This is a genomic window from Bradyrhizobium sp. MOS001 (genome assembly GCF_004634465.1).
Classification (GTDB): Bacteria; Pseudomonadota; Alphaproteobacteria; order Rhizobiales; family Xanthobacteraceae; genus Bradyrhizobium; species Bradyrhizobium barranii.
Window position 1 is genome coordinate 56407 of record NZ_SPVJ01000018.1, and the last position, 57671, is coordinate 114077.

The 57671-nt window shown below is 62.7% G+C and carries 46 protein-coding genes (2 of these 46 only partly in view); 18 read left to right on the forward strand and 28 right to left on the reverse strand.

The genetic code is table 11. The features are described from left to right. A protein-coding gene (locus CT676_RS22345; protein WP_244623232.1) for an ATP-binding protein crosses the window boundary here: on the forward strand, nt 1-1237 show its 3' portion. Its footprint begins 719 nt before the window's first position; only the last 1237 of its 1956 coding nucleotides appear in the window; its start codon lies off the left edge, out of view; it ends in the stop codon at nt 1235-1237. An 11-nt stretch (nt 1238-1248) separates the two neighbouring features. Here CT676_RS22345 and CT676_RS22350 read toward each other — a convergent pair whose 3' ends face one another. Then, nucleotides 1249-3540 carry an FdhF/YdeP family oxidoreductase gene (locus tag CT676_RS22350; protein WP_085401752.1) on the reverse strand — a complete coding sequence of 764 codons (2292 nt, stop codon included), beginning with the start codon at nt 3538-3540 and terminating at the stop codon, nt 1249-1251. A gap of 240 nt (nt 3541-3780) precedes the next feature. Between CT676_RS22350 and CT676_RS22355 the strand changes: the two genes are divergently transcribed. Continuing rightward, the gene (locus CT676_RS22355; protein WP_085401753.1) at nt 3781-5028 is read left to right on the forward strand and encodes an oxalate decarboxylase family bicupin; all 1248 of its coding nucleotides are present in this window, start codon (nt 3781-3783) and stop codon (nt 5026-5028) included. A gap of 94 nt (nt 5029-5122) precedes the next feature. Here the strand turns inward: CT676_RS22355 and cydB are convergent, their stop codons facing one another. From cydB to CT676_RS22420, 13 genes are all read right to left on the reverse strand, one after another. After that, nucleotides 5123-6109 carry a cytochrome d ubiquinol oxidase subunit II gene (cydB, locus tag CT676_RS22360; protein ID WP_085401754.1) on the reverse strand — a complete coding sequence of 329 codons (987 nt, stop codon included), beginning with the start codon at nt 6107-6109 and terminating at the stop codon, nt 5123-5125. A 2-nt stretch (nt 6110-6111) separates the two neighbouring features. Further along, on the reverse strand, nt 6112-7521 hold the full coding sequence (locus tag CT676_RS22365; RefSeq protein ID WP_085401755.1) for a cytochrome ubiquinol oxidase subunit I: 1410 nt from the start codon (nt 7519-7521) through the stop codon (nt 6112-6114). Between the two features lie 18 nt (nt 7522-7539). Next, nucleotides 7540-9078: a malate dehydrogenase (quinone) gene (mqo, locus tag CT676_RS22370; RefSeq protein ID WP_135215369.1), complete on the reverse strand. Its 1539-nt coding sequence runs from the start codon at nt 9076-9078 to the stop codon at nt 7540-7542. Nucleotides 9079-9120: 42 nt separating this feature from the next. Beyond that, nucleotides 9121-9525 (reverse strand): hypothetical protein, encoded by a 405-nt coding sequence (locus CT676_RS22375; protein WP_085401757.1) that lies wholly within the window; start codon nt 9523-9525, stop codon nt 9121-9123. After that, nucleotides 9522-9947: a hypothetical protein gene (locus CT676_RS22380; RefSeq protein WP_085401758.1), complete on the reverse strand. Its 426-nt coding sequence runs from the start codon at nt 9945-9947 to the stop codon at nt 9522-9524. Before CT676_RS22380 ends, CT676_RS22375 begins: the two co-directional genes overlap by 4 nt. A gap of 13 nt (nt 9948-9960) precedes the next feature. Then, a complete protein-coding gene (gene fumC / locus CT676_RS22385; RefSeq protein WP_135215370.1) occupies nt 9961-11397 on the reverse strand; it encodes a class II fumarate hydratase in 1437 nt (478 codons plus the stop codon). Nucleotides 11398-11561: 164 nt separating this feature from the next. Continuing rightward, nucleotides 11562-12227 carry a YoaK family protein gene (locus CT676_RS22390; RefSeq protein ID WP_085401760.1) on the reverse strand — a complete coding sequence of 222 codons (666 nt, stop codon included), beginning with the start codon at nt 12225-12227 and terminating at the stop codon, nt 11562-11564. Between the two features lie 18 nt (nt 12228-12245). Then, entirely contained in the window at nt 12246-13082 is an 837-nt protein-coding gene (fdhD, locus tag CT676_RS22395; RefSeq protein ID WP_085401761.1) for a formate dehydrogenase accessory sulfurtransferase FdhD, read from the reverse strand. Between the two features lie 3 nt (nt 13083-13085). Continuing rightward, complete coding sequence (locus tag CT676_RS22400; protein ID WP_085401762.1) at nt 13086-13685, reverse strand: HdeD family acid-resistance protein; 600 nt, start codon at nt 13683-13685, stop codon at nt 13086-13088. Nucleotides 13686-13822: 137 nt separating this feature from the next. Then, on the reverse strand, nt 13823-14446 hold the full coding sequence (locus CT676_RS22405; protein ID WP_085401763.1) for a histidine kinase dimerization/phosphoacceptor domain -containing protein: 624 nt from the start codon (nt 14444-14446) through the stop codon (nt 13823-13825). Nucleotides 14447-14484: 38 nt separating this feature from the next. Further along, entirely contained in the window at nt 14485-14985 is a 501-nt protein-coding gene (locus CT676_RS22410; protein ID WP_063986515.1) for a DNA starvation/stationary phase protection protein, read from the reverse strand. A 125-nt stretch (nt 14986-15110) separates the two neighbouring features. After that, nucleotides 15111-15674, reverse strand: coding sequence for a cytochrome b/b6 domain-containing protein (locus CT676_RS22415; protein WP_085401764.1), 564 nt, complete (start codon nt 15672-15674; stop codon nt 15111-15113). After that, nucleotides 15671-16723, reverse strand: a complete 1053-nt coding sequence (locus tag CT676_RS22420) for a catalase family peroxidase (protein WP_085401765.1) — start codon at nt 16721-16723, stop codon at nt 15671-15673. The genes CT676_RS22415 and CT676_RS22420 overlap by 4 nt, the downstream gene beginning before the upstream one ends. A 357-nt stretch (nt 16724-17080) precedes the next feature. Here CT676_RS22420 and CT676_RS22425 point away from each other — a divergent pair, with 357 nt between their 5' ends. The 3 genes from CT676_RS22425 to CT676_RS45310 all read left to right on the forward strand — a co-directional run bounded on the left by CT676_RS22425 (nt 17081) and on the right by CT676_RS45310 (nt 21106). Continuing rightward, nucleotides 17081-17974, forward strand: coding sequence for an SDR family NAD(P)-dependent oxidoreductase (locus tag CT676_RS22425; protein WP_085401048.1), 894 nt, complete (start codon nt 17081-17083; stop codon nt 17972-17974). A 229-nt stretch (nt 17975-18203) separates the two neighbouring features. Beyond that, a complete protein-coding gene (locus tag CT676_RS22430; RefSeq protein ID WP_244623233.1) occupies nt 18204-20630 on the forward strand; it encodes a winged helix-turn-helix domain-containing protein in 2427 nt (808 codons plus the stop codon). Beyond that, a complete protein-coding gene (locus tag CT676_RS45310; RefSeq protein ID WP_244623234.1) occupies nt 20624-21106 on the forward strand; it encodes a hypothetical protein in 483 nt (160 codons plus the stop codon). The genes CT676_RS22430 and CT676_RS45310 overlap by 7 nt, the downstream gene beginning before the upstream one ends. 261 nt (nt 21107-21367) lie before the next feature. On the opposite strand, the gene CT676_RS22435 is transcribed toward CT676_RS45310, so the two are convergent. Then, nucleotides 21368-24226, reverse strand: a complete 2859-nt coding sequence (locus tag CT676_RS22435) for a winged helix-turn-helix domain-containing protein (protein ID WP_135215371.1) — start codon at nt 24224-24226, stop codon at nt 21368-21370. Nucleotides 24227-24344: 118 nt separating this feature from the next. Continuing rightward, a complete protein-coding gene (locus CT676_RS22440; RefSeq protein WP_028153535.1) occupies nt 24345-24626 on the reverse strand; it encodes a hypothetical protein in 282 nt (93 codons plus the stop codon). A 313-nt stretch (nt 24627-24939) separates the two neighbouring features. Between CT676_RS22440 and CT676_RS22445 the strand changes: the two genes are divergently transcribed. From CT676_RS22445 to CT676_RS22455, 3 genes are all read left to right on the forward strand, one after another. After that, on the forward strand, nt 24940-25182 hold the full coding sequence (locus CT676_RS22445; protein WP_085401044.1) for a hypothetical protein: 243 nt from the start codon (nt 24940-24942) through the stop codon (nt 25180-25182). Between the two features lie 404 nt (nt 25183-25586). After that, entirely contained in the window at nt 25587-26810 is a 1224-nt protein-coding gene (locus CT676_RS22450) for an ABC transporter substrate-binding protein (RefSeq protein ID WP_244623235.1), read from the forward strand. A gap of 153 nt (nt 26811-26963) precedes the next feature. Next, nucleotides 26964-27197 (forward strand): hypothetical protein, encoded by a 234-nt coding sequence (locus CT676_RS22455; RefSeq protein ID WP_063984302.1) that lies wholly within the window; start codon nt 26964-26966, stop codon nt 27195-27197. Between the two features lie 303 nt (nt 27198-27500). Here CT676_RS22455 and CT676_RS22460 read toward each other — a convergent pair whose 3' ends face one another. Beyond that, the gene (locus CT676_RS22460; protein WP_085401041.1) at nt 27501-28394 is read right to left on the reverse strand and encodes a helix-turn-helix transcriptional regulator; all 894 of its coding nucleotides are present in this window, start codon (nt 28392-28394) and stop codon (nt 27501-27503) included. Between the two features lie 596 nt (nt 28395-28990). Between CT676_RS22460 and CT676_RS22465 the strand changes: the two genes are divergently transcribed. Beyond that, complete coding sequence (locus tag CT676_RS22465) at nt 28991-31891, forward strand: winged helix-turn-helix domain-containing protein (RefSeq protein ID WP_085401039.1); 2901 nt, start codon at nt 28991-28993, stop codon at nt 31889-31891. An 80-nt stretch (nt 31892-31971) separates the two neighbouring features. After that, nucleotides 31972-33180, forward strand: coding sequence for an ABC transporter substrate-binding protein (locus CT676_RS22470; RefSeq protein ID WP_085401037.1), 1209 nt, complete (start codon nt 31972-31974; stop codon nt 33178-33180). Nucleotides 33181-33267: 87 nt separating this feature from the next. Here the strand turns inward: CT676_RS22470 and CT676_RS44155 are convergent, their stop codons facing one another. From CT676_RS44155 to CT676_RS22500, 6 genes are all read right to left on the reverse strand, one after another. Next, nucleotides 33268-33969: a hypothetical protein gene (locus tag CT676_RS44155; RefSeq protein WP_161495808.1), complete on the reverse strand. Its 702-nt coding sequence runs from the start codon at nt 33967-33969 to the stop codon at nt 33268-33270. 10 nt (nt 33970-33979) lie between these two features. Beyond that, nucleotides 33980-35251, reverse strand: a complete 1272-nt coding sequence (locus tag CT676_RS22480) for an efflux RND transporter periplasmic adaptor subunit (protein WP_063984307.1) — start codon at nt 35249-35251, stop codon at nt 33980-33982. Next, on the reverse strand, nt 35248-38430 hold the full coding sequence (locus CT676_RS22485; RefSeq protein ID WP_085401034.1) for an efflux RND transporter permease subunit: 3183 nt from the start codon (nt 38428-38430) through the stop codon (nt 35248-35250). Before CT676_RS22485 ends, CT676_RS22480 begins: the two co-directional genes overlap by 4 nt. Before the next feature lie 139 nt (nt 38431-38569). Further along, the gene (rpoH, locus tag CT676_RS22490) at nt 38570-39490 is read right to left on the reverse strand and encodes an RNA polymerase sigma factor RpoH (protein ID WP_085401051.1); all 921 of its coding nucleotides are present in this window, start codon (nt 39488-39490) and stop codon (nt 38570-38572) included. A 194-nt stretch (nt 39491-39684) separates the two neighbouring features. Continuing rightward, on the reverse strand, nt 39685-41106 hold the full coding sequence (locus CT676_RS22495) for an ATP-binding protein (protein WP_085401032.1): 1422 nt from the start codon (nt 41104-41106) through the stop codon (nt 39685-39687). A 59-nt stretch (nt 41107-41165) separates the two neighbouring features. Next, a complete protein-coding gene (locus CT676_RS22500; protein WP_085401050.1) occupies nt 41166-41846 on the reverse strand; it encodes a response regulator transcription factor in 681 nt (226 codons plus the stop codon). Nucleotides 41847-42335: 489 nt separating this feature from the next. Here CT676_RS22500 and CT676_RS22505 point away from each other — a divergent pair, with 489 nt between their 5' ends. Both CT676_RS22505 and CT676_RS22510 read left to right on the forward strand, forming a co-directional pair. Continuing rightward, complete coding sequence (locus CT676_RS22505) at nt 42336-42584, forward strand: hypothetical protein (RefSeq protein WP_071915339.1); 249 nt, start codon at nt 42336-42338, stop codon at nt 42582-42584. A 289-nt stretch (nt 42585-42873) separates the two neighbouring features. Beyond that, nucleotides 42874-43272: a hypothetical protein gene (locus CT676_RS22510; protein WP_135215372.1), complete on the forward strand. Its 399-nt coding sequence runs from the start codon at nt 42874-42876 to the stop codon at nt 43270-43272. A 120-nt stretch (nt 43273-43392) separates the two neighbouring features. Here CT676_RS22510 and CT676_RS22515 read toward each other — a convergent pair whose 3' ends face one another. From CT676_RS22515 to CT676_RS22525, 3 genes are all read right to left on the reverse strand, one after another. Beyond that, nucleotides 43393-43593, reverse strand: coding sequence for a hypothetical protein (locus CT676_RS22515; RefSeq protein ID WP_063984312.1), 201 nt, complete (start codon nt 43591-43593; stop codon nt 43393-43395). 513 nt (nt 43594-44106) lie between these two features. Next, nucleotides 44107-45930: a glutamine--fructose-6-phosphate transaminase (isomerizing) gene (glmS, locus tag CT676_RS22520; protein ID WP_085401027.1), complete on the reverse strand. Its 1824-nt coding sequence runs from the start codon at nt 45928-45930 to the stop codon at nt 44107-44109. Nucleotides 45931-46230: 300 nt separating this feature from the next. Continuing rightward, nucleotides 46231-47217, reverse strand: a complete 987-nt coding sequence (locus CT676_RS22525; protein WP_244623237.1) for an aldo/keto reductase — start codon at nt 47215-47217, stop codon at nt 46231-46233. Nucleotides 47218-47593: 376 nt separating this feature from the next. Between CT676_RS22525 and CT676_RS22530 the strand changes: the two genes are divergently transcribed. After that, the gene (locus CT676_RS22530; RefSeq protein WP_085401022.1) at nt 47594-48601 is read left to right on the forward strand and encodes an NAD-dependent epimerase; all 1008 of its coding nucleotides are present in this window, start codon (nt 47594-47596) and stop codon (nt 48599-48601) included. A 389-nt stretch (nt 48602-48990) separates the two neighbouring features. Beyond that, nucleotides 48991-49227, forward strand: a complete 237-nt coding sequence (locus CT676_RS22535; protein WP_028147263.1) for a hypothetical protein — start codon at nt 48991-48993, stop codon at nt 49225-49227. A gap of 115 nt (nt 49228-49342) precedes the next feature. Here the strand turns inward: CT676_RS22535 and CT676_RS22540 are convergent, their stop codons facing one another. Continuing rightward, nucleotides 49343-50035 carry a response regulator transcription factor gene (locus CT676_RS22540; protein WP_075019340.1) on the reverse strand — a complete coding sequence of 231 codons (693 nt, stop codon included), beginning with the start codon at nt 50033-50035 and terminating at the stop codon, nt 49343-49345. A gap of 581 nt (nt 50036-50616) precedes the next feature. Between CT676_RS22540 and CT676_RS22545 the strand changes: the two genes are divergently transcribed. Further along, nucleotides 50617-51423, forward strand: coding sequence for a response regulator transcription factor (locus CT676_RS22545; RefSeq protein ID WP_205124608.1), 807 nt, complete (start codon nt 50617-50619; stop codon nt 51421-51423). Nucleotides 51424-52314: 891 nt separating this feature from the next. Then, nucleotides 52315-52866: a hypothetical protein gene (locus CT676_RS44160; protein WP_167768112.1), complete on the forward strand. Its 552-nt coding sequence runs from the start codon at nt 52315-52317 to the stop codon at nt 52864-52866. Between the two features lie 205 nt (nt 52867-53071). Here the strand turns inward: CT676_RS44160 and CT676_RS22560 are convergent, their stop codons facing one another. Next, nucleotides 53072-55342 carry an MHYT domain-containing protein gene (locus CT676_RS22560; RefSeq protein ID WP_135215374.1) on the reverse strand — a complete coding sequence of 757 codons (2271 nt, stop codon included), beginning with the start codon at nt 55340-55342 and terminating at the stop codon, nt 53072-53074. Between the two features lie 448 nt (nt 55343-55790). Between CT676_RS22560 and CT676_RS22565 the strand changes: the two genes are divergently transcribed. Further along, complete coding sequence (locus CT676_RS22565; protein ID WP_014496418.1) at nt 55791-57041, forward strand: ABC transporter substrate-binding protein; 1251 nt, start codon at nt 55791-55793, stop codon at nt 57039-57041. Between the two features lie 136 nt (nt 57042-57177). Beyond that, nucleotides 57178-57671, forward strand: the 5' portion of a protein-coding gene (locus CT676_RS22570; RefSeq protein WP_071915370.1) for an AraC family transcriptional regulator. The gene runs 334 nt beyond the window's last position; the window shows 494 of its 828 coding nt (coding positions 1-494); its start codon is at nt 57178-57180; its stop codon lies off the right edge, out of view.

The window sequence follows — 57671 nt, forward strand, 5'->3', positions numbered from 1 at the left end:
CTACCGCCACCTGTTCGGCCGCATGCCGATCGCCCTCCGTCAGCTCGACGCCAGCAGACTGGTGGTGTTGTTCCGAAAACTGCGGGCCGAGGGCATCAAGGACCTCGGCAGCTATTTCGACAGCCATCCCGACTTTCTCCGGACCTGCATGGACGCGCTCTCGTTTCAGGAAGCCAACGAACGGGCCATCCAGATGTTCGGAGGAGGCGTCGACGGCTATGTCGGGCGTTCCATGTCCGACACCTGGAAGGCACGCCCGGATACGTTTCGGCGGGCCATGGAGTCCCGCTTTCGCGGTGAAACGAACTTCGAGGAAGAAACCAAGATGGTGACGTGGGACGGCCGCGTCGTCGACGTTCTCTTCACAACGGCCCGCGTCGGCCCAATCAATGATCTCGAAATAAGCCTGGTCGCCACGATCGACATCTCGCAACGCGTCCGCGCCCAGGAGAGGCTTCGGCAGGTGCAGGCGGAGTTCGCGCATGCGGCACGCGTCTCGATGCTCGGCGAGCTCACCGCCTCCATCGCGCACGAAGTCAACCAGCCTTTGGCCGCCATCGCGACCAACGCCGCTGCCGGTCTGCGCTGGTTGAACAGGCCGATTCCCGACATGGCCGAGGTCCGCAGTACAATCGAAAATATGGCCACGGATACGAGGCGGGCCGCGGACATCGTGGCGCGTGTTCACGGGATGGCTTCGCGCAAGGCGCCGGAGCGCGCCGTTCTGTCGCTTGACGATGTCATTCGCGAGGCGCTTCTGTTCCTGCGCCACGAGATGGAATCCCGCGGCGTAACGATCCTGCACCGGCCCGACGCGGAAGCTGCACTCGTGCTCGGCGACCGCACCCAGCTCCAGCAGGTGATCGTCAATCTGGCCATCAACGCCGTGCAAGCGATGGCGCAGGCGGGACGCGACCATGGCAAGATCGTCATCACCACCGCCGCGCAGGACGTGACGACCCTGTGCTGCTCCGTGGAGGACAACGGTCCCGGCATCTCCGCCGAACATGCCGGCCGGGTGTTCGAAAGCTTTTTCACGACCAAGGAGTCCGGCATGGGCATGGGACTGCCGATCTGCCGGTCCATCGTCGAAGCGCATGGCGGCCGCATCGACGCCGAAGGCCTTAGCACCGAAGCCGAAGGCCTTGGCGCCGATCGCGGCGCCCGGTTCTGGTTTACGCTGCCGATCGCGACGCCGGCGTCATCGCCGCCATCCGGTCGGGACGCCGACGCCTGACCCCGCCCGCTCTATTGCGCCGGGGCGGTCGAGCGCACCAGGCGGATCGGGATGCCCTTGAATGACGGCGTGAAGCTGAGGGGATCACGGGCATAGAGCGGCACCAGCGGATTGGTCTCCGGATAGTACGCGGCACAGCAGCCGGTCGGAAACGAATACGCAACCACGCGGAAGTTGCGCACGATCCGCTCGGCGCCATCGGTCGACTCCGTGATCAGGTCGACGCGATCGCCGTCCGCGAGCCCGCGCTTCTTCAGTTCATATTCGTTGAGGAAGACCACGTCGCGCTGGCCGAAGACGCCGCGATAGCGGTCCGACAGCGAGTAGAGCGTCGTGTTGTACTGGTCGTGGCTGCGTATCGTGCTGAGCCACAGGAAATCCGGATCGGCCTGCGGCGGGTCCTCGCCACACCCCTCAAACACCAGGAAATTGGCCTTGCCGGACGGCGTTGCCCAGATGCGCTCCCGCGCGGTCGAGGTCAGATGGAAGCCGCCGGGAATGCGGATACGGGCATTGTAGCTCTCGAAGATAGGGAAGACGGCCTCGATCGCATCCCGGATGCGATCGTAGTCGCCCACAAAGCCGTCCCAATCGACCACCGTGCGCTCGCCGAGCGTCGCCTTGGCGAGGCCTGCGATGATCGCGACCTCGCTGAGAAGATGCTCCGATGCCGGCTTGTTGCGACCGCCCGAGGCGTGGACCATCGACATCGAATCCTCGACCGTGATCGACTGCGGCCCCGAATCCTGAATGTCGATCTCGGTTCGCCCGAGGCACGGCAGGATCAGGGCAGCGCGGCCATGGATCAGATGGCTGCGGTTGAGCTTCGTGGAGACGTGGACGGTCAGATCGAGCTTGCGCAGCGCGGCCTGCGTCGCCTGCCAGTCGGGTATGGCCGCGGCAAAGTTGCCGCCCATCGCGAAAAAGACCTTCACCTCGCCGCGGATCATTGCCTCCAATGCCGTCACGACGTTGTGTCCCGGCGCGCTCGGCGGCTTGAAGCCGAAGCGGTGCTCGAGGCGCTCGAGGAAATCCGCCTTGGGGATCTCCGTGATCCCCACGGTTCGGTCGCCCTGCACGTTGGAATGACCGCGAACCGGACAAACGCCGGCGCCGTCGCGTCCCACATTGCCGCGCAAGAGCGCAAGATTGGCGATCTGCTGCACGTTGTGCGCACCACGCTGGTGCTGGGTAATGCCCATGCCGTAGACAAGGATGGCGCGCTCCGCCTTCATATAGGCGCCGGCGGCATATTCCAGGTCCTCGCGCGTCAGGCCGGACTGGCGTTCGATGTCGGGCCATTGCGTTCGCTTGAGATCGCCGATCAGCGCTTCGATGCCGGCGGTGTGCCCGCGAATGAAATCCCAGTCCAGGATCTCCGGCTGCTCGGCCGCACGGGCGGCCTCGTCCGTTTCGACGAGGATCTTCATGATCCCCTTGAGGACGGCGACGTCGCCACCGACACGCACCTGGAAAAGCTTCGAGCTGATCGTCGTCGACGACAGCGTGATCATCTCAACCGGGCTCTGCGGCGCCTGGAAGCGCTCCAGCGCGCGCTCGCGGAACGGATTGAACGAGATGATCGAGGCCCCTCGGCGGGCCGCGTTGCGCAGGCTGGTCATCATCCGCGGGCTGTTGGTGCCCGGATTCTGGCCGAAGATGAAGATGCAATCGGCCTTGTCGAAATCCTCCAGCAGCACGGTGCCCTTGCCGACGCCGAGCGATTCCGGCAGGCCGACGCTGGTCGCCTCGTGGCACATGTTCGAGCAGTCGGGAAAGTTGTTGGTGCCGTACTCGCGCACGAACAGCTGATAGAGGAAGGCGGCTTCGTTCGAGGTTCGCCCGGACGTATAGAACTCCGCCATGTTCGGATCCGGCAGCGCATTCAGCTCGCGGCCGATCATGGCGAACGCATCGCTCCACTGCACCGGGAGATAGCGATCGGATGCGGCGTCATAGGCCATCGGATGGGCGAGCCGACCGACCATTTCGAGATCGTAATCGTTCCAGCTCGCGAGCTCCGTGACGGTGTGCTCGGCAAAGAATTCGGGCGTGCAGCGCTTCGATGTCGTCTCCCAGGCGACCGCCTTGCCGCCGTTCTCGCAGAATTCGAATGACGAGGTGTGCTTCGGATCGGGCCAGGCGCAGCCGGGGCAATCAAAGCCCTCCGGCTGATTCATCCTGCTGAGCGTCGCTGCACCCTTCAGCGGCGCCCGCTGCACCAGAAGCGCCTCGCTGAGCGCCTTGAGTGCGCCCCAGCCGCCGGCGGGTTCACGGTAGGGACGAACCGATTTCGTTGTCATCTCGATATCTCGCGATATGGCAATTCTCCGGGCCAGTTAAGGATCGTGCGGGCAGAGCCGTCTTTTCAAAACGAAGCCGAATTTCGCAATTGCACATGTTCGGAGCCGGGCGCAGCAGCCAGTGCATTCCGGCAAAAAGAGCGCGTTCACGGAAGCTGAAACGGCGACCGGAAACTAGGTTTGTGAGTTGGAGCCCCGTCGCTACGGAGGGCTTTCGACATTTTTCAGGAGCGAGCCAAGATGTTCTCAAGACGTGATTTGCTGGCCATGTCCGCGGCAGGCGCTGCCATGGTCGGCTCCAGCGCGCAGGCCGCAACTTTCGGCAATCCGGACGAGCCGCCGCAAGGCGCCGTGAACGCCAAGAGCCCGGGAAGCCTGTCCGATCCCGGTCCTCAAGATCCAGACCTTGCCAAGCACTTCCCCTCAGCCCAAACCCCGCCCCCGACGGACGTCGGCGGCCTGCCGATGGATTGGGCCTCGTTCAACAATGCGCCGAGGCGCATCCAGAATGGCGGCTGGGCCCGTCAGGTCACGGTCGAGGATTTCGCCATCTCGAAAGAGATCTCCGGCGTCAATATGCGGCTGGCTGCCGGCGGAATCCGCGAGCTGCATTGGCACCAGGCTGCCGAATGGGCGATCCTGACCTACGGCTCCTGCCGCGTCACCGTGCTCGACACGCAGGGGCGTCCCTATGTCGGCGACCTCAAAGTCGGCGACCTCTGGTATTTTCCGCCGGGCGCGCCGCATTCGCTGCAGGGCTTGGGCCCCGATGGTTGCGAGTTCGTGATCTGTTTCGACGACGGCCACGCCAATGAATTCAACACGCTGCTGGTGACCGACTGGTTCGCCCACACGCCGCCCGAGGTGCTGGCGAAGAACTTCGGTGTTCCGGCCGATGCGTTCGCAAAGATCCCGCTGCACAACCGCTGGATCTTCCAGGGGACCGTGCCCGGCGATCTCGCCGCCGATCGCGCAGCCGTTGCGAAGCACGCCGAAGCGCCGCCCTACCCCTTCGTCCACTCGCTCGGCGGCTCGGCCCCGGTCAAGGAGAGCTCCGCCGGCAGCATCCGCGTCGCCGACAGCACGACCTTCAAGGTTGCCACCACCGTCGCTGCGGCGCTGGTGTCGATGCCGCCGGGCGCTGTCAGGGAGATGCACTGGCATCCGAATGCCGACGAGTGGCAGTACTACATCAAGGGCAAGGCGCGAATGACGGTGTTCGACACCGGCCCCAATGCGTTCACGACGGACTTCGCGGCCGGCGACATCGGCTATGTCCGGCGCAATCTCGGCCACTATGTCGAGAACGTCGGCGACACCGAGCTGCAGTTCGTCGGCGTGTTTCGAGCCCCTCGCTACGAGGAGGTGTCGCTCTCCTACTGGCTGACGCACACGCCACCCAAGCTGGTCGCCCAGCACTTCAACATCGACGAGAAGCTGATCGCCCAATGGCCGGACAACAGCCCCGGCGTCATGCCCAAATCCTGAACCAGCCTCGCAAGAGTTCTGAACGAGAAAGGCGCCGAAACCGGCGCCTTTCTTTTATCCGTGGCAGCTCACGGCAACTTCGAGCGTGCAGCCGTCAGTAGTGATCGGCAGCAGGGGCCGACTTGCCGCGGAAGACGCGATAGCCGATCGCCACATAGAGCAGCATCAGCGGGAATACGAACAGGCCGGCGCCCCAGAACATGAATGCGAGACTTGCATGAGGCGCCGCGGCCTCGTCGATCGTGACGACGAACGGGATCATGTAGGGCCAGAACGACAGGGCGAGCGTGGCGAAAGCCGCGACGAAGATCAGGGCGACCATATGGAACGGCCAATAGTCGTCATGGCGCAGGATGCTCTTGGCCAGCACAGCGGCCGCACCGGCGCCGATCACGGGAAACACGAACAGATAGGGCCGGTCGGTCCAGCGCTGCAGAATCGGAAGATGTTCGACAAGTGCATACGCAAAGACGATGACCAGGAAGACCAGGACGCCGATCGCCAGCGGCGGGATCTGGCGCCGTGCGACATCCCGAACGGGACCGTCGCACTTCCTCACCAGCCAGCAGGCGCCGAGCAGCGAATAGCCGAAGCAGAGCCCGATCCCGCACAGCGCGGAAAAGGCGGTCAGCCAGCCGAGCGTTCCGCCGGTATAATCGCCGTTGGAGAACTGGAGCCCTTCGACGAGAGCGCCGACCATCGCGCCCTGCATGAAGCTGGCGGCAAACGAGCCCACGACGAAGCTGACGTCCCAGACCCAGCGCGAACTGAGCGCCTTGCCGCGAAACTCGAACGCCACGCCGCGCAGGATCAATCCGAGCAGCATTACGAGAACGGGGATATAGAAGGCCGACATCACCATGGCGTAGACCACCGGGAACGAGCCCCACATGATCACGCCCGTGACGATCAGCCAAGTTTCATTGCCGTCCCAGACCGGAGCGACCGTGCTCAGCATGGCATCCCGCTGCGACTCGCCGCCGGCCACGCTGAACAGCATGCCGACGCCAAGATCGAACCCGTCGAGGAGGAGATAGATCAGGATGCTGATGGCAAGAAGGGCAACCCAGTACATCACCATGGCTATTCTCCCGCCCCGAGATAGCTGCGTGCGGAGGGCACCTGATCGGCGAGCGACATCGGCCGATTGGGCACGGGAACGTGGAGCGGCCTGCCGCCGAGTCCCGCCGGGCCGGCACGCAGCAGCTTATAGATGTAATACGTCCCGAATGAGAAGATGAAGGCGTAGACCGCGACGAACAGGATCAAGGAAGTCATCGCAGCCGACGCGGTCAGGAACGGCGTCACGGCGTCTGCAGTCCGCAACACGCCATAGACCGTCCATGGCTGGCGCCCCACTTCCGCGGTGTACCAGCCGGTGAGAATCGCGACCCACGGCAGCGGGAAGCTGAGGAAGATGCCCCACAGCAAGAGGCGGTTCCGATCGAGCCGATGCTTGAGGCCGAGCCAGGTCCCGAGCCAGGCCAATCCCAGCATCACGAAGCCGCAGCCGACCATGATGCGGAAGGCAAAGAACGGGATCAACACCGGCGGCCGGTCCTGCGGCGCGAAGCTGGTGAGGCCGACCTCTTTCGACGTCAGGCTCATGCTGCCGATGATGCTCCCGAGCACCGGAATCGATATCGCATATTTGTTCGATTCGGTGCTCGAATCCGGGATCGCGATCAGCACCTCGGAGGCCGGCTGCTCGTCATGCCAGCGCGCCTCGATCGCGGCGAACTTGGCCGGCTGGTAATCGTGGACATAGTCGCCGACGAGATGCCCGATGAAGAGCTGGACTGGCAGCAGCACCGCCGCAAGCGCAAGGCCCATCCGCAGCATGACATGGGCCTCGGGGCGATAGGTCCGCCGCAGCAGATACCACGCGCCGGTTGCCGCCACGCAGAACGCGCCGGTCAGGTAGGACGCGAGCAGCATATGCGGAAACCGGACCCAGACCACGCGATTGAAGATGATCTGCGTCCAGTCATCAGGCACGAACTGGTCGTTCTGCAGGACGTAGCCGGTCGGCACCTGCATCCAGCTGTTGTTGACCATGATCCAGAACGCCGAAAGCGTCGTCCCGAGCGCGACCATCGCCGTCGAGAACAGGTAGAACCAGGGCGGCACCCGGGGGCGACCGAAGATGAGGATGCCGAAAAAGGCCGCTTCCAGCATGAAGGCGGTGAAGGTCTCGTAGGAGAGCAGCGGGCCCTGGATCGGGCCCGACATCTTCGAGAGCACGCTCCAGTTCGTTCCAAACTGAAACGCCATCACCACGCCCGATACGACGCCCATGCCGAACGCCACGCCGAAGATCTTCAGCCAGAACGCGAACAGGGTCCGGTAGACGGGCTTGCCACTGTACTGGTGCATCGCTTCGAGCACGGTGAGCCAGGCGGCAAGCCCGATCGTGAACGCCGGGAAGATGATGTGGAACGAGATGGTGAAGGCGAATTGCAGCCGCGACAGAAGGAGCGCCGTCGGGTCCATCGAACATTCTCCGTTGGTTCACGCCCGCTTCGCGGCCGCCGGCGCGCGTGCGGCCGGCTGCGGAATGTTGTCGACCTTGAGGACCGCAGCGGTCGCTGCACGAATCTGGCGGCAGAAATCCGCATCGTCGATCAGCGACACGCCATAGGACGGGATGATCTGCTTCAGCTTGGGCAGCCAGGCGCTTGCCGTCAGCTCGCCGGCGAAGCACTTCTCGAGCACGCTGATGGCGATGAACGCGGCGGTGGACGCCCCCGGTGAAGCACCGAGCAGGGCCACCAGCGAATGATCGTCCGCGCCGACGAGCTCGGTCCCGAACTCGAGCAACCCACCACGCTTGACATTGGGCTTGATGATCTGGACCCGCTGGCCCGCGACCTGCAATCTCCAGTCCTTCGGGTCGGCCTTCGGGAAATATTCGTCGAGCGCCGCGAGCCGGTGGCCCTCGGATTGCAGCACCTGCCCGACCAGGTATTCGGTGAGATCGAAATTGTCGCGCGCCACCGAAAGCAGCGGCTTGACGTTGGGGGGACGAATGGACTCGAAGAGATCCAGCAGCGAGCCGTGCTTGAGGAATTTGCTCGAGAAGCCGGCATAGGGACCGAACAACAACGAGTGCTGGCCGCCGATCACCCGTGTATCGAGATGCGGCACCGACATCGGCGGGGAGCCGACCGCGGCCTTGCCGTAGACCTTGGCATGGTGACGCTTGTTGATCTCGGGATCATCGCAGCGCAGCCAGATCCCGCTGACCGGGAAACCACCATAGCCGCGCCCCTCCGGGATACCGGATTTCTCCAGCAATGGCAGCGCACCGCCGCCGGCACCGATGAAGACGAATTTTGCGCGCACCGATCGCGTCTCGCCGCTCGCGGTGTCCCGCACTTCGACGCGCCACCGGCCGCCCTGCTCCCGGTCAAGACCGGTGACGCAGCTGTTGTAGTGGACCGCACAGCCCGGCTGGCTGACCAGATGCTTGACCAGCAGATGCGTCAACGAGCCGTAATCGACGTCGGTGCCGGTGATGATCCGTGTTGCGGCAACCGGCTCGTCGCCACTCCGTCCGTCCATCACCAGCGGCGCCCATTCGGCAATCTTCTTGGAATCCTCGGTATGCTCCATCCCCTCATAGCAATGATGGGCCGACATCGCCTTGAACCGTTTCCGGAGAAATTCGACGTTCTCCGCGCCGTGCACGAAGCTCATATGCGGCACCGGATGGATGAACGCTTGCGGATCCGCGATCGCTCCGCGACCGATCAGGTAGGACCAGAACTGCCGGGACAGATCGAACTCGACATTGACCTGGAGCGCCTTGGAGATGTCGATGCTGCCGTCGGGCCGCTGCGGCGTATAGTTCATCTCGCAGTTCGCCGCGTGGCCGGTACCGGCATTGTTCCAGGAGTCGGAGCTTTCCTGCGCGCAATCCCCGAGAATCTCGCACATCTGGATCGACAGAGAGGGCTCGAGCTCCTTGAGAAAGACGCCGAGGGTCGCGCTCATGATGCCGGCGCCAATGAGGACGACATCAGTTTCGCGGTCGGAAGCTGCTGACATGGCTATTTCCTTCGTCGGGTGTTGCTGCTTTGGATGGCTCGATCAGGCCCGCACCGATTGCCGCACCTTGGCGCGGAACGGCACGTCCGCTCCCGGGCGCAGGATCACGTAGGCACGGCGCCAGGATGAATCGTCGGTCAATCTCCAGCTATGCCCCGAGCCGGCGGTGTCCTCCGCCAGCAGGATGTTGCCGGGGTGGAGCAGGAAGTGGTGGCCGTCACGCGTCAGGAAATCGAGCGTTCCGCTGAGCGTGATCACCAGCTGCCGGATCGGCGCGGTGTGCCAGGCGAAAGCTCCGCCCGATTCCGTTTCCTGAAAGGAGACGCTGGCGGCATCGATCTTTCCGGTCAGGAAGTCGCCGCGCTGTCCCGGCTCCATTTCGAGGAAGCCTTCCTCGAAATGCGAGTTGTTGTCCTCTCCGGTCCATAGGCGCACACAGCGGATCATCGTGTCTCTCCTTGCATTGTGGTTGCGCCGCCTGCGCGGCGTCGTTCGGACCGGAACGGCACCTCGGCGTCCGGCTCGAGAACCGTGTAGAGGCGCCGCCACGGCGCCTCGTCCGTCATGGTCCAATTGTGGCCCGTCCCACCGGTATCTTCCGTGAACAGGACATCGCCCGGGCGCAGCGTGAAGCTTCCATCCGCCGTTTCGAACCGTAGCGTCCCGCTCAGGGACATGACGAGTTGGCGCGCCGCGTCGGGATGCCAGCCGAGTTTCGGATCTGCATCCGTTTCGTGGAACGAAGCGGCATCGATCCGAAGCTTTGCGCTGAGCGCATTGCCCCTCGCCCCGCGCGCGAGCTCGACGACGCCATCCTCGAAGTGCGACTTGCCATCCGCACCCGTCCAGAGTCTGACGCACCGGATCATTGCCGCCGTCCCTTCAGCCGGCCTTCGCGCCGATTGCGAGCGGCACCTTGATCTCCGCCACATAGGGCTTGACCATCTTGGCGGGATCCACGATGCGGTCGAACTCCGGCTGGGTCACGAAACCGAGCTTGAGCGCCGCCGACTTCAGCGTGAGATCGTTGTCCATCGCATAGTGCGCGATGTGCGACGCCTTGTCGTAGCCGATCACGGGCGCCAGCGCAGTCACGAGCATCAGCGATCTCTCGACATACTCCTTGATCTTCCTGTGGTTCGGCTCGGTGCCCTCGACGAGGAAGGTGCGGAAATTGGTGCAACCATCGGTCAGGATGGTAACGGACTGCGCGATGTTGTGGATGATCAGCGGCTTGTAGACGTTCATTTCCAGATAGCCGCCGGCTCCGCCGAACCCGACGGCGACGTCGTTCGCCATCACCTGCACGGCGATCATCGTCAGTGCTTCGGCCTGCGTCGGGTTGACCTTGCCCGGCATGATCGACGAACCCGGCTCGTTCTCGGGGATCAGCAATTCGGCGAAGCCCGCGCGCGGGCCGCAGGACATCAGACGGATGTCGTTCGCGATCTTGTAGAGCGACCCCGCGAGCGTGCGGAGCGTGCCGGATAGCTGCACCAGCGCGTCATGCGCACCTTGGACGGCAAACTTGTTCGGTGCGCTGACGAAGGGCAGCCCCGTCAGCCGCGCGATTTCCGCGGCGACGGCCTCGGCGAAGCCCGGCGCGGCATTGATGCCGGTGCCGACGGCCGTGCCGCCCAGGGCGAGCCGGAAGACGCCCTTGAGCGCGTCGTCGATGCGGGCCAGATCGTCGGCGAGCATGCCGGCGTAGCCGGACCATTCCTGCCCGAGCGTCAGGGGGGTCGCGTCCTGCATGTGGGTCCGGCCGATCTTCACGACGTCGTCCCACTGGCTCGATTTTGCCGCGATTGCGTCGTGCAACGCCTCGACCGCCGGAACGAGCCGCCCGGTCACGTTCATCGCGGCTGCGATGTACATGGCCGAGGGAAAGCTGTCGTTTGACGATTGCGACATATTGACGTGATCGTTCGGATGAACCGGGTGCTTGCTCCCGAGCGGCGTGCCCGCAAGCTGGCAGGATCGGTTCGAAATCACCTCGTTCACGTTCATGTTGAACTGCGTTCCGCTGCCCGTCATCCAGACGTGAAGCGGAAACATGTCCTGATGCTGGCCGGAGAGGATCTCGTCGCAGACATGCGCGATCAGCTTGTGGACCTTGCCGTCGAGACGGCCGCCGGCGCAATTGGCGTCCGCGGCCGCCTTCTTCAGGATCGCGTAGGACTGGATCATTTCGCGCGGCATCAGGTCCTTGCCGATGCTGAAATGCTCGAGCGAACGCTGCGTCTGCGCCCCCCAGAGCTTATCCGCGGCAACGTCCACTTCACCCAGGCTGTCCGTCTCTTTGCGAAGGTTGTTCATCCGTGCCTCTTGGCAGTTGACGTCGAAAGGCCATCTCGGCGCTGCTAGAAAGTGTATGCACCGCATGACGCGCATGCTTCCGTGAATGAACGTCCTTTTGCCGAATGGCATGGTGCGCGCTCCGCACCGTCAACGAGCAAAATCATGGGACGTAGATCGACGGTTCAGCTTCGCAGCTGTGGCCGGCAGAGCCAAAGAACGCTCACCGACGATGCGATCGGCAGGACAAGGCTCCAGGCGTGCAGCCATTTCGTCACGCAGGCCCCGATGGCGGCCCCCGACAGGAACATCAGGCAGACCAGAAGCATGACTGCGGTGCCGCGCGCCGCATCGCGATCGGACGCAACTGATTGATCGAGGGCACGGAGCATGTTGCCGGTGACGGTGACGGTGAGATATTTCCAGCGCTCGACCTGCCTGAAGCTGGCCGACTGCAGCGCGGCGCCGAAGGAGATTCCGAGGATCGTGATCATGTCCGGAATCCGATGAAACAACAGCATCACTGCGACCAGGCAGACGATCTCTCCGGCGAGGCAGAGCAGCGGTGCCTTGAGGCGGATTGCCAGCGATGCGCCGAGCAGAAAGGCGGCAAGGGGAAGAAGATGATGGGTTGCCTGCCGCCATTGCCCGGACATGGCGTCGATGCCGAGGAAGATGACATTGCCGGTTTGCGAGCTTGCAAACACGCCGCCGAGTGAGAGCCATGTAAAGGCGTCGAGAAAGCCGCCCGTCATGCTCAGAAGAGACGCCACGAGAACCGATCGCTCCGCAGCATGGACGACGCTTCCGGTCTCGGCGACCGGTTCCGGAGATACGGCTTGCATCGCCATGTGCGCCGCCCCGCGAGGTCAGCAGCCGGCGTGCGTTGCGGCCTGATCCGGCAGCAGAACGCGACGCGGGTGCGTGAATACGCCGTATCCGTCATCGCGCGCGATCGCGAGCAGCGTGATCCCCGCTTCATCCGCGGTCTTGATCGCGAGTGCGGTGGGTGCGGATACGGCCACGATGACCGGTGCGCCGAGCATCGCCGCTTTCTGCACCATCTCGACCGAAACCCGGCTGGTCAGCAGCACGGCGCCATCGCACGCCGATCTCCCCTCGCGTACGATCGCACCGGCGAGCTTGTCGAGCGCATTGTGCCGGCCGACGTCCTCTCTGACCAGGCCGACGCCGGCCCGCGGATGCCAGAAGGCCGCCGCGTGGACGGCCCGCGTTTGCTGATTCAGGATTTGGTGCGGAGAAAGGGCCTGCATGGCGCCCAGCAAGTCGCGCGCGTGGAAAACGATGCCCCGGCCCTTCACCCGCGCCGGCGCGCGGCGAGCCTGTTCGAGGCTCTCGATGCCGCATAGCCCGCAGCCAACGGGGCCGCTGATGGTTCGGCGCCGTGCAGCCAGGGATGCCGCGCGGTCACCATCGAGCCACATCCGAACCTCGACGCCGAGATCGTTCGGGATCAGCTCGATGCTGCTGATCTCGCTCGCACGTTCGACGATGGCCTCGGTGAGGCTGAAGCCGATACCGAAATCCTCCAGATCTCCCGGCGTGCCCATCATCACCGCCTGGGTCGAACCGTTATAGGTGAGCGCGATCGCGGTCTCCTCGGCAACCAGCCGCGAGGTCGACTTCGTCTGACCGCCGCGCCAGGCAATCTCCCAATGCCGCGTGAATGTCGAGCCTTTCGCCATGACTCATACCGTCGCCGGCTGGGGCGAATGGCGCGACGCGCGGCTCTTGAGCGCGATCCCGAATGCGATGAATCCCCATCCCTGGAAGATCAGGTCGACGACCAGCATCACACCAAGCAGCCACAAACCGATGGCGGGCCAAGCCGCAACCAGCATGACACCGACGCAGAAGGTCAGGACGCCCGCAGCCACGATCCAACGCCAGCCCGCGGCCGGCCGGATATGGAAACCGGCCCAGATCCTTATCACCCCGGCTACGACCAGGAAGGCGCACACTGCGAGAGACAGCGTGAACGAAGCCAGGATCGGATCGTAGAGTATGATGGCCCCGGCGGCCGCATAGACGATCCCGGCCAGTAGCCAAAGCAGGAATCCTCGCAAGCCGCGCACTGAAAACGCTTGCACGATCTGGAAAATGCCAGCGACCGCCATGGTGGCGCCGATGACCAGTACGGACGCGAGGTTCGCCGCCATCAGATTGGCAGATGCAACACCGCCGAGGATCAGTTCGCCGACACCCAGCGCAACGAACCAGCCCCATTTTCCGGTGATGGCGTGGATGGCCCATCCGAGCGAGGCCTTCGAGTTCGACATGTCCGTCATGGCTTGACCCTTGTTCGCACGACGATCCGCAGATCATGAATAGGGCAAGCGTATCGAGATCTGTCCCAACTCATCTTTCGAGGACGCAGCGATATTATTTGATCCGCACGATACGGACCGTTGCGCGAGGATCGCGACTAGCGCGGGATGGTCACGACGGTCCTGAACCCGTCGGAGCCGCCGCGGACGTCGATGGTCCCGTGCAGACGCGCCGCAAGCGTCTCGACGATGGAGCGGTCCTCTTCCCGGTACCGACTTTCGTCGGACGAGCCGTTGTCCATGATGCTGCACGCAACCGACGTCGCCGTGAGCCATACTTCGAGACGAATGGCGCCTGCTCCGCAGTGGGACACGTGGCGCACCGCACCGGTGATCAGTTCGAAGACGATCATCCCCAGCAGCCAGCAGCGCTCGGAACTCATCTGCAGCGGATGCAGCAGCAGCGAGAGCGCAATACCCTTGTCTTCGAGGCTCGAGCGGCTGATCGACCGGCACAATTGCTGAAGATAGGCCGCCAGATCGACGGTGGTGGTGAACTGCGGCATTTGCAGCGCGTGGTGAAGTTGTGCATGACCTTCCAGCCGGTCCTGCACGGAAGCGAGGGTCGCCCTCGCTTCGATGCCGTCGCAACGATCGGCCGCCTGCGCCACCAGATCAATCGCCGAGGCGAGCTCGTCGTCGATCCGGTGCGCGAGCTCACGCAGCAGCAGGCGCTCCGCCTTGACGCCGCCATCCGGCAGGAGTTCCGAGAGGCTGCTCATCCTTTACCCGCCTCCCGGCCCAACGGCGTGCTTTGCACTTACGGGTTCTGGCCGCTTCGGCCGGTCTCGTAGAGGAACCAGATGCGCCGTTCCGTTTCGTCGATCCAGTTTTCCAGGACGCTCGCGGTGGCGACATCGCCGTACTCGTCGCAGAGCTCGTGGACCCGGCGCATTTCCCGCGTTAGCTGCTGGTTGTCGCTGCGCAGCTCGGCGAGCATGTCCTGCGGATCGACATAGTCGGCATCGTTGTCGAGAATGCGCTGCTCGCGCGCGATGTGGCCGATCGAGCGTAGCGTCGTGCCGCCGATCTTGCGTGCGCGTTCGGCGATGTCGTCAGTCATGGCGAAGATTTGGTCGGCCTGCTCGTCGAGCATAAGGTGGTAGTCGCGAAAGTGGCTGCCCGACACGTGCCAGTGGAAGTTCTTGGTCTTCAGGTAGAGAGCGAAAACGTCGGCGAGCAGCGCTCTCAGCGCGGCTGGAACGTCCCGGTTCGCATTCGCTCCGAGATCCGTCGGGCTTTGGAGGTCTGCTTTGGTCATGGTCGGCATCCTTGTGTTGGAGGTTGGAAACATCTAACCGCGCGGTGCGCGAGGAATCTTTCCAGCGCGAAAGATCCTTTTGGGATCGCACGCCTGCGAGGGGCGCCCGCTGGCGCGCCGCGGGTTCATTTCACTTGTGTCACCCTGTCCCGCAGCGGCAGAAGCGACATCGATGCGAATACGCCATCGCGACGGATCAATGCGTGGAACAGCCCCGCCGCCAGATGCAGCAGCACAAGGGCAAAAAAAGCGAAACCCAGATAGACGTGGGCATTCCAGAGCAGCGTGTGCATCAGGTCGCTCTGCGGCAGCAGCGCGGGAATTCGGATCCCGCCATACAGGACGACCGGATAGGCCGCGGCCCAGAGCATGCCGAGACCGAGCAACGGCATGACGATCATGAGGCCATACAGGAGCTGATGCGACAATTTTGCTCCAAACTTCATAGGTCTCGAAAGATCGGCCGGCAATGGCGGCGCACCGTAATGCAGCCGCAACGCCAGCCTGATCAGCACGAGGACCAGCAGGATGACGCCGATCGTCTTGTGGACCAGGATGAGCGGCAGATATTTCGGCGCGACCGTGGAGACCATGCCGACGCCAATGAACAGCATGGCGAGGATGCAGACCGCCATCAGCCAGTGCAGAACCCGCTGGATCAGGGCAAAACGATGAGGAGCGCTGGTCATGGCTTGGCGGTCCCGGTTCGCGGATAGTCCCTGGCTTCGGCCGCGCGCAGATCGTAGGATTTGCGGTAGACCGATGAGCGTGCAGCCGGGAACGGATCGTCCGACACCCGGATTCCCTGTGGCAGGACCGCCGGATCGAAATTGATGTCGCGGCACGGTCCATCGCGCTCCGGCTCGATCCGCTGCACGATCAGCGTTCCGACCTCCACTTTGCGACGGTTCTCCGGCCAGGCCTTGCTCGGATCCGCGGTCGGGTCGCCCGGATCGGCGACGGTCGTGACCATGGTCCATCGCAGTGGACCGGCGGTCCGGACCCGTTCGGTGATCTCCTGCTCGAGATAATCCGGCCCGCGCTTTTCGAGGTCGGCCTGCGAGATCGGAATGGGTTGCGCCGAGGGCAACAGCGACCATCGCACGGTGTGGTCGCCGCCTCCGGCGTCCGTGAAGACGAAGCTGTTGAGACCGTTATAGGGCTCCTCCGCATAACTGCCGGTCCAGGGCGCCGTCTTGGCCCAGGCCGCGAAGGGGCCGAATTCCGGGTTGGCCTGAATGAATGCCTTCATCGCCTCCGGATCCTTCTTTCCGGATGCGATCAGCAGGTCGTGAAATGCTTGCGGCGTGGAAACCGCAAAGACCGGCGGGTTGATCATCGCCATGCGCCACTCTTCGCCGTCTGCCGTCGTGATCTGCAATCCCAGGCCGCGGACGCGCACGGTCGCATCAACCGCGTTCGGATCGGCCGTGCCGAGATTGAAACGGCCCAAGGCCGGATAGTGCCCCTGCGCGAAGACCTTGGCCCGGGAGAGCTCCGCACCGTTTCCATTCGCCTCGAATGTCCCAGTGAAGCAGATTCCCTTGGCATGATTTCGCCGGTGCCCGAGCGGCGGGCCGCTCGGAGGCGTCAGCGCAGCGATCATCCGTTCCGGCGTCAGGCGCCCCGGCGAGAGCCATCCCGCAGTGTATGCGAAGGCAGCCGCGCCGCCGCCGACCACGGCCGCAATCAGGACGAGGGACCCAAGCCCCGAACGTGGTAGCTTGCCTTGATTCATCCGGTCTCCTTTGCGATGCGCAGACCGCCTGGCAATCGGGTGCGCGCGGCGCTCTTTCGAGCGACGCAGCCTCCTTGTAGCCGGCGGCCAAGGCCCGATCTTTTCGAACCCACCGCCAATTTCGCGAAGGCACGCCTGAACTGTCTTCGGCGTTCGCCGGACCGGATCCGGCTTCGGGCATTCTCGAAATTTTTCGTGCAATTTGACAATCGATCGTGATGCCCGAAAAGACCCACCCTGCGCCCCGCCCTATTCCAGATGCGCTTCGCACGATGGCGGCGGTCGACTCCCGAACGATGGACCGTGTCGCGACGGGGCCGCCAGCGCCGCAGAGGCTGGAATGCGATTGGGAATCGAATGAGCAAAGTGATCATCGTCACGGGTGCTGCAAACAGCATCGGACGAACCACCTGCCGGCAACTGATGCAGGCAGGCCACACGGTCTACGTTTCAAGCCGGGAAATGAGTGGCCCTATTGCGCAAGGGATCGAGGAGGCTGGATCAAATCCCGGCCAGCCCGGCCCCGATCTCCGCACGATCGAGTTTGACGTCTCTTCGGAATCCTCAGTGACCTCGGCCGTTGAGACCATCATCGCCGAAAACGGCCGCCTCGACGTGGTCGTGCACAATGCCCGGCAAGTCGTTTACGGACCCGCAGAAGCCTTCACGCCGGAGCAGCTTGCCGAGCTCTACGATACCAACGTCCTGATCGCACAGCGCCTCAATCGCGCGGCGTTGCCACAATTGCGCAAGCAGGGTCAGGGCTTGCTGATATGGATCACGTCAAGCAGCGCGCGGGGCAGCTCGGTTCCGTTCCTCGGCGCCTGTGCTTCAACGGAAGCCGCCCTGGATTCGCTGGCACTCAGTTACGCCGGCGAGCTCGCACGTTGGGGCGTCGAGACGACCATCATCGTTCCCAGTGCTCTCGGACCCGGCCACTATGTCCGATCCGGCCGGCCGCAGGATACTGTTCGGGCGGAAGAATACGCGGATGGTCCAACCGCCGACGTGAGTGAAATCGCGCTTGCGGGACTCGCGCAGCTTTCGCCGAAGGATACGGCCCCACAAGATGTCGCAAGCACAGTTGCGAATGTCGTGAACATGCCGTTCGGACAACGTCCGCTGAAAGTTCATTTCGGCCCGGATGACGATGGGGCGGCAGCTGTCGACGCCGTCGCCGACCGCGCTCGCACGGAACTGTTCCGCCGGATCGGCCTGGAGGATCTTCTCAAGCCCGTGTTGATCCGATGAGATCACCCATTGGCGGAGATTTCCCCAATCGACGGTCGTTCCCAAAAAATCGGGACTCTCCCCGGAGTTCCCTGCCCTCCGGACGAAAGTGATCAGCGACATTCATCGGTGATCCTTTACCGCGATACTGCTGGATGTTACGTTTGGAGCTGCCACCGCGGTCACACGTTTCGGCCCGAGTTCAAGTCATAGAGTACGACGAGTCGGTCGTCGGATTTAATATTTTCAAATGGTCCACCGCTGGCAGAGCAACGCCACAACAGCCACGACCGGACCCTCTCTCCAGGAGAGCTCCGCTCAAGAGATTTTCGTCTTTGGGCCGTTTCGTCTGGACGCCTCGCAGAGACGGATCGAGAAAGATGGCAATCCGGTTCAACTGTCGGCTCGCGCATTTGACCTTCTGCTGACACTGATCCGGCATGCGGGCGACGTCGTCAGCAAGAGCGATTTGATCGCCAGGACATGGCCAGGCTCCAGCGTCGATGACAACAGCTTGCGCGTCCATATCGCAGCACTCCGCAAGGCGCTCGGGGACGGCAATGCCGGCGCCAAATATCTGAGCACGGTCTCGGGACAGGGTTATTGTTTCGTCGGTTCGGCCGCGAGCCCGGAGCAGAATCAACCTGCACCGACCAAGCCTGTTCGCGCGCACAACCTGCCGGCACATCCCTGGCAGATGGTGGGCCGCGAGCAAACCATCCAGGATATATCGGAAAGGCTCAAAGCCCAGCGTTTCATCACGGTCGTCGGCCCGGGCGGCATCGGCAAGACGACGGTCGCTGTTTCCGCGGGCCACGCCCTTCTCGCGGAATTCGCCGGCCAGGTTCACTTCGTCAGTCTCGGTGAGACCCGCGATGCCGCTCTGGTACCGGCCATTGCAGCATCTTCGCTCGGGCTGCGGGCGCGATCGGACGATCCCTCAAACAGTCTTGTTGCAGTCCTGCGCGACCGGCGGATGCTGCTCATTCTGGATTGCTGCGAGCATGTCGTCGACGCCGCAGCCGCGCTGGCCGAACGGCTCTACCAGGAGGCACCGCAGTTGCACATCATGGCCACGAGCCGGGAGCTGCTGCGGGTCGAAGGCGAGCACACATATCGGCTCTCGCCTCTGACAAGCCCGCCGGAAAATGCCGTTCTGACGGCCGAGAGCGCGATTGCCTACCCCTCCGTAAAGCTCTTCGTGGAGCGCGCGGCCGCAGCTGGAGGTGAGTTCGGATTGACGGATGCGAACGCGTCGGACGTCGGCAACCTCTGCTGTCGGCTCAATGGCATCCCGCTCGCGATCGAGCTCACCGCCGGCCATGTGACCGCATACGGAGTCAAGGCCATGGTCCAACTCCTCGACAAGCACTTCAATCTGCTGTGGGAAGGACGACGCACGGCGCTGCCCCGGCACCGGACGCTTCGCGCAACCATCGAGTGGAGCTACGATCTTCTATCCGAGCCCGAACGGGTGGTTCTCAGCCAGCTATCCGTGTTCGTCGGCAGCTTCACCGCCGAAGCCGCCCGAGCGATCGCCGGCAGCGATCCCACTAGCGACGACACGACCATGGCTGCGCTCGACAACCTCGTGGCCAAGTCGATGCTTGCCCTGAACCAGGGCTCGCAATCGATGCGCTACAGGCTCGCGGACGCGACGCGGGCCTACGCGCAGGAGAAGCTCGCCGCCAGCCCCGACGCCGAGATCGTGCCGCTACGCCACGCCTCCTACTTTCGGGATTTGCTTGAAAAGACGGCCGACGAGCCGAATGAAGGCCTGTCGTCGATGGCCGATCAATTCGGCGACATACGCAGCGCGCTGGCGTGGTGCTTCTCGGATCGAGGCGACCGCAGAACCGGCGTCCGCCTCGCTGCGGCAGCGATCCCCCTGTTCTTCAAGCTGTCGCTCTTCACCGAATGCCAGTTCTGGGTCACGCGCGCAATCGAAGCGCTTCATGAGACGGGCGGAAGTGTCAGGCACGACCTCGCACTTCATGCCGCGTTGGCGTCGGCCCGGATGCTGACGGGACAAATCGACGAATTGGGCGTCGGCTATCTCGACAGAGCGGTCAGGTTGGCCGAGACAATTGGCGATGTCGCCGGCCAAATCCGCCTGATTGGCCGACTGCATCTGCTCCAATTGCTGGTCGGCAATTTTGACGATGCGCTGGCCACCGCTAAGCGCGGCGAAGCGATTGCCCTCGCCAGCAACGATTCCGTCGGAGTGGCGCGCATGCGCATGTTGCTCGGAACGTCGTGCCACTATCTGGGCGAGGTTGCCGCGTCTCGCTCGTACGTCGAAGCGGCGCAGTCCCATCCGGGACTGGAAGGCGACTCCCGTGGCGGCCTGACGTCCGATTACCCGAAGCGTCCTCAAATCACCCTCGCCCGCATCTTGTGGCTCGAGGGACATCCCGATCAGGCCACGGCGACGGCGCGCCAAGCCATCTCCGATGTGATCGCCATCAACCATCCGACCATACTGTGCATAGCGCTGCCCTGGGCATTCGGTGTTTTCCTCTGGAACGGAGATGTGGGGGTGTGCGAGGAGCACATTGACAGGCTCCTCGTGGAGACCCGCAAGCATAATCTCGCCACCCTCCAGACGGTCGGCGACGCCATGAAAGGGATTGCGCTACTGGCCCGCGGCGAGAGTGATTCGGGCTGGCCATGCTGAACGCCTCCGTCAAGAAGCTGCAGAGCCAGCGCTACGGCGCGGCGGCCGGACTTTGCGTGCCGCTCGCGGAAGCTCTGGCGGCGACAGGTCGTGGAGATGAAGCACTCGACATCCTCGATCAGGCGATTGCCCGGGGTCGGCGTCGCAACTTCATGGTGGAGATGCCGGACATGTTGCGGGCAAGGGCAGAAGTGCTGATCCGCAAGGACAATCCCGACTTCCTGGAGGCGGAGCGGAGCCTGGCGCAATCACTTGACCTTGCCCGACATCAGGGGGCGCTCGGTTTTGAGTTGCGCACGGCAATCGGTCTTGCAGGGCTATTGCAGCGGCGGGGCCGCCGCAGTGAAGCGCAAGACGTGCTTGCGCCCATCTATGGACGATTCACCGAGGGGTTCAATACGCCCGTCCTGAAAGCGGCCAGCGAATTGCTTGCCGAATTGGCGTCTCCGCCTTCGGGCTCGCTCGCCGCGAGTTAATCTCTCTGACAAACTCGCGTGGGGTGCGCGAACCTGCAGTGGCCAGGTCGCGCGGCTGGCGGCGATGCCGTGCAATCCGGATAGAAGCGCGCGGCATGGAAAGACCGCGTCGAGGGGCCGGCGCATTCTTGGTCCGGCAATAGGACTTCGAAGCCAACGTTCTGGAGCACGGGGGATGCGGCGCTCGCCGAGGCCGCACCTGCGTCCGATGACATGTATCGGACGCCGCCCCCGGGGCATCCTGGAGCACCGACCGTACTATTATGTCGAAAACTCCGTCATCATCGCTCTCGCGAGCCTGAGATCCGTGGTCTCGAAACCCTCAGTGAATTTGCCGTACACAAGAGCCAGGATTTGGTGCGCATCGGCGGGACGGCCCTGACTCGTCCTCAACCGTGCCAGGCTGATGGCCGCTCTCAGCTCCCAGAACAGCGCACCTTGGCCGCGCGCGACTTCGAAAGCCTTGTCGAAGCACTGCTCGGCGGCGATAGCCGAGCGACGCTCGCCGGGATGCCGGAGCAACTCGCCCTTGATGCGCCAGAGCTCAGCCGCGTACCACCGCTCATCCCTCGCCTCGCAGCGCGCAAGCGCCTCGTCCGCGGTCGCAAGCCCCAGCGATACTTCGCCGACCTCTCCGAGACATGCTGCCAGTTCGCCGAGAGGAAGCAGGAAGCGCGGCAGGAAACGCGCCTCGCCCGCCAGCTCGAGCGCCTTGCGCAGCAACGTCAATCCGGCGGCGACATCGCCACGCCGCGCCATCACCATGCCCCTGAAGGCGCGCGCCCATACGTTCCATAGACGGATCGGATGACGTTCGGTGTGCTCGAGCAGCATGGTGCAATAGCCTTCCGCAGCATCGAGGTCGCCGGCCAGGAAAGCAATCGGACAGGCACCCTGGCCGAGTACGCTGCAGAAGGTCAGGGCATGACCACTCGCACGGCCCTCCTCGACATTGCGCTCGACGACGCTCAGTGCCTGATCCGCCAACCCGAGAAGCCACAGGATGCGCGCCTGGAAATAGCGTGCCGAGGCTCGCAGGTCGAACCTGAAACGGATCACCTGCGGCTTCGCCGCCAGATCGGAAAGGCGAGACAAGGTCCGCCCAATGTGATGATGCGCCAACCGCTGGTCACCGAGGTAGTGCAGCGTCGTGGCAAGCAGCCGATCGCCCATCATCCGGTCGACCGAATTTTGGGAATCGGCCACGATATCCGCGAAGCGGTGCGCGAATTCCAACGCCTTGCGGAACTCGCCGTTGTTGAATTGATCGATGCAGAGCCCCCAAAGCGCACGCAACAGATAGTCGCTGTCGCCGAGCTGCTCGGCCAGCTGCAGGGTCGCCGCCCAGGCCGGACCGGCCTCTCGAGCCCTGCCAACGCCGTACATCAGTGACCAGCCAAGCGCGGCCGATAATTGCATGCGGAGCCGCAAAGCGCCCGCGGCGCTGCCGTCGAGGCTGGCCAACGCCAGTTCGGTCCGCTCGCGGCACTCGGCGAGGAGCGACAATTGTACCCATAACGGGACGGCCCCTGCGGTCAGCGCCACTCCGATCTGCGCATCTCCGTCGGGCGAGAAAGCCCAATCGAGGCTGGATCGTACGTTGTCGATGTGCTGGCCATAAAAGCCGAGCCACTCCGCCTGCGGTTTCACTTCGCTGTCAGCTTCCGCATTCGCAAAGAACCCGCCATAGTATCCGGCCTGGCGGCGCGCGACGCCGGGAAATTCGCCGCTGGCGTGAAGCTTTTCCAGCGCATAGGCGCGCGTGGTGTCCAGCAGGCGATAGTACGGGCGCTCGCCGCGAATATCCGCAAGGACGAGCGACTTTGCCACCAGGTTGGCAAGCTCCGCGGTGACATCGCCCATCCCTTCGCCGGCGACCGCGATCACGGCATCGAGTAGAAACTCTCCGGCAAACACGCCGAGCCGCCGCAGAACCCGCGCCTCGGCGTCCGGCAGTAGATCGTAGCTCCAGTCGAGCGTCGCACGAAGCGTTTGCTGCCTGGGCAACGCAGTACGCCGGCCGGTCGTCAGAAATTTGAACCTGTCGTCGAGAAGTGCCGCGATCTTCGGCGGACTGAGCATCACGGCGCGCGCCGCCGCGAACTCGATCGCGAGCGGAATGCCATCCAGCCGGCGGCAGATGGCTGCGACGGCATCAAGGTTCTCTTCGTCGAGCGCGAAGCTGGAGCCCAGCGCTTTCGCTCTGGTCGTGAACAATTCTACCGCCGTGTAGGCCGATGCGGCGTCAGACCCGAGCCGGACTTCGGGCGGCACACCCAGGGGCGGAACGCGATAGACATGTTCGCCGTCAATGCGCAGCGCTTCGCGACTTGTCGCCAGGACGATCGTTCCGGAACACTGGCTGACGATCGTCTCGGCCAGTTGGGCCACGGTATCAACGACGTGCTCGCAATTGTCGAGAATGAGCAACAACTGCCTGGCTCCAATCGCGCGCGCTATGGAGCCCGGGGTGATCTCCTCCCCTTCGAGCTTGATACGGAGCGTGCTGGCGACGGCCGAGCACACGAGCTTGGGATCGGGCAGCGAGGCCAATTCGACCAGCAACCGGTCGGCCGCAAAACCGGCTGGCGGCGTCCTGGCAGCTTGTAGTGCAAGGGCCGTCTTGCCGATCCCGCCAGGCCCGACGAGGCTCACGACGCGATAAGCCGATAGAAGCTCCCACAAACGCGCGACCGCGGTGGTGCGGCCGATGAGAACGAATGATGCATTGGGAATGTTGGTCGACGGCAGTGGCTGGGGTGCGGCAGATTGTAGCGGGGCAGCCATCTGCCGGGTCCGCCATGAACCCAGCAGGCGATAGCCCCGGCCGACCGTTGTCGCCAGCATGTCACGATCCGAACCAAAGGCCTTCCGGATCGCCGCGATATGGACCCGAAGTGCACTCTCCTCGACGAAGACGCCGCGCCAGACACGCTCCGTCAGGTCATTCTTGGTGACCAGCCCGCCTTCGGCCTGAGCCAATTCCGCAAGAATCTCGAAGGCACGACCGCCCAGAGGAACGGACTCTCCCATCGAGCGCAGTTCGCGTCTGGCAAGATCGATCTCCCATTCAGCGCAAGCGTAGACGGGGCGCTGGTTTGGCTCGGCCATCATCGGCATAGCCCCAGGCGGTTGCTTGATCTTGCGCCCAGCGTATCACCAACGCATTCAAAATACACAATCTGTCCGGCGACCAAGGCCGCCAGACACTCGCCGCAAATATCGCAATGCTCGCACGTCAGCAGCCGCGACAGATGGATCCTTCCAGCATCTTCTCGACCCGTGCGTCCTCCTTGTCGATGGTCGCATCCGAGCCGAGCAGCGGTCCCTTCGTCGGATGACCAACCCCCTCCGATGACGGGAGCGCGGTGCCGAGCGAGTTCGTTCCCGGCGCAGCAGCGCTGGTACCGAGCGCGCCACCGCTCTCCATCGACATGTGGGATCCCATGCCGCCGCGGGCCGATGCGACACCCGAGAGCGCAAGACTGGCGACGACGCAGAGAAACCAGAGCAGTCTCATGGCTCACACTCCTCATGTTGTATGACCTGCACCTAGAACTGGGCGTCGCACACGATTCGACCACGCACGATCGCGCGAGCAACTATGACAATTGTGACAGAGTTCGGCTTCGAAGACGCATCAGACCTTGGTAACCGCGCGCACTGCCTGATATTCCCGTCATCTTCTCGCAAGAGTGATGCTCAACAAGCGGGGTTTTCCGGCCGGACTGCCTATATAGCCCGGTATAGAAAGCAATTCCGGAAACGCCATCAGCCGAGCAGCGATCATCGCCAAGCGACTCTCCGCACATCACAAGCAATGGAGAATCGCTATGAGTGCATTCAAAACCCTGATCGCCGCAGTGCTGCTTTCAACGGCAACGATATCATCCGCCTCCGCGGCCTGGTCCTATGCCGATCAGGAGCCCGCCGCATTTGCATCAATGTATCCCAATCGCGACGTGCTGAATGGCGGCGCATTGACGCCGGCAGGGCGAATGGGTCTCGAGCGGTCCGGTGGCGCGGCTCCGGTGTTCGGAGCGGGCCACATCTACAACCGCCACGGGCATCGGTGAGCGGCGGCAACACGCAAAGGCAAATTGCCGCGTCACCATGCCTGTCTGTGACCTCGCTCGGAGTGCGACCGCGCCATGCGGCGCACCCCGCGGGTCCGGAGCCTCGATCGATATCATCGGCTCCGAACGTTTGTTCGCGACGACGGCGTAGAACGCTCCCCCAGATCGGGCGCCGGTGACGGGTCAATTCTACGCACACCATTGTAAAACTTCACAGTTCTTCAGCTTCTGTAATCCGGCTCGCGTCGGGTCCCGCGCTACACTCCGGCTATCGACTGTTGGACGAGCAGGCCCTCCATTGGCGCCATACCGCCGCCCGGCAGGCACGAAAACCAGCAGCGCTATGGAGGCATCGCTTGATCACCGGTGGAAGTGGCCATTTGAGTCCGGACATTGCGAGGCGCTTGCGAAAACTAGCGATCGTCGCCGTCATATTTGCGGCCGGCGCAGCCAGCGCCTCTGCGCAACAGCGATACGATCCCGGTGCGAGCGACACCGAGATCAGGATCGGCAACATCATGCCCTATAGCGGCCCGGCATCGGCTTACGGCATCATCGGCAGGACGATGAGTGCGTATTTTCGCATGGTCAACGACAATGGCGGCATCAACGGCCGGACAGTCGCGTTCATCTCCTACGACGATGGCTACAATCCGTCCCGAGCGGTCGAGCAGGCACGGCGGCTCGTCGAGGACGACGAAGTGCTCGCGATCTTCGCCCCCTTCGGTACCGCGAGCAACGCCGCCATTCAAAGGTACATGAACCATCGCCACGTGCCGCAATTGTTCGCCATATCGGGGGCATCTCGCTGGGCTGATCCCGTCCACTTTCCGTGGACGATCGGCTGGCTACCGAGCTACCGAACCGAGGCACGCATCTACGCGGACTATATCCTGACGCATCACCCTGGCGCCAGGATCGGCATCCTCTACCAGAACGACGACTTCGGACGCGACTATCTGGCTGGCCTGAAGGAGGTGCTACAAGACGGGTACGCGCAAATGGTGGTTGCGAGCCTGCCATATGAAATCAGCGAGCCGACAATCGACTCGCAGATCGTGGCGATCAAGGCGGCCGCCCCCGACATTTTCATCAATGTCGCCACGCCAAAATTCGCGGCTCAGGCGATCAGGAAGCTCGCCGAGCTGGACTGGCATCCCGTCCACATCATGACGAACGTCTCGGTTTCGGTCGGCTCTGTGTTGAAGCTCGCAGGACTGGACAACGCGAAGGGAGTCCTGAGTGCCGGGTACCAGATGGACGTGACCGACCCGCAGTGGGACTCATACCCGGGCATGCAGCATTTTCGCGCGTTCATGGCGAAATACTATCCGGACGCAGATCGATCCGAAAGCGGCCCGCTGGTGGCATTCAATATGTCGAGCGCGCTCGTTGAGGTGCTTAGGCGCTGTGGCGACGATCTCACACGCGAGAGGATCATGCAGGTGGCGACGAATCTCGACATCGAGGGGGCGGCCTATATTCCCGGCGTCCGGGTCAAGACATCGCCGACGGACTTTCGCCCGATTGAGCATCTCCAAATGATGCGCTTCACCGGCGAGAAGTGGGAATGGTTCGGTCCGCTCATGAATGGCCATTCGGACCAGATAACGCTTTCGCCCGACTAGCGAGCAATCGCTTTCGAGATGAAGCGCGGGCGCCGACTTCGTGCAAAGGCGAAAATGATCGTTCAATTGATACTGCTCATCCGACACACGCGTACACATGTCTGGCAGGCGAGCCGAGGCGTTCCCGGCGTCGCTTTGTCAAGGAGACGTGCAATGACTACACTGAAGCTCTTGTCGGCGGGACTGATGGTTTCGGCCATGATCGCCTCCCCCGCGATGGCTCGCGAAGGCAACAACCAGGCGCGCCGGACCAATGACGACGCCTATGCGTCGGTTCAGCGCGTTCCGGTGACGTCCAAGCGCAACTGTGTTCGCGCTCCCGACGTCGGCGCGTATGCGAGCGACCCCTGGCGTCGGCCTCCGTGCGAGCCCAAGTCGGGCTATTGAGCACGCCAGCCGGAGCGAGCCCCCTTGCCGCAAGGCAATCGTCAGCGCGGACTTGAAGAGATTCATCTCGGCGCTTCGGGGGCTTCCATCTCACAGACGTGACTGGAGGAAGAATGGCGGCCCTATGAAGCCCCGTTCTTCCGACCGGCCCTGTCTGAGACGCATTGATCCGTACCAACGCCGCGGCCCGGCATCTGCAGCGGATCCGAGAGCGATGCCAGCTCCATCGCGGAATTCACCAACCTCGCCACTGCAGTCTCAGGCCCCGCGAGGGCAGAGGCCTATTCGGTCGAGGCAGGGGCATCAAAGATCGAATCCAGCCGCAGCGGCATCTCGCCATCGACTCGGCGTGTCACCCGTGAAGCGCCTGAACGTCGTCGTGAAGTGGGCCTGGCTCTGAAAACCCACTGTGAGCGCGACCTCAACAATCGGCATCTCGCAGTCCCGCAGCAGATCCTTGGAGCGCTGTATCCGGTGCCGCAAGATATATTCGTGAGGCCTGCAACCCGTCGCGGCGCGGAACTGGGCGGCGAAATGCATCCGGCTCAGGCCCGCGGCCGCGGCAAGATCCGCCAGCACGATTTTCTTGCGGAAGTGAGTCTCGATATAGTCGAGCACCCGCTTGAGCCGCCACTTCTGCAATCCGTGGACCGGCCTTTCAGAAGTGCATTGGCCGACGCGGGCTCGCTCGTCGAACCTCGGCTCCGCCTCGGACCGCAAGGCAAGGAGCCGGGCAATGACGGCAAATCGCAGGGCGTCGACGCAAAGGGCGCTATCGGTGGCCTTCAATCGCTCCATCGCGACGAGAGCTTCGGACAGGCGCTGAACAACCGGATCGTCGTCACAAATGGGCGCCGTTGTCAGAGAGCTAGGTGCAGTCATGGCCGCGCGTTGCCACGGGATTTCGACGCGAAGCCAGCCGGTGTCGCGCGCCGGATTACACGGGGATATGCTGGAGCTGCGCCGTGGCCGCCCTTCGATCGCAATGACCAGACCGAGCCGCTCGAAGGCAATCGTCGTTGCATCAAGGGGGGACAGATCGTCCCTGCGCGAAACGGTGGTAGGCGCGATGACCTTCGGAAGCGGCGCGATCGAGGCCATTGCGATGGCCGAGCGGAAATCTGTTTCGTCCGCGGTGACGGTCGCCTGGGTGTCGCCATGCTTCGGTTGTGGCGACAGTAATAATGGCTGAGACATGATCTTACTCTGGCAAGGACAATCCAAACGATGATGCCCCATTCCGGCGAAGCGCATCGATCGCAGAGTAAGGTAGCAAGCTATGGCCCGATCGCGAGTGAAGAGGCGCAAAATCAGGAAACTTCAGGCTCTCCTTCGCCGACTTGCCGACACAGTCGAAGCGATGCGTCGTGCCATCCTTTCAATCGAGATGCCGCGCGATATCCTGCAGCTCGCGATGTGAACAGGTGTCGCTTCGACCGCTCGATAACGAAGAGACCAAGCAGGCTGCCGAGCTTCTGAACCGTTGCGACGCGAAGTCCCCTGCCCCGTGTTGCTGTCGGGATGTGCTGCACGCTCCTTCCGGCCCGCTCTCCCATTTTGGCACTCCCATTCGTCCTCACGAATTCGTGTGCAAGCAACGAGCGTTTCGGACGCCTGCATCGAGCCATGGCGAACAGCCGGCTACTGAGAAGGTCGTCTTGACACCCCAACGGCCTCCCCTGTACGACACCTGGGCATACTGACGCTTTCAGAATCTTGCCAGGGGCGGTGATCTTTGGGGGTCACGTCACTCTCCTAGATTGCGGCAGTGAAGCTGATCCACGGACCCCCTTATGTCGCCTTCGCCCGCTGTACGAACCTACTCTTTCGGTAACTGGCTCATCGATTGCCAGCGGAGAGAGCTGAAGTGCGACAACATCACGGTCCCGATCGGAAGCCGCGCATTCGAGATTCTCGAGAAACTGGCGGGTTGCGCCGGTCACCTGGTGACCAAGGATGATTTGATCGGAAGTGTCTGGTCAGGCCTGGCCGTCGAGGACAACACGCTACAGGTCCATATCTCCGCCGTCCGCAAGGCGCTGGGCAAAGATCGCGATCTCCTCAAGACGATCTCGGGCCGTGGATATACCCTCGCCGGGACCTGGCGAAGCGGGCATTTGGATCAGCCCGCAGCGACATCGGTATCCGTCCCGGCCATCGAATCCTTTTCGAACAACCTGCCGAACACGCGCGCTCCTCTTATCGGGCGCGAGGATTGCCTGAGCGAAATTGCCGAACTTATGTTCGCATATCGGGCCGTGACTTTGGTCGGCCCGGGAGGCATCGGGAAAACAAAGCTGGCCATCGAACTTGCGCGCCTGGTCGCATCCTCATTCGATGGTGCGGTGGCGCTGGTCGAGCTCGCGACCTTGCATGATCCGGCACTTGCGACATCGACCACCGCCCGTGCGCTCAAGCTGGCCTTGAGTGACAAGGAGGTTTCGGCCGCCTGCATCGCGCAGGCTATCGGGTCACGGCGTCTGCTTCTCATCTTGGACAATTGCGAGCATGTCATCGACATCGCTGCACAGATCGCGAGTGCCGCACTTCGCTATTGTCCCAATGTCACTATTCTTTCGACCAGTCGGGAAGGCCTCCGCATCGATGGCGAATACGTTGCGACCATCCCGCCGCTGTCGGTTCCGGACTCTGGTTTGCGTGATCCCGGTGTGCTGTTGCAGGCAAGCGCCGTGCAGCTCTTCGTCGCTCGCACACAGTCGCTACGCGCGAACTTCTCTCCAGGCGCGGACGATCTGCTGAAAGTGGCTGCCATCTGTCGCCGGCTCGACGGAATTCCGCTCGCGCTGGAATTCGCCGCGGCTCAGACCGCGAATCTTGGGGTCGACACGGTCTTGCTTCGCCTGGACAGGCGAATGGAGTTGCTGAGCGGCGGCCGCAGGGACCAACTGCCACGGCACCAGACCCTGCGAGCGACGCTGGACTGGAGCTACGATCTGTTATCGCCCGACGAGCAAAGGCTGTTGTGCTGGCTCGCGGTGTTTCCGGCAGGTTTCACACTCGATGCGGCCATTGCAATGATGGACGACGCGTTGTCCCGGTCGGACGTCATCGAAACACTGTTCAATCTGGTCGGAAAATCGCTGGTCTCGCTCGATCCCTCCTTCGAAGGGCGGTGGCGTCTGCTGGAGACCACCCGCGCCTATGCTCTGGAGAAGCTGGCAGAAGCAGGGCTCTGCGAGCAGGCCAGCAGACGGCATGCGGGCTTTCTCAGGCAGCTCATCATGCCACCTGGCGATGCCTCCCCCGCCTCCGACGATCTCACTCGCCTTGCCCAGGAAATTGGAAACGTGCATGCAGCGCTCGACTGGGCCTTCGCACCCGGCGGCGATGCCGCGCTCGGCGTAGAGCTGACGGCCGGCTTTGTGCCGGTGTGGATGCAACTGCTGTCCTTCATGGAATGCTCGACCCGGGTCGAGCACGCTCTCGCCCATCTTGACGGAGAGCTCACCTGCAATCCAAGGCTCAAGGCGCAGCTCTACGTCGCGCTGGGGTTCGCGCTTCTCAATACGACTGGCTCGGCGGATCGCATGAAGGCGGCCCTGAACATCGGGCTTGCACTCGGCGAAGAGCTGTCCGATCTCGAGCTTCAGCTCAAGGCTGTTTGGACGCTGTGGAGCTATAATCTCAACTCGGGCCAATATGACGCGGCCAAGAGCGTCGGAGAGCGATATCTGGCGATCGCCCTTCGCACGGGAAACCCCGCCAACGAGACGGTCGGCCGCCGCCTGATCGGCGCCGCCACCCATTTTTACGGCGCGCAGGAGGAAGCTCGACGCGAACTGACCCTGTCCCTGGACCACTCGGCTCACGGATTGAAGGACGGCACGAACCAGATGTGGTTCCTGCTCAACCAGACCGTCCTGGCAAAGGCCATGTTAGCCCGCGTGCTGCTGCTCCAGGGAAAGATCGCCCAGAGCAGATCCCTGGCCGCGGAATGCCTCGAGGAGGCGCAGCGTGAGAAGGACAAGCTCGCGATCGCTTACGCGCTGCGGAACGCCGTGTGCCCCATTGCGCTGATGACGCATGATGTCGCCACTGCCGATCAGGCGATAGCGTCTCTCCTCGAGCTCGTCACGCGCGAGGGAATAGCTTTCTGGACGAGCTGGACGTCCTGCCTGAAGGGGCAGTTGCTCGTCCTGCAAGGCAGACATCACGATGGAATAGATCTGCTGCGCAGCGGACTGAAAGCGCGGGCCGAGAACGGCTGGCTGATGCGCAATCCCGAATTTCTCGGATCGCTCGCCGAAGGACTGTTCGCGGTCGGCGAGACTGCGCAGGCCCTGGCCGCCGTGGAAGATGCCCTGGCCATCTCCCGGCAAGGCCAGCAATTGTGGTGCCTTGCTGATCTGCTGCGGATCAAGGGCGAGATCCTGCTTGCCGATGGCTCGTCAGATCGGTCCCGCTCGGAAGTCCTGTTCTCCGAGGGCCTGTCCGTTGCCAGAGAGCAGCAATGCCGCTTCTATGAGCTGAAGGTCGCGGCAGCCTGGGCAAGGATCATGGCGGCGTCGGACCGCCAGCAGACCGCTCTCGATCTCGTCGGTCCGGTCAGCGCTCTGTTCGATCGGGAGGTCGATCTTCCCGCGCTCGCCTTTGCGCGCGGTCTCGCTGCAAGTCCCGGCATCTCGATTTCGACAGGCGGCGACGACCGGCCCCCGTCCTGCACCTGCCACTAGGTTGCTGATCTTTTCGACCGGCACGACATGTCCTGCAGCGCTGGACCAGCCCTCACACTCAATCCTCCGGATCGCACCAGATGAGCATCTCTCGACGACAGGTCTTAGGCAGTGTTGGCGCGTCGGTGTTTTCGCCCGGCATCATCCGCGCCCAGGGCACGAGACCGATCAGGATCGGCGAGATCAACTCCTATAGCAGCGCGCCCGCGTTTACCCTGCCCTATCGCCGCGGCTGGCAGTTGGCGGTCGAACAGCTGAATGCGAGTGGAGGTCTCCTCGGGCGAGAGCTGCAGGTCATCAGCCGGGACGATGAAGGCAAGCCGAGCGTCGCGCTGCGTGCCGCCGAAGAACTGGTGCGGCGGAATGACGTCGATCTTCTGGCAGGCGCATATCTGTCGAATGTCGGACTGGCAATCAGCGACTTCGCCCGGCAAAACCGGATCCTCTTCGTGGCGAGCGAACCGCTCACCGACGCCCTCGTTTGGGAGCAAGGGCATCGATATTGTTACCGGCTCCGCCCCTCGACATACATGCTGGCAGCCATGCTGGTGGAGGAGGCAGCTCAATTGAAGGCGACGCGGTGGGCGACGATCGCCCCGAACTACGAATACGGGCAGTCGGCCGTAAGATGGTTCACGCAGCTTCTGAGCCGCCGTCGTCCCGACGTCGAGTTCATCAACAGTCAGTGGCCGCCGCTGGGCGCCATTGATGCCGGCGTGGTCGTTAACGCTCTCGCGCAGCAGAAACCCGAAGCGATCCTCAACGTCACCTTCGGACCCGATCTCGCCAGATTTGTCCGGCAAGGCAATGATCGCGGCCTGTTCGAAGGGCGACACGTCGTGTCGTTCACGACCGGCGAACCCGAATACCTTCTTCCGCTCGGGCAGGACGCCCCGGAAGGATGGATCGTGACCGGCTATCCGGTGACCGAGGTCTTGGATCACGCCAACAACGCCTTCGTCTCGGCCTATTCCGCACGATATGGCGAGGCTCCCACGATGGGATCCGTGGTCGGTCACGCCTTGATCAGCTCCATCGTGGCACCGATCGCAAAGCTCGGGAAATTCGATACCGAGGCGATGGCCGACGGCTTTGGCAACGTCGGCTTCGAAACGCCGTTCGGCCCGGCGATTTGGCGTTCGATCGACCATCAGAGCACCATGGGGACCTTCGTCGGCCGCACCACTGTACGGGGCAACAAGGGCGTGATGGTGGACTGGAAATACCGGGACGGTGGAACGATGCTGCCGCCCGACGCCGAAGTTTTGAAGCTACGCCCGGCAACGTGAAGCGCTGGTACGGCCAAGGCTACGCCAGCCGACGTGTCATCCCCCGATCCGCACGCGGTGCGACGAGAGTCCTGTAGCGGCGTCGCCTCAGCATCCCGGCGGCAAGATCGGCGACACTCCCGGCGTTGGCGCCGCGCCTGAGGCGTTGGCCGGCAACACGGTCGCAGGCGCTGCGAGATTCATCGAGACGCCTTCCGCGCAGGCCGTGCTGTTCGGGCTCGGCATGACGGCGGCATTTGGATCGATGCCGGTACCGCCGGCAGCGCTGGTGTCCGCCAGGATCGTGCCGGGCGCGAGACTGGACGGCACTTGCGGGATCGAGAGCGGCAGGGACGCAGCGCTTGTCGCGAGCCCTCCCGGCGTCGAGCTGCATGCGACCGTCGTCCCCGTTCCCGCCGGTGCCGCTGCGGGAATCGTTCCGATGGAGCTGCCGGTTTGCCCTGTGACCGGCAATAGCGGAGCGCCGATGCCTGACGCTGACGAGCCGATGCTCGATACGATCGGGGTCGCCGGCACCGGCATCGGGGACGTCGATGGCGTGGCGCAGACGACGACCGTACCCGGCGTCGTCGGATCCGAGGCGAGCGGAACAGGCGCCAGCGTCGTGTCGGGAACGCCAGGCTCGGTTGTTGCGGAAAAGGGCCCCGGACTATTGAGCGGCGAGGTCACGATCGCGCCCGGTACGGTTGGAAGGCCCATCGCCGTGGTGCCCATCGTTGAGACCTGCGCCTCACTCGAAGAACAGCCCAACAGCAGGGCGATCGTTGTTGCGAGCACGACCCGGATCATCTCTATGCTCCTAACTGACCTCGACCTTGCGAATGGTGACCTTGCTGCCCTCCGCCAGGTTCACCGCCGGATTGAGCACGACCTGGTCGCCGGGCTGTAGGCCCTCGCGCACTTCAATTGTGGTGCCCAAGTCCCGCGCGATCGAGACGTGCTGCAGATGAACGGTGCCATTCCGCACGACCGCGACATGAAGACCGTTCTGATCGAAGACGAGCGCATCGGACGAGACGGTCATCGACGGCGTCTTGCGTGGGATCGACAGCTCGACCGTGCAGTAGATACCGGGACTTAAGGCACCGTCCGGATTGGGCACGTCGATCTCGGTCAGCAGAGTTCGGCTTCCCGGCTGCAATGCGCTTGCGATGCGCGTGACTTTCCCCGGAAACGTCCGCCCCGGAATCTCGGGGACGCGAATATCCGCGTCGACGCCCGGTCCAACTCCGAAGGCCTCGTCCTGCGGCACGAAAACCTGGGTTCGGATCACATTGGAATGCATCAGCGTGAACATGAAGGTCGACCCGGCCTGCACCAGGCTGCCATTGTCCACGTTGCGCTGTGTGATCACGCCGTCGAACGGCGCCACCACGCGCTGGTAGGCTTTCTCCTGCTGAAGGACTCGAATCTGGGCCTCCTGCGCCGTGATGTTCGACTGGGCGACACCCACGGCCGCCTGCTGTGCACGCAGGGTGAGACGATCGTTGTCCCCCTGCTGTGCCGTCAGCCAGCCTTGCTTGACCAGATTGCTGTCGCGCGCATTGGTGACGTCGGCAAGCTCCCGGCTCGCTTGCGCCTGCTGCAAGGCGGCCTGGTTTTGCGCCAGCGTCGCCTGGGCCTGGGCGATCTGCTGGTCGAGCTCCGGAGCGGTGATTGCCGCGAGAAGATCGCCTTTCTTGACCCGATCGCCGATATCCACATAGCGCTTTTCGATATAGCCACTGGTCCGCGCGAAGATATTGGCTGCCTCGAACGCGGTCGTCGTCGCCGGCAAGGTAACCTTCATCAGGTCGCCGCTGGGCCGGACCACCGCCACCCGCACTTCCGGAATGGCGGTTCTCACCTGCTCCGCCACTGCAGCGACCTCACGCGCCGCCTGATAGTGCCGCCAGCCGCCAATGCCGAGACCGCCCGCGAGCAGCAGAAGCATACCTCCTCCGAGCAGCGCGCCGCCGTAACGGCGTCCGGATGGCGCGGCCTTGCCGGGGAGCTCGACGATGCGGCGGCTCTCCGCATCGGGCGGGTCCCTCGCCTCGTCGTCATTGGTCCGCACACGAACGTCGCTCATTCCGGTTGCTCCTCGAATACGCCGTGGTGAGGCTTGCCATCGTTACCTTTGCGCAGCATGGCAAAGAGGTACGGCACGATCAGCAAAGTCGTCGGGGTCGCGAACAGAAGTCCGCCGATCACAGCGCGCGCGAGCGCGGCGTTCTGCTCCTCGCCCGGACCTCCGAGCGCCATCGGGATCATGCCCACGATCATCGCGGCAGCAGTCATCAGGACCGGCCGGATCCTGGTGCGGCCCGCGCTCAGCGCCGCCTGGAACGCGGAATGTCCCTTCAATTGCTCATCACGCGCGAACGTCACGAGCAGGATCGAATTCGCGGAGGCAACGCCGACCGCCATGATCGCCCCCATCAGCGAAGGCACGTTCAGTGTCGTTCCGGTGATGAACAGCATCGTCAAGATGCCGCACAAGGTCGCCGGCAGCGCCATGATGACGACGAAGGGATCGCCGAAGTTCTGGTAGTTCACGACCATCAGCAGGTAGACCAGGATCGCGGCAAACAGCAGGCCGATTCCGAGATTGCGGAACGACTGATTCATGCTCTGGATCTGTCCCAGGACCTGGATCGAATTACCCGGCTGGAGCTGCTTCTGGAGTGTGGACGTGACCTTGTTGATATCGGCCGCGACGCCGCCGAGATCGCGACCCTGGACGCTCGCATAGACGTCAAACACCGGCTGGACGTTGGCCTGGTTCGAATTGGTGGGGACACTCCCCCGCTTGAACGTCGCGACATTGCTGAGGAGACCGGGCACCGTCTGCCCGCTCGCGGCAAGTGAGGCCGACACCGGCGTGTTTCCCAGTGCGTTCAGCGAATTGGCCCTGTATTCGGGCGTCTGCACGGCCAGATAATACGGGATGCCCGACGTCGGATCGGTCCAGAAGTTCGGCGAGACCTGAGCCGACGAGCTGAGGCTGACATTGATATTGGTCGCCACCGTGCTGGCGTTGAGCCCGAGCTGGGCGGCCCGCGTGCGGTCGATGTCGGCATAGAACGCCGGAGCATCGACTTCCTGCTGCAGATGCGCATCGACGACACCGGGGATCGCCGCGAGGCTCTTCTGCAGCTCCTTGGCCACGGCCAGATTGTTGTCGCCATAGCCAACCGTGCGGACATCGATCTGCGCCGGAAGACCGAAGTTCAGGATCTGCGTCACGATGTCGGCCGCCTGGAAATAGAACGTGTCCTCCGGGAACGCCGCCGGCAGCACCTGGCGCAGTTTCCTGACGTAGTCCGCGGTCGGCTTGTGCCCATCCTTGAGCGACACCAGAATGGTGCCGTCGTTCACACCGATCGTCGAGCCGTCCGTGAATGCGAGATTGTAGGGACGCGCCGGAAGCCCGATATTGTCGACGATCAGCGCCCGGTCCCGCTCCGGAATCACTTGGCGGATCTTGTCTTCGACCGCCTGGAAGATTGCTTCCGTCTTCTCGATGCGAGTGCCCGCAGGCGCGCGAACGTGGAGCTGGATCTGGCCGCCGTCGATCAGGGGATAGAAGTCCCTGCCGACATAGACGAACATGATGGCGCCGAGGGCCAGCACCAGCACCGCGACGATCGGCACGACGACGCGACGCCGAAGCAACGTCAACAGCAAATCGGAATAGCCGTTGCGCAGGCGTTCGAATCCGCGCTCGAACATCGCAGAGGCGCGGCCGAAGATGCCCGACGGGCTTCCGCCCTCGCCATGGCGCCGCTCGCCCTTCAGCAACAGGCCGATGGTGATCGGCGTCAGCGTTCGCGACAACGCATATGACGCCAGCATCGCGAACACCACCGCCAGACCCAGCGGGGTGAAGAGGTATTTGGCCGGCCCTTCCAGAAATACGACCGAGGTGAACACACAACTGATTGCGAGCGTGGAGACGAGCGTCGGCACCGCGATTTCAGCCGCCCCGTGCAGCGTCGCATCGGGCAACGGCATGCCTTCCTCGGTCCAGAGTCGGTGCGTGTTCTCGATCGTCACCGTGGAATCGTCGACCAGGATGCCGACCGCGAGTGCAAGCCCACCGAGCGTCATCGTGTTCAAGGTCTCGCCGAGACAATACAGCACGACCAGCGAAGACAGCATCGCCAGCGGGATCGAGATCAAGACGACCAGCGTCGATCGCCACGATCCCAGAAACAGCAGGATCATCAGCGCCGTGAGGCCCGCCGCGATCGCGCCCTCGCGCAGCACGCCATCCACCGAATGGGTGACGAAGACCGACTGGTCGAACAGCTCGTTGATCTTCAGCCCTGCAGGAGCCGACGCGCGAATCGAACTCAAGGCCTTCTTCACCCCGTTGACGACGGCGAGCGTCGAGGCATTTCCGTTCTTGATCACGCTGAGCAGGACGGCGCGATGACCGTCCTCGCGCACGATGTTCTGCTGGACCTGGGAGCCGTCCCGGACCTGGGCCACGTCCTTCAGGAAGATCGTGGCCCCGTTCACGAACTTGACCGGGATCATGTTGAGATCCTTGATCGAGGCCGGCGTGGCATTGGTTCGAACGGTGTACTGGGTGTCGCCGATTTTCGTCGTCCCGGTGGGCAGCGTCAGATTTTGGGTGTTCACCGCATTGACGATGTCGAGCGGCGTCAATCCGCGCGACAGGAGCTTGTTCGGATCGATGTCGACCATGATCTGGCGGTACTTGCCGCCGGCAGGCGTGGGCAGCGTCACGCCCGGAACAGGCGCCAATTGCTGCCGGATACGGTAGATGCCGAAGTCGTATAGTTGCTGCTCGTTCAGACTATTGGACTCGAGGCTGAGCTGCAACACCGGCACGCTCGATGCATTGAACTGTACGATGATCGGCGGCTGAATGCCCGGCGGCATCAGGGCGCGGATGGCGTTGGTTGCCGAGACGATCTGCGAGATTGCGAGGTCGAGATTCACGTCCGGCTGGAAGTAGATCTTCTGAACCGACAGACCGTTGAGAGTTTGCGCCTCGATGTTCTTGATGCCGCTGACATTGGCGCTGATCGAATACTGGCTGTAGGTGCTGACGCGCTGCTCCATCTCGGGCGTCGACAGGCCGGTGTAGCTCCACACCACCGTGACGACGGGAATGCGGATCTCCGGAAAAATGTCCGTCGGCATCGACCAGATCGCGATGCCGCCGAGAAACAGGATCAGCGCCGCAAGCACATAGAACGTGTGCGGAAACCGTAGCGCGAAGCGAACAATTCCCATGGTGGTTCTGCCTGAAGCAAGTTGCGCGGGATCATTGAATAGATGAGGACGGGAGAGCATCCGTTCAAATGAAAACGAATTCAGATGCTCCGCGGCAGGACAGACATCATTCGTACCGGCATCACCGCTTCTCGATCGCTCATGGAGCGGTGAGCTCCCGCGACCGTGAGCCCGAGGCGCCGTCGGCGCGCTTGCGTGCCGCATCCTGCGCGGCAAGAATTGCGGCTCGCCTGACCTTGGCAAAGGCGCGGATCTCGATCTGCCGAACCCGCTCGCTGGAGATCGAAAGCTCGAAGCCGAGTTGGTCCAGCGTAACCGGGCATTCCGCCAGCCGCCTTGCCTCCAGAATATGACGCTCGCGTGCCGTGAGCATGCCCAGCGCAACGCGCAAGGCGTTGGTACGGCGCTCCGTCTGCTCATGATCGGCGAGTACCGTCTCCGCGTCGATCGCCTGATCGACCAGCAACGCTTCCCATTCGGTTCCCTGCTCGTCGTCGCCAACGCGCGCATTCAGCGACATGTCACCGTTCAGGCGGGAATCCATCTCGATCACCTCACGCGCCGTGACGTCGAGCCTTTCCGCGATCGTCTCGGCGACATCGGGCGTGAGCGCCGCCATCGCGCCGCCCGCGGCTTTCCTCATCTCGCTACGGAGCTTGAAGAACAGCTTCTTCTGCGCTGCCGTCGTGCCGATCCTGACCAGAGACCAGGAGCGCAGGATGTATTCGTGAACCGAGGCCTTGATCCACCAAACCGCATAGGTGGAGAACCGCGCACCGCGGCCGGGTTCGAAGCGTGACGCCGCGATGACGAGGCCGAGATTTGCCTCCGCAATCACATCGGCCAAGGGCAGACCGTACCCCTTGTAGCCGCGCGCCACCTTGGCTGCGAGCCGGAGATGACTCGTGACGAGCGCGTTCACGGCACCACGGTCCCGCGTCTCGCGCCAGCGGCGTGCAAGCTGCTGCTCGTGACCGGGCTCAAGCAGTTCATAGCGCTTGATGGCCGCGGAATAGGCGCTGAGGAAGGAGGGCGATGGGGCTCCGGCCGCGACAGCCATGGCACCATTCCTCACGCCTTCGGGGCGGATCTGCATCTGTCACTCCCACATACGAAACCGGCGAGCGGACTCTAGGAAGCCTCCGGAGGCAGAGGCGACTGAATTGAGCGTAACAAACCTGAATTCGCCTTCAGACATTCGGCATGTCACTCGGCATGTCATGGCATCGAGAACATCACGCATCATGAGGGGCATCACATCTGATTAACGGTTGCGAGAGTTGGGGTCCGGGACCGGCATGCGGCGGCTTTGCTCGCCCTCCCGGTCCAGGCAAGGATCTCGATCCGCCCGCCGGGAGCCGGACCGATGATCAATCGAAAGCCATGCAGCTTGACGATGGCGGCCACCAGGCTCAGTCCAAGCCCAACCCCCGGCGTATTGCGCATCTTGTCGGAACGATAGAATCGCCGCAGCACCGCTTCGCGCTCCTGCGTGCTGATGCCGGGTCCGGTGTCACTTACGCGCACGAGCGCCGTGTCGTCTTCCGACACCAGTTCGAGCCTCACCTGGCCGCCGGGCGGCGTGAACTTGACGGCATTGTCCACGAGATTGGCCATCGCTTCGAACAACAGGTCCCGATCGCCCCACACCTGCACATTGCGATCGATGACGACGCCAAGCCCGATGCCCTTGTCTTCGGCGATGGGCTCATAGACGTCGCACACCTCGCGCAGGATCTCGTCGAGCGCAACGTTGCCGAAACCGGCGGTGCGGCGACTGTTCTCGATCTCGGTGAGGCGCAGCAAGGCGGTGACGATCGCGAGCGACTGATCGATTCCGGCCATTGCCTTGTCCGTGACCTCCTGGAGCTGCTCCAGGGTGGTCGCATGCGTTCGGCCGCGCTCCAGCGCCAGGCGAGCGCGCGTGAGCGGCGTCCTGAGATCATGGGCGATATCGTTGCCGACACCGGCAAGCGCGTTGATCATGGTCTCCATCTCGGCGAGCATGCCGTTGACGATCCTGGCCAGTCGCCCGAACGGATCGTCGGAATTGTCCTCCGGAAGCCGCTCGCGCAACTCCCCGGCCACGATCCGCTGCACCCGCTGGTTCACCTCCTCCACGCGTCTCTGGGCGCGAACGCTCAGCCACGCTCCGGCCAGCAGACAGAGGCAGAACGCCGGCAGCAGGCCGAGCGCGAGTGCCTGCCCCACGACACTCGAGATCTCGTGCGTCTCATCGACATTCCGTCCCATCACCAGGACATCGCCGTTCTCAAGACGCCTGCCCACGACCCTGATGACCGGTCCGTGGACCGCCGATTTCTCGATGAGGTCGAGCCGCACACCCTGCGCCGCTCCGCCGAGATCGAGTGCGCGCGGCAAGCTGTCGATGTTGCCGGCCAGCCGGGTGCCGGCACCATTGAAAAGTCCCGCGTACTGCACGCCCCTGGAATCCTGCTCGAGATGATCGGAGATCGCTCCGATGCGGCGCCCCGGCGGCAAATCGGCGATGAAGTTGATCCGGGTCGCGATCATGCGGTCGGATCGCGCGATCAGATAGTCGTCGAGCTTCCAATAGGTGAACGCGAACAGCCCGACCACGAACAGCGCAAATGCGGCCGCCACCGCCAGGGCCCAGAGGAACGTGTTCGAACGGATGAACTGAATCTGGCGCATCGAACCGGCACTCTGTATTCGTCCGAGATTTGCTCCGCGAGCCCCTGGGTTTCGCGTCTCTATGCGCGCGAACGCAGAATGAAGCCGGAGCCGCGAACATTGTGGATGAGCTGCGCATCGCCGGGACCATCGACCTTGTGGCGCAGCCGGCCCATATGCACGTCGATCAGATTCGTCGTTGCCGGAACGAACTTGTAGTTCCAGACCTCTTCGAGCAGCATCGCGCGCGTGAGCAACTGATCGCTCCGGCGCATCATGTATTCGAGCAGGCGAAACTCACGCGGCAACAGATCGATCTCGCGCTCGTCCCGTCGCGCGGTCCGCTCGATCAGGTCGAGCTCCAGCGGCCCGACATGCAACGTGGTCTCGCGGCTGTCCATCGGACGGCGCAACAACGCCTCTATGCGTGCGACGAGCTCGATGATCGCGAACGGCTTGGTGAGATAGTCGTCTCCCCCCATACGCAATCCGCGCACCCGATCGTCCACGGCGCCGAGCGCACTCAGAACCAGCACCGGCGTCCCGACCCGATCCTTGCGCAAGGCCTCGATCACGGTCAGCCCGTCCATTCCGGGCAGCATGCGATCGACGATCATGGCATCCGGACACGCCGCGCGCGCCCGATCGAGACCGTCGACGCCGTCAGGGGCCCATTGGACCTCAAAACCGCGATCGGCGAGTTCGGCGACGATCACCTCGGCGGTTTCGGCATCATCTTCGATCAGAAGAATCCGCGTCATGATCCTGCTCCCACGTTCTGCGAGGCGTTTCGGCCTGCGGCGGAGGAGCACGGGCTCGGCGGTCCGGAGCGTCATGTTCAACGCCCGCCCGCTCTGAACGCGCGGCGCCGCGCCAGCCTGCCATAGGCCACTCGTTGTCTGACGAGATAGTCCTGCGGAGAATGGGGCACCACTAAATAGCGATTCAGGAAGCGTGCCGTCTCCGTCGCCAACAGGGCTAGCGCGATGGCCATACGTCTCGCTGTCGTCGTGATCATCTTCCGCCTCCATTCTGAACTGCGCTTTCATGAACATATGCCCGCGATGCGCTTCCCGTTACTCTCAAGGCAACGGATGTTGCGCATTCGCACGATCGTGCTTGCAACGCCGCGTCGGCTCACAGGCCGTTGAAATCCGGTGAGCAATTCGTGCATTTGGACAATGCCCGGCCGTCCATACGTTGATGGGGAGCCGCTTGGTCGGCCTGATGTCATCAAAGGAGAAGCCGAAATGACCACTCTCAAACTCTTGTCGACGGGATTGATTGCAGCCGCCGTGCTCGGGGGACCCGTCATGGCGCGCGAGCACCATTCCGTCATGCGACAGCCCGCGATGACAACCGATACGGCCGCACCGGATGCGCCCTTCTATCAGCAGGGAGGCCGCGTCTGCGTTCCTGCGCCGCGCGTCGGCGCTTTCGCGACGGCGCCGTGGACCGGCAACAACGTGCCTTGCGAGCCCGGCACGGGCAGCTTCTGATCACGGCATTTCCCTGGCCGGCCGGGCGCCTCGGTCGGCCGCTCCTCATCGAACGACGGGGGCGGGCCGGAACGTTCAGCCCGCCCCTTTGTGGGCCGCGGCCCCCGCGGCAGGGTCAACTTCCCTACCGGTGCGCCTCGTTCCTGAAGTCGAATTTAGTGGGATTGCCGCGCATCGCTCCTACCTCTCCTTTCATCACGAGCCTTGTCATCAGGAGCTTTTGGCGACGGCACGACGCGGAAGCGGACTGCATGGATGACCAGGCAGATCGACACGAAAGGAGTGTCCCATGAAACGAGCAATCATGATTTTGGCAACGGCGGCGCTTGCCTCGACCCTGGCCATCGGAGCGGCCGAGGCGCACGGCGGTGGCGGCGGCGGCGGCCACGGTGGTGGCTTTGGCGGCGGCGGCCACGCCAGTTTTGGCGGTGGTGGCTTTGGCGGCGGACATATGGGCTTCGGCGGCGGCGGCGCGCATTTCGGCGGCATGGCGCGTGATGGAGGCTTTGGCGGCGAACATCTCGGATTCGGCGGTCATGCCGGCAACGGCGGCATCGGCCTGCGCCAACATGCGTTCCACCGCTTTGGTCGCGATCGACCCGGATACGGATTCTACGGCGCCTATCCAGATTGCTACGATTGGTACGAGCTGCACCCCGACCAGCCGTTGCCGCTGAGCTGCAGCTAGTCTGCACACACGGCGCTCCGCCGTCGGTCCAGACCTACCGCGGAGGTTGCGGTCCCGGCCCGCTCACGACTTGGCCGAGCCTGGCTCGGCCATTTTGCGATGCTGGTTTGCCAGCAAGCTCTAGGAGGGGCGGAAGCCCGGAGGCATCGTTCGCCAGACTTTGTCTTTGAGGCAATAGGCACGGGCGCCCTCGGGAATATCTTCGGCGGCGCCGCCCTCATGTTGCTCGTAAAGGAGCGCCGGGAACAGCCTCCCTTTGATCACCTTAATCATATCACCACGTCGAATGTCCGCGCCGGCCGTTCCCGTCAAAACCGACATGATCCCTCGCGAAGCGCACGTAGCATGCCAAACGAGCTCGTCGACCGGACGGGCTTGCCTGAAGCTATCTCGAAGCGGAACGGTCTTCCAATAACCCGAAAGGACTACTCCCTGAACGGGCTGCCCTTGCCGCCTGATGCCGAAGAGTCTGCGAGGATCCGGCTGCGGAGCGCGCGCAAGGCGGCTGGTTCTGAGGAGTTGTGTATCTCAAGTCCGAGCCGCATCGCCCCCGAGACGACCCACTCGCTTCGTCGGATGGAAGCAGCCTCCAGGACCTAGCTCGTTTCTTGGCAGCAGCGGCCCCGCCAACGCGGTTACAATATAGCGGGGCCGCCTGCCCTGCGGACGTCGGTGCTTAACCTGGGCCCGAAGGCCACCAGATTTTACCCCGAGCCGCTGAGAACGCGGATTGGTCGAAAGAGGCACCCATTTCGGAGCGTCCCGGTCTGTCAGACCAGCATCCTGCTTTCGACAGCACCTCTTTCTGAAGCGGAAGTGGCGCGACCGGACCGGCTATTCGACGGTCACGGACTTCGCGAGATTCCGCGGCTGGTCCACGTCGGTCCCCATAATCGCGGCACTGTGATAGGCAAGGAGCTGTAGCGGCACCGCGAGAGCCAGCGGCGCCACGATCGGGGGCATATCCGGTAAGGCCAGGACCGAGCAACCACTGGACGCGGCGAGTGAAGCACCTCTCTCGTCGGTCAAGAGGATGATGCGGCCCCCACGGGCGATCACCTCCTGCATGTTCGACATGGTCTTTTCGAACGTCGCGTCGTACGGCGCAATGACGATGACCGGCAGGCCCTTGTCGATCAGCGCGATTGGTCCATGTTTGAGCTCACCGGCCGCATAGCCCTCTGCGTGAATGTAAGTGACCTCCTTGAGCTTGAGGGCACCCTCCAATGCCAGCGGATAATTGGTGCCCCGGCCTATGAACAGAGCGTCTCTGGCCCTGGCGATCTCACGCGCGAGCTCATGGACTTTCGGCTCCAGTTCGAGCGCGCGCGCCATATAGCCTGGAATCTCGGCAAGGGCCCGGACGAGTGATCGCTCGTCTTCGGCCGAGAGCACACCGCGACTACGACCGGCAGCGATTGCAATGCAGAGCAAGATTGCCAGCTGACAGGTGAACGCCTTTGTCGATGCGACCCCTATTTCCGGACCGGCCAATGTGGGCATTACGATGTGGCTCGAACGAGCCATCGTCGAGGTTTGCACGTTGACGACAGAGAGAATACGCTGGCCGTGGGTCTTGGCGAACTCCAACGAAGCGAGCGTGTCGGCCGTTTCGCCGGATTGCGACACGAAAATCGCCAGATTGCCCGCGCCAAACGGAACATCGCGATAGCGGAACTCCGAAGCAATATCGATCTCGACCGGGAGCTTGGCGTAGCGCTCGAACCAGTACTTCGCAATCAGACCGGCGTAGAAGGAGGTCCCGCAAGCTACAATCGACACGCGATCGACTGTCCCGAAGTCCACATCCACGCCTGCCGGCAACCTGATCCTCCCGTCGGGCGCGATATATTGCGCAAGCGTCTGCCCAACCACCTTCGGCTGTTCGTGAATCTCCTTCGCCATGAAGTGGCGATGCTCGCCCTTGTGAACAATCACGGCGGCACCAGCGATTTTGGCCGACGTACGGCGCAGGCGCGCGCCGTTCACGTCGATAAACTCGATCTGCTCTCGGGTCACAACGGCGAGATCGCCGTCCTCAAGGTAGGCGACAATATCCGTCAGAGGCGCGAGCGCCATCGCATCCGACCCCAGGAACATTTCGCCGCAACCGTAGCCGACAGCAAGCGGCGAGCCCTTTCGGGCACCGATCAGGAGATTGTCGTGCCCCTCGAACAGGAAGGCGAGCGCGAACGTTCCGCTCAAGCGCGGGAGCACCTTACGCACCGCTGCGACCGGCTCGTATCCGTTCTTCCGCTCGCGGCTAACGAGATGCGCAACCACTTCGGAGTCGGTTTCGGTCGCAAAATGTGCACCGGCCGCTTTGAGATCATTGCGCAACTCTCGATGGTTTTCGATGATCCCATTGTGCACGATCGCCACACCATCAACCATGTGAGGATGCGCATTCGTCTCATCGGGACGGCCGTGCGTTGCCCAGCGGGTGTGACCAATTCCGATCCGCCCGGCAAGCGGCTCCAAGTCGAGCCGACTCTTGAGGTTCACGAGCTTTCCGACCGCACGACGTCGCGTCAGCAAACCGTCCTCGAGAGTGGCAATACCGGCTGAGTCATATCCGCGATATTCAAGCCGCTTCAGCGCATCCAAAAGAAGAGCAGAGGCTGGGCCCCGCCCGACGACACCAACAATTCCGCACATGGCCTCTCTCCGAGCAACTACCAACGGCCCCGCGAAGCGCGCCGCCAGGCGCAACCGCGATCGCGGGCAATCTCCTAACGCGACGGCATCGGCCTGGCCCCCTCACCTTTGGCCTGCCCTGCTGCGCATGCTTCGGCGAGACGCTCAAGCTAGCCGCCTCCCGGCCGCCCGCGCGCCTGTCGAATATCGTCGACAACATTGGCGAGTAGTATCGTGGGACGCGAATTCTAGCACGCGCAGCCGCCGATTGTATGATGATGACGGAGTAGACCTCATACCCATAAGCTCCGCACTTGATCGCTACACCGACGCACGCATGACCAATCGTTCGGTTTGCCGCGGCCCGTTCGAGAGCTCGGCGACGATGCGATTGAGCTGATGAAGCGCCGGGATTTGCGCTGACCGGCGCAGATTGAACGCGAGATGCTCTTTCCGAAACATCGAAAACAGTGAGACTCCTGTAGAGTTCGTTGCCAGCGCGTAATCCACGACGAAGGCAGCAGCGATCTCGGTGAGGTCGCCCCGGTATCCCATCTCGTAAAGGCCGTTCAGTATTTCCTTCTCCGATCCCAGCCTCGCGACAAGCGGATCGACGCTCGAGAATGATCCATACGTGACAAACGTCCTGCGCCGCGCAATCTCCGTCGATCTCTGAAGATTCGGCTCGAGCGGATTATTCGCGATCTGTATCAGCCGATATGGTAGAGATTCATGGAGGTCGTCAATTCCGCCCTCGTTATTGCCCGCAATCGAAATTGCGCGGGCTTTCCCGTCCTGAACGATGCGCTCGACCGCTCGAATGATGTCTTCGCGAACGACCTCTTCGCGGGTGGGACGGTGGAGAGCAAGCACATCTACATAATCCGTGCGAAGTCGCCTCAGGCTATCCTCGATGCTCGTCCTGATCAGCTCGGCCGATAGCGGCACTTTGAAGGGCTTCGACTTCATTGCGGAGAGGCGCGGTTGGATCCCGGGAAACACCGCAAGAGCGGCGCGCGCTATCGGCTTCAGGATCCGCTTAACGGCGGAGGTATCACGCGGGCGCATCCCGACCTTTGTGCAGATATAGACGCTGCCGCGCTTCCCTGATGCGAATTTGCCCCAGATCGACTCGGCCATCCCATCGCCATACGAAGGCGCCACGTCGTACCAGGTTATTCCGGCGTCGTATGCGCGCTCGAGCCCCTCGGTCCCCCTGCGAGCCCCAACGCGCCCTCCGAGCGACGCGCAGCCGAAACCGATGCTCGATACATTCGCGCCGAGAGCATCAACACGGACCATCTTCATCGCAAACACCCCTGACCACGCCGTTTGCGCTCAAGTCACCGACGTCGATCGTTCGACAGCGCGTACTCCAAGCCGACGGCCACGTCGGGCAAGCCCGCCGCTGAAACAACTCTGCAGGTTTGCCTGGCTTCATCTTCATGCAAATGGATGATGACGCGGTTCGCTCGGACATTAAATACGCTACGCCCCTGGAATTTGAGGACAGCGGCGAGGATGCACGGAGTAACCCGTTCGAGCGGCTGCTGGCAGCTCGGCTCCGCCGCCATCGTCAGGTGCGCTCATTTGCGCAATCGAGATGCGGCGCGATTGAGAGCTAACTTTCTGCGATCGATGGCGCCTTTTTCGCCGTTCGAACTCCATCTAACTTGGACAGCGAATGTCATCTCGCTCAGAGCAAGTTGCCGACGACGTCCTGGTGACCGGAGCTGCTGGCTTCATCGGTTTTCATGTTGCACGTCGACTGCTCGATGAAGGGCGTCGTGTCGTCGGATTGGACAACATCAACAGCTACTACGATCCCGCCTTGAAGCGCGCGCGTCTCGACATTCTGCGCCGCGATCCGCGTTTTTCCTTCGTGCAGATCGATCTTGGACATCGGTCGACGATGGCCGAGTTGTTCGCAAAACATCGTTTTGCGAGAGTGGTCCATTTGGCCGCTCAGGCCGGCGTCCGGCATTCGATCGATCAGCCGCACGCTTATGTCGACGCCAATCTTGAGGGGTTCCTCAACGTCCTCGAAGGCTGCAGGCATAACGCCTGTGGTCATTTGATCTACGCATCATCATCGTCCGTGTACGGCGCCAATGCCGAGTTACCATTTTCGACCCGGCATAGGGCCGACCACCCCGTCAGCCTCTATGCCGCGACGAAGAAAGCCAACGAGCTGATGGCCCATTCTTACAGCCACCTGTACCGGCTCCCGGTCACCGGCTTACGGTTCTTTACGATCTACGGCCCGTGGGGCCGGCCCGACATGGCGATATTCCTGTTCGCCGACGCGATCGTCAAAGGCAAGCCGATCAAGCTCTTCAACCATGGCCGGATGCGGCGCGACTTCACCTATGTCGACGACGTCACTCGCGTCATCTCGCGGCTGATCGAGCGCGCTCCGGAGGACAACGCCGATGCGGCGGGCGCACCGGCCAAGCTCTACAATGTAGGCAATAACCGCCCGGAAGCGCTGATGCACGTCCTCGAATTGATCGAGAAAGAGCTGGGACGAACCACGGCGAAGGAAATGCTGCCAATGCAGCCTGGGGATGTTCCGGAAACGTTTGCCGACGTTGGCGATCTCATGCGCGATACCGGGTTTTCGCCCTCCACCCCTATCGAAACCGGCATATCCAATTTCGTCCGCTGGTATCGCGACTACTACCGGATATGATTTTTCGAGATCATCTCCCCAAGGGTCAAACCGTCCGCTCCCGAGCGATCGGCGTATCGGTTGCAATTTCTGCGCGGCGGTGATGGACGACCAGGCGGGACTTGCGAAAAGAGCGCGGCCCCGGCGGGGGCATTGGGGATTCGCAGGGCCGGGGCCGCAACGCTGCGCCGAAGTGGGCTCCGTCGACGCAACATCATCGTAGTCCTCGAGAAGCAATTGTTCATTCTGAATTCGTGATCATAGAGATCAACGTCGGGGTACCCATCAATGATGATTGAGCCCTCCTAGAATAGCCGCTTGCTATGCGCGCCCCTGCGATGCGAAATCTCGACCGTGATGCGGGGGGCTCGCTGCAGTCATCGGAATGTTCGCGTTGTCCGGAGACATCCATGCCGCGGTATTTCTTTCATATCCACGACGGTCATTCAGTGCTCGACGATGTCGGACTTGATCTCCCCGACATTTCCGCGGCACGGACTACTGCGATCGAACTGAGCGGCGAGATCCTCAAGCACGACGTGATGGACCCACTCCTGCATTACATTTCCTGGCAGGTGGAAGTCAGCGACAGCCCCGAGCTTGGCGGCCGGTCGCTGTTCGTTCTTCAGTTCTCCATCGAGGGATAAGAGACCGAAAACGCAGCTCTGCCGGCGCTTGCGCAATCTGAAGGTGCAATAGTCGCTCGGCTGGGCTTCGGCGAAATGCCCGCATATCGCACTGCAAACAGTGCGATATGATGTCTTAGCGCTCCCCGGGCACCGGATCCGATCCAGCATGCGCCGGTTTGTCCTGCGCCGAATTGGCGCGGTCATCCTGCGAGATGGCGAGGGCAGCAAGCGCAGTGCGATTGCCGATTTCAAGCTTCTGGAAAATGTTGTGGAGGTGAACCTTGATGGTGCCATCCGCAATGTTGAGCCGGCGGCCGATTTCCTTGTTGGACAGGCCACGAGAGACCAGGCGCATGATCTGCCGCTCGCGCTCGGTGAGCACCGCGAGCGCACTTTCCGGATTCGGACTCTGCTCGCGAGGCGCGGCCTGATCGGTGGGTGATAACGGAACAACGGTCTGGCCGTTGGCAATGTCTCGCAAGCCTTGCACCACGGCTTGGCCTGTCATCTCCTTGAGAAGGACACTGTACCCGGCGGGGGCGCCCGCCAACACAAGATCATAGTCCTCGCTGGGCGCGAAGAACACAAACCGCGTTGGTCGGCTGTCCGAATGGCTGAGCGAATTGTTCATCAGCGCGGTCAGCTCCGGCATTGCCGCATCCATGATCGCTATGTCGGGCGCAAGCGTCAAAATTGCCTGGATGCAACTCGCAGCATCGCCGCAGGATGCAACGACCTCAAAATCGGATTCTGAACCGAGAACACTTGCGAGACCCTGCAAAACCATTGGGTGTCGGTCTGCAATCACTACAGTCGCACGACGCATCGGGCGCTCCCTAACCTGCCGCCCCCAAAATTCCCGCGATTGAAGCTACAGGCCCCCGCCCTTGCCGCTCCAACATCAATTGATCACCAACAAATAAACTTCGAGCAATTCCCTAAAGTATCATTTGGCGTAGCGGACCTATGAGGCAAATAACCGCACGAGTCTGTGATCGCAATATACATCAAGTTCGCCGGATCAAAGGGCCGTATGAACCCGGTGGTCACGGCTCACAACCGCTGGAGAGCAGTCTTGCCACTTGGCAAGTTCGAAAGCATCGCGATGGAGCAAGGCTTTCGCGAACGGATTCACCCGCTCAGGGCGAACATTCAAAGGTTGAATCAGTATTCTCTTTCGCCCCCAAGTCAATCTCTGACGGCCGTTCACCAACAGCTTGAGGACCCATCGGCCTATAACCAAAGGTATATAGGCAAAATCGAAAGATCGAATCTAACCTTCAGTAATTATTAACTAAACGGCGCCCGGCTTCTGTAAATCAGAAAAACCGGGCCATGAGACGCTTTGTTCCTTTTCCTGCGTGTTTCCATTCAAGTTGTGTCATTGCGTTGGTTGCGGAGGGTAAGATGAGGAGGCGGCAATCCTGCAAAGTTGTTTTGATCGGACGAAATATTTTGCTGCGAGAGGGAATTTCTCAAATACTGCATGCGGCAGATTTTCAAATTGCGGTCTCGGCCTCGAGCACCGATGAAGTTACAAGCACACTCCAGGCACATCAGCAGCTCCTGTTTGTGATTATCCACAGCACCGGCGAATTCGATGCAGCCATGAAGCACATCGGGTTTGTAAGAGAGCACTATCCGGACGCGCGCGTCGCGATCGTTTCGGACCACTACCGGCCGGATGAGTTGATCGCGGCCTACAAGGCCGGCGCCAGCGGCTACTTCGTCGACGTCAATTCATGCGACGCTTTCATCAAGTCCATCGAACTCGTGACGATGGGCGAGACGGTGTTTCCACCGGCTTTCCTGTCATTCGTGCTCGATAGCGGTTTCGATCGCGAGCCTCAGCTTCAGCCAGCGATCGAAGAGCGATCAAATCTCCTCGTTGCGGCCGAAGAACGGATAGCACCTCATCTGTCACCGCGAGAGCGGGCGATTCTCTCCTATCTGATCGAGGGCAATTCCAACAAGTGCATTGCGCGAAAGATCGATATTGCCGAGGCGACCGTGAAGGTTCACGTCAAGGCGATCCTGCGCAAGATACGGGTCCAGAACAGGACGCAGGCCGCAATTTGGGGAATGAACAACGGATCACTGGTGCGGGTCTCGAATGGTCACGCGCTGCCGTTGTCAATCGATCGGGAACCTACGCTCAGCCTCGTGTCAAGCGACCGCGGACGTCACGAAATCGACGCCTCAGAGCCGGACTAGCCTGGCCGATCGGCCTGACGCCCATCACGCCCTCAACAAATCCCGGGCGGCCCCTGTACGCGCCGCCCAGCTAGCCGCGCCGGACTGATCTATCGATCGAGAGGATCAGAGCCTGCCCGTGCATCCGCAACATTTCGAGACGTCTCCTGCATTCAAATGATGCGCGTTGCGACTCAGCTAGAAAGCATCGGCGACCAATATTCCTGGTCGCCGCAGGAGCCTGGCCATCCGGGACGAGCCGTTTGCCGATACATCGCAGATCCCGACGCTGCTTCTATCTGGACGCGCAAATACAAGCACGGCCCGCACCAGCTCAACCAGCAGCCGCAGTTCCTGGCGACGAAAATTGCGGAAGCATTAGGTGCCGGCATGCCTTGCCTCTAGCGCCGTGGCTGGAGAGCTCTTTTTGATAGCGCGCGCGAATCGAATTTGTCCCACCCGTTCGCTGTGCCGCGCGCTGGCGATTTTTCGAGTAGAATCAGCTCATTTGCTGCCGAGGACGTCATCTCAGGGTCGGCCCAAACGAACCTCAAGTTTCCGCCGGGTTCACGAATTCAGGTAAAGCCGGCAGCCGGTCCTCGCTTATCTGGAAAGACCGGGACCGTGGTTGGGGCCGGATACTATCCGAAGAGCCTCCGCGTCATTCTGGACGGATCGAAGGGACCAATTACTCTTCACGTGGACTACGTGGCCATGATCGACACGTGAAGCGGGCGCAGCGTTCACGGCCCCACTCGCGGCAGAAGGCGCTCTTCAACGACGCGTTTTGAGTTACTCCAGAAGTATAGCCGGCCCCTGATCCAGCATTGGGCCGCTCTTTTGACCCATTTCAGCCAATCTTTGTTAGTTGCTCGTTGCTCGGGGCAGGATCCATCAATCCCGGAGCCTGCGATGTTCAAGCAAGTTATTTCTGCGTGCTGCCTCGTTGTGATCACCTCGCTCAATTCCGATGCACGACCCTATCGCATGCAGCACGCCTCTGAATGCAACGTCACCATGCCATGCGACTTCTCGAACTACGCGCAAATCCCGAACCAGCGAAGAGAGGCGCGAGACTCATTGCGGATACACCGAACCAAACAACTCTCCGTCGTCGCCAATACAAATATTGCGGCGTCTGATAGTCCCGTCAGCACTCGGATCGTTGGCGGCCGCCCCGCGGGCTGCCCCTCCTCATTCTGCGGTTGTGCCGCAGCCCTGCGCCTGTTTGGTCGCATCGTTCCGGAATTGAATCTCGCGGCAAACTGGCTGAGATTTCCGCGTACGTCGCCGGCACCAGGAATGGTCGCGGCAAGACGCGGGCACGTTTTCGTCCTCGAGCAGCACATCGGGGGCGACGTCTGGATGGCGTACGACGGCAACTCAGGTGGACGCGCAACAAGAATACACGCGCGTTCTTTGAGGGGGTACACGGTTGTGAATCCGCGCGCGACGCCGACTTGAATTTAGCCCTTTATCGAATCGGCAACACAGTTGCCAAGCACCGGCATGCTTTCACCGGGACAGCGGCAATCTCTCGTCGCTGAAGCGCCGTTATTCTCTCCGGTCGAAGCACGATCTAATGGCTCAACGCAATCATATTGGTTGGTCGCGGAGCTGGAGGCAAATGTGCTGGCGGCACCGATCGGCGGCCGTCAGCCCGACACCGTCAGGCGACGACAGATCTCGCGCTCTCCCGCTCTCGCATCGCTCCCTCGATAGCCTTCTCAAGGGCAGCCTGATCGAACGGCTTCGACAGGCGGCGCAGATTGGAACGCGCGTCGATGGGAAGCTCCGCATACCCGGTGCTCAGGAGGATGACCGTACCGGGACGCTCCACGACCACGGCTTCAGCAAGCTGCAGGCCGGTCATGACCGGCATCGCAAAGTCGGTGACGACGAGTTCGATGGTCTGCGTGCGGCGGAGGAGATCCAATGCCTCTTCGCCCGAGCGTGCCTCGACCACCGCATGCCCGAGATCCTCCAGCATTGCCGCCGTATTCTCGAGCACGAGAGGATCGTCGTCGACCAGAAGCACAGAAAGCCGGCGGTCGGCCCGAAGCATGGGTGCCGGGGACTCCGCGCGCGGTGCTGGCAGCGCGGCCTCCTCCTCGGCCACCGGCAGCCAGATCTCGGCCGTCGTGCCCACCCCAAGGCGGCTCTTCAAGACGAGCCTGCCGCCGGACTGCTCGGCGAGGCCGTGAACCATCGATAGTCCGAGCCCGGTGCCTTTGCCGATACCCTTCGTCGTGAAGAACGGCTCCTGAGCGTGCTTCAGCGTTTCCTCGTCCATGCCGCAGCCGGTGTCGCTCACCGAGAGCGCGACGTAGCGGGGAGCGCCAGCTTCGTGCTGCTCGTCTCGGGCGGAGATGGTTATCAGGCCGCCGGCCGGCATCGCATCACGCGCGTTTACGGCGAGATTGAGGATGGCCAGTTCGAGTTGGTTGGCGTCAATCTTTACGTTTGGCAGGTCCAGCGGAAAGAGTGTGTCGATACGGACGCCTGCCTCGAATTTCAGCAGTGACGCCATGCCCCGCACCAGTGCGGCGATATCGACGACAGCCGGCTTGAGATCCTGTTTGCGAGCGAAGGCAAGCAAGCGCTGGGTTAGCAGAGCGCCCCGCTGCGCGCCTTGCATCGCGTTGTCCACGAGACGCTGTATCTTCGGATCGTCTGTTTGCAGGCGTTTTTTCAGAAGCTCAAGGCTGCCCAGAACGGCGGCGAGCAGGTTGTTAAAATCGTGGGCCACGCCGCCGGTAAGCTGACCGATGGTCTCCATTTTCTGCGACAGCGTCAGCGCTTCGCGTGCCCGATCCAGCGCGTCCTGTGCCCGCCTCCTCTCGCTGATGTCGCGCACGATCTTGGCAAACCCAGTGATCAAGCCGCTTTCATTCCGTACCGCGACCAGGGTTGCCTCTGCCCAGAAACGGCTGCCATCCCGGCGCACGCGCCAGGCTTCCACTGCTGACTTGCCGTACCGCTCCGCCTCAAGGAGAGCACGTGCTGGCGCCCCGGACGCGCGGTCTTCGTCGGTATGAAGGATCGCGTAGCTGGTCCCGACGATGTCGTCGCCATAATCCATCAGCCGGCGCGCGCCGAGATTCCAGTTTCCCACGGACCCATTCGGCTCGATCATGAACATGGCGTGATCGGCGATGCCCTCCACCAGGAGCCGAAAGCGTTCTTCACTTCGCCTCAGCGCGCTGGCCTCGCGTTGGGCGCGCTCCGCCGAGGCCCGATCGTAGACGGCAGCGGCAATCCCGAAGCTCAGGATCAGGATGGTGGCGCCGGCGAGCAGAAATGCCAGCGGCGCCCGACCCACGAAATGTCCAGCGTGTCCCGCCATGGTGTTCGCAGGCTCGAACGAGGCACCTTCCATAGCTGCGTAATGCATGCCGGAGATCGCGAGACCCATGACAAGTCCTGCAAACAGCCGCTGCGTCGCACTTGTCTTGCGAAAGGCGAGCGAGAGCGCCACGACCGAAGCGCACATCGCGATCACGACCGAGAGCACGACCCACCGAGGATCGTACGCGACGGATGCCGCCATTCTCATCGCGCCCATGCCCGTATAGTGCATGCCGGATATGGCGAGCCCCATCGCAAGGCCGGACACCAGGAGCGCCTGCGGGCGTCTTCCGACCGCGGCAAAGGCCGCGGCCGCGACAACGATGGGGACGACAAGCGATAGAAAGGTGAGGATTGGATCGTAGGAGATATCGACCCCAGGCAGCCTGAAGGCCAGCATGCCGACGAAATGCATGGACCAAATGCCGCCGCCCATGGCCGTCGCCGCGGCTGCAAGCCAAGCCGGACGAGCCCGCCCGGACGCGGCACGCATCCGGGTCGCGAGGTCGAGCGCTGTGTAGGAGGCGAGCGCGGCGATCAGGATCGACAGCGCCACAAGAACGGGATCGTGAGAGGCCGTATGGTGATTCATTTCCACCAGATGGTAATGGAAATCTGGGGCAAATTCACCCTAGGTTGAATAGCGGCGGCGGGATCAGGGCCGGCCGGCCGCGATCCGTGGCACCCTGTCGGCAAATTTAAGCTGGATCCAGCCGTCGGGGGGCTGTTTCCGCCCCACCCTCCCTTGGGGATTTGAACCGGACCAGGCCTGTGCTGGGTCAGGCTCCATGCACGGACCAAGCGGAGGATCGTGCCCCTCACGCACCGCCCTTCAAATTGGGCAAGCCGGCCGCCTATTGCACCGCGAAGCCAATTGCGCCGCAACATTCAAAATGAGACTGCCCGTCAAGCCGCACGATGCGCCCATACGTGCACTGCATCCGACTTCGGTTAGCCTTCGTTCAACAGCCGGGCGCCTTTCGGGAGCCACGGCGCCGCGCCAATTCAGCGAAAAATTTGGCCATAGAGGGAGGAATGAAATGTTGAAATGCAGTGTGGGACTGATCGCGCTAAGCAGCCTTTTCCTTTCAGGCGCGGCAATCGCCCAGGAAAAGATCAAGGTCGGCGTCACCGCAACGCTGGAAGGCACCTACACGGTGCTCGGCGAGGACGGCATGCGCGGCCACCAGACGGCGCTCAATGTGCTTGGCAAGAAGGTCGGCGACAAAGAGCTTGAATTCATCGTTGCCTCGACCGACGCGACACCGGATTCCGCGGTGCGCGCCGTGCGCAAGCTGATCGAGCAGGACAAGGTGCAGATCCTGTTGTCGCCTCTCTCCGGCGACGAGGGCATTGCGGTCAAGAACTTCGCTAAGACCCATCCCGAGTTGACCTTCATCAATGCGGCATCCGGCGCGCAGGAGACGACCTATGTCGATCCCGCTCCGAACTTCTTCCGCTACAACATGGACGGCGCGCAGTGGCAGGTGGGCCTCGGCAAATACGCCTATGAAACCAAGAAATATCGCAAGATCGCGACCGTCGGCGAGGACTATTCCTTCATCTACACCCAGGTGTTCGGCCTCGTGCTCGAATTCTGCGGCGCCGGCGGCCAGGTCACCAACCGGCAATGGGTGCCGCTCGGCACCAAGGATTTTGCCTCCGTCATCGCGGCGCTGCCCGACGATGTCGATGCGATCTATCTCGGCCTCGGCGGTGCGGATGCCGTCAACTTCCTGAACCAATACCAGCAGGCCGGCGGCAAGGCGCATCTGATGGGCGGCTCCATCATGATCGACCAGACCATCCTGTCCTCGAAGGGCAACGCCAAGAATGCGCTGGTCGGCACCATCGCGGCGAGCGGCCAAGCCGACACCTGGGAGGATCCGGGCTGGCAGAAGTTCGTGAAGGCGTATCAGGACGCGTTTCCGCCCAACAAGCGCTTCCCGAGCCCATCGCTTCTTGCGACCAACTACTACGGCTCGACCATGGCGCTGATCCTCGCGCTCCGTGAGGTCAATGGCGATCTTTCCAACAACCAGGCCAAGTACAAGGAGGCGCTGGCCAAGATCGAGATCGACGCACCGAACGGCAAGATCAAGCTTGACGCCAACCGCCAGGCGATCGGCACCAACTTCGTCACCGAGGTCGTCGATGACGGCAAGGGCGCGCTGTTCAGCAAGGTCGTGAAGGTGATCCCGAACGTGAACCAGACGCTCGGTTACGATCCGGCGGTGTTCGCCAAGATCGGACTGCCGAGCCGCACGGTCCCGGAATGTAAGAAGTACTGACGCATTCACCGTCGCTCGTTTCGCATGCTCTCCGGCAACCGGGAGCGATTTGCAGGCGCGATATCTTGCGCTCTTGCAATCTCGCCCCGGTTGTTGAACGCTGACTGAAAAGACAAGAACATTCAGGAGGGAAGGCATGAGCCGGGCGCTTGCCGTCTTTCACGGCCGGTTCGGTCGGGCGACGGTCTATCAGTTGAACCGCCCCTTCAACGTGCACGCACATCGCGAAGGTCATCTGATCTTCCATGTTGGCGGCCAGTCCGCATGCATCGACGTCTGTAACGGGCACTACGACCTTACGGAAAGCTCCATCGTCGCGGTCAATCCTTGGGAGCCTCACAATTTCCTGCCGTCCGATCTCGACGGTGGCGCGATCTTCTTCGTGCTCTACGTCAATCCGGAGTGGTTCGCCCCCGATGCGCCCGGCGCCGACCGCCTGCGTTTCGGCCGCACCCAGTTCAAGCGCACGGTCGCACTCGACAAGCACATCAGACGAACCGCAGCGCTTGTGTGCGGCGCACCGTCGCTCTCCAGCCTCGATGCCGAGCTGCGGCGGCTGATCGACATCTGCTACGACGAAAGCTGGCAGCAGGCCGAGATCGCGCGCGACGCGCGCACGGCCGGCGCCGT

Excerpts from the sequence above, each read along its gene's own strand:
- CT676_RS22350 (WP_085401752.1), bottom strand. The coding sequence starts at position 3,540 with ATGACAACGAAATCGGTTCGTCCCTACCGTGAACCCGCCGGCGGCTGG.
- CT676_RS22355 (WP_085401753.1), top strand. The coding sequence starts at position 3,781 with ATGTTCTCAAGACGTGATTTGCTGGCCATGTCCGCGGCAGGCGCTGCC.
- cydB (WP_085401754.1), bottom strand. The coding sequence starts at position 6,109 with ATGGTGATGTACTGGGTTGCCCTTCTTGCCATCAGCATCCTGATCTAT.
- CT676_RS22365 (WP_085401755.1), bottom strand. The coding sequence starts at position 7,521 with ATGGACCCGACGGCGCTCCTTCTGTCGCGGCTGCAATTCGCCTTCACC.
- mqo (WP_135215369.1), bottom strand. The coding sequence starts at position 9,078 with ATGTCAGCAGCTTCCGACCGCGAAACTGATGTCGTCCTCATTGGCGCC.
- CT676_RS22375 (WP_085401757.1), bottom strand. The coding sequence starts at position 9,525 with ATGATCCGCTGTGTGCGCCTATGGACCGGAGAGGACAACAACTCGCAT.
- CT676_RS22380 (WP_085401758.1), bottom strand. The coding sequence starts at position 9,947 with ATGATCCGGTGCGTCAGACTCTGGACGGGTGCGGATGGCAAGTCGCAC.
- fumC (WP_135215370.1), bottom strand. The coding sequence starts at position 11,397 with ATGAACAACCTTCGCAAAGAGACGGACAGCCTGGGTGAAGTGGACGTT.
- CT676_RS22390 (WP_085401760.1), bottom strand. The coding sequence starts at position 12,227 with ATGGCGATGCAAGCCGTATCTCCGGAACCGGTCGCCGAGACCGGAAGC.
- fdhD (WP_085401761.1), bottom strand. The coding sequence starts at position 13,082 with ATGGCGAAAGGCTCGACATTCACGCGGCATTGGGAGATTGCCTGGCGC.
- CT676_RS22400 (WP_085401762.1), bottom strand. The coding sequence starts at position 13,685 with ATGACGGACATGTCGAACTCGAAGGCCTCGCTCGGATGGGCCATCCAC.
- CT676_RS22405 (WP_085401763.1), bottom strand. The coding sequence starts at position 14,446 with ATGAGCAGCCTCTCGGAACTCCTGCCGGATGGCGGCGTCAAGGCGGAG.
- CT676_RS22410 (WP_063986515.1), bottom strand. The coding sequence starts at position 14,985 with ATGACCAAAGCAGACCTCCAAAGCCCGACGGATCTCGGAGCGAATGCG.
- CT676_RS22415 (WP_085401764.1), bottom strand. The coding sequence starts at position 15,674 with ATGACCAGCGCTCCTCATCGTTTTGCCCTGATCCAGCGGGTTCTGCAC.
- CT676_RS22420 (WP_085401765.1), bottom strand. The coding sequence starts at position 16,723 with ATGAATCAAGGCAAGCTACCACGTTCGGGGCTTGGGTCCCTCGTCCTG.
- CT676_RS22425 (WP_085401048.1), top strand. The coding sequence starts at position 17,081 with ATGAGCAAAGTGATCATCGTCACGGGTGCTGCAAACAGCATCGGACGA.
- CT676_RS22430 (WP_244623233.1), top strand. The coding sequence starts at position 18,204 with ATGGTCCACCGCTGGCAGAGCAACGCCACAACAGCCACGACCGGACCC.
- CT676_RS45310 (WP_244623234.1), top strand. The coding sequence starts at position 20,624 with ATGCTGAACGCCTCCGTCAAGAAGCTGCAGAGCCAGCGCTACGGCGCG.
- CT676_RS22435 (WP_135215371.1), bottom strand. The coding sequence starts at position 24,226 with ATGCCGATGATGGCCGAGCCAAACCAGCGCCCCGTCTACGCTTGCGCT.
- CT676_RS22440 (WP_028153535.1), bottom strand. The coding sequence starts at position 24,626 with ATGAGACTGCTCTGGTTTCTCTGCGTCGTCGCCAGTCTTGCGCTCTCG.
- CT676_RS22445 (WP_085401044.1), top strand. The coding sequence starts at position 24,940 with ATGAGTGCATTCAAAACCCTGATCGCCGCAGTGCTGCTTTCAACGGCA.
- CT676_RS22455 (WP_063984302.1), top strand. The coding sequence starts at position 26,964 with ATGACTACACTGAAGCTCTTGTCGGCGGGACTGATGGTTTCGGCCATG.
- CT676_RS22460 (WP_085401041.1), bottom strand. The coding sequence starts at position 28,394 with ATGTCTCAGCCATTATTACTGTCGCCACAACCGAAGCATGGCGACACC.
- CT676_RS22465 (WP_085401039.1), top strand. The coding sequence starts at position 28,991 with ATGTCGCCTTCGCCCGCTGTACGAACCTACTCTTTCGGTAACTGGCTC.
- CT676_RS22470 (WP_085401037.1), top strand. The coding sequence starts at position 31,972 with ATGAGCATCTCTCGACGACAGGTCTTAGGCAGTGTTGGCGCGTCGGTG.
- CT676_RS44155 (WP_161495808.1), bottom strand. The coding sequence starts at position 33,969 with ATGATCCGGGTCGTGCTCGCAACAACGATCGCCCTGCTGTTGGGCTGT.
- CT676_RS22480 (WP_063984307.1), bottom strand. The coding sequence starts at position 35,251 with ATGAGCGACGTTCGTGTGCGGACCAATGACGACGAGGCGAGGGACCCG.
- CT676_RS22485 (WP_085401034.1), bottom strand. The coding sequence starts at position 38,430 with ATGGGAATTGTTCGCTTCGCGCTACGGTTTCCGCACACGTTCTATGTG.
- rpoH (WP_085401051.1), bottom strand. The coding sequence starts at position 39,490 with ATGGCTGTCGCGGCCGGAGCCCCATCGCCCTCCTTCCTCAGCGCCTAT.
- CT676_RS22495 (WP_085401032.1), bottom strand. The coding sequence starts at position 41,106 with ATGCGCCAGATTCAGTTCATCCGTTCGAACACGTTCCTCTGGGCCCTG.
- CT676_RS22500 (WP_085401050.1), bottom strand. The coding sequence starts at position 41,846 with ATGACGCGGATTCTTCTGATCGAAGATGATGCCGAAACCGCCGAGGTG.
- CT676_RS22505 (WP_071915339.1), top strand. The coding sequence starts at position 42,336 with ATGACCACTCTCAAACTCTTGTCGACGGGATTGATTGCAGCCGCCGTG.
- CT676_RS22510 (WP_135215372.1), top strand. The coding sequence starts at position 42,874 with ATGAAACGAGCAATCATGATTTTGGCAACGGCGGCGCTTGCCTCGACC.
- CT676_RS22515 (WP_063984312.1), bottom strand. The coding sequence starts at position 43,593 with ATGTCGGTTTTGACGGGAACGGCCGGCGCGGACATTCGACGTGGTGAT.
- glmS (WP_085401027.1), bottom strand. The coding sequence starts at position 45,930 with ATGTGCGGAATTGTTGGTGTCGTCGGGCGGGGCCCAGCCTCTGCTCTT.
- CT676_RS22525 (WP_244623237.1), bottom strand. The coding sequence starts at position 47,217 with ATGAAGATGGTCCGTGTTGATGCTCTCGGCGCGAATGTATCGAGCATC.
- CT676_RS22530 (WP_085401022.1), top strand. The coding sequence starts at position 47,594 with ATGTCATCTCGCTCAGAGCAAGTTGCCGACGACGTCCTGGTGACCGGA.
- CT676_RS22535 (WP_028147263.1), top strand. The coding sequence starts at position 48,991 with ATGCCGCGGTATTTCTTTCATATCCACGACGGTCATTCAGTGCTCGAC.
- CT676_RS22540 (WP_075019340.1), bottom strand. The coding sequence starts at position 50,035 with ATGCGTCGTGCGACTGTAGTGATTGCAGACCGACACCCAATGGTTTTG.
- CT676_RS22545 (WP_205124608.1), top strand. The coding sequence starts at position 50,617 with ATGAGGAGGCGGCAATCCTGCAAAGTTGTTTTGATCGGACGAAATATT.
- CT676_RS44160 (WP_167768112.1), top strand. The coding sequence starts at position 52,315 with ATGTTCAAGCAAGTTATTTCTGCGTGCTGCCTCGTTGTGATCACCTCG.
- CT676_RS22560 (WP_135215374.1), bottom strand. The coding sequence starts at position 55,342 with ATGAATCACCATACGGCCTCTCACGATCCCGTTCTTGTGGCGCTGTCG.
- CT676_RS22565 (WP_014496418.1), top strand. The coding sequence starts at position 55,791 with ATGTTGAAATGCAGTGTGGGACTGATCGCGCTAAGCAGCCTTTTCCTT.